Source organism: Halorubrum sp. Ib24 (genome assembly GCF_002252745.1).
Classification (GTDB): Archaea; Halobacteriota; Halobacteria; order Halobacteriales; family Haloferacaceae; genus Halorubrum.
Map to the genome: position 1 here is coordinate 1 of NZ_NHOX01000040.1, position 57,671 is coordinate 57,671.

Consider the following 57,671-nt stretch of genomic DNA (forward strand, 5'->3'; position numbering starts at 1 on the left):
CCGCCGTACGAGAAGCCGTGACCGAACACGCGGTCGGGGTCGACCGCCAGCGTCGCGTCGCCGGTGGTCACGAACGACCAGGACTCGCGGGCGAGCGCCGCGAGGTCGACCTCCTCGCGCCCCCCGATCGCCTGTCCCTCGCGGGTGAGGAAGAGCAGGTCGTCGATCAGCGACTCCATCCGGTCGACCGCGTCGCGGCACCGCTCGAAGTGCTCCGGATCGCCGGTCTCCTCCGCCAGATCGAGGTAGCCGTCGACGATCCCGAGCGGGTTCCGGACGTCGTGCGAGACGACGCGGGAGAACTCCTCCAGCTGGTCGCGCTGCCGCTGCATGCGTTCGGTCGCCTGCTTCCGGAACAGCTCGTAGCCGACCCACTGGGCCAACAGCTCCACGAACGTCTCCTCGTCCTCGGAGAAGAGACGGTCCCGCGCGTCCGTGTCGGCGAAACAGAAGGTCCCGTACACCTCGCGGTTGACAACGACCTTCGCGCCGATGTACGCCTCCAGCCCGAACTCCTCGTAGGCGGCGTCGCTCTCCCACCCCTCCACGCGGGCGTGCTGGACCGTCAGCGCGCCGTCCATGTCCACGGTCCGCCTGCAGTACGCCTTCGACAGCGGGCAGCTCCGCCCGGCCTGAAGCAGCTCGTGATCGCCGCGCGCGTCCACGATGACCTGCGTCTCGCCGTCGATCTCGGTGAGGAAGCCGGTCTCCACGTCGAGGTACGCGCGACCGAGATCCAGCAGGTCCGGGAGCTTCTCCTCGAAGGGACGCTCCTGGTCGGCTGTGATCCGGTACATGCGGCGGAGGGCGTCTCCCTCGGACAGTGCGTCACTCATCGTCGATCACGACCGCGATGTGTTATCCCCGTCTTCTCTCGGCTTAAACCGGACGGTGCCGGCCCGGGCGTTCGAGTTAAACCGGACGGTGCCACCCGGGCGTTCGTCGAATCCGGCCGGACCGACCGAAGCCGTCGGATACATGGGTCTCGCACGGTTGCTATCCCCATGGCTGCCGACGACCGCAACGCCTTCGAAGTGTACCGGGACCGGGTCGACCGTCCGCTCCTCCGGCTGTTCCGGGAGTACGGCGCCGGCGAGGCCCACTGGCTCGTGATCGGGATGGCCGCCAACGTCGTCGCCCGCGTCGCCGGACTGGTCCCGCCGGTCGTGCTCGGCGTCGCCATCGACGCCGTGTTCACGGGCGACGGCCCCTACACCCTCCCGATCGTCCCCGACGCGTGGCTCCCGACCGCGGGGCCGGCGCAGTTCCGCCTCTCGGTCGTCCTCATCGTCGGCTCCTTCCTCGTCACCGGCGTCTTCACGTGGATCTACGGGATCGCCGCGAACAACTTCGCGCACCGCGTGATGCACGCGGTCCGAACCGACTCCTTCGACCGGATGCAGCGGCTCGACATGACCTTCTTCGACGACAAGCAGACGGGCGAGGTGATGAGCGTCCTCAACAACGACGCCTCCAACCTCGAGGTCTTCCTCGACAACGCCCTCCAGAACTCGGCGCGGCTCGGCGTGATGGTCGCCGGCATCGCCGGCGTCCTCTTCTACTACAACTGGGAGCTCGCCTTAATCACCCTCTCGGCGATTCCCCTGATGATCCTCTTCACGCTCTGGTTCATGCGGGCCGTGGAGCCGCGGTACGTCGCCCAGCGCTCCGTGGTCGGCGACCTCAACACCGCTCTGGAGAACGCGCTCTCGGGCGTCGAGCTGGTGAAGACCTCCAACACCGAGCCGTACGAGAGCGAGCGCGTCGAGACGGCCTCCCACCAGTACTTCGAGCGGACGATGTCGATCCTCCGACTCAACTACGTCTACCGCCCCGGGATGGAGCTGTTCGCCGGCCTCGCGTTCGCCGCCACATTCGCGGTCGGCGGCTACTGGCTCTCGGCCGGGCCGCCGGGGCCGTTCACGACGACGCTCACGGTGGGGACGTTCGTCACGTTCGTCCTGCTCACCCAGCAGTTCGTCGCGCCGCTCGCCGAGGTGTCGAACATCATCGACCAGTACGAGAACGCGAAGGCGTCCTGCGAGCGCGTGTTCGGCCTCCGCGACATCCCGATCCGGATCACGGACGACGGCGACGCGGTCGCGCTCGGCGGCGAGAGCGGGAGCGCCCACGGAACCGACGGCGACGGAGGTCCCGGTGACGGCGACGCCCACACCCACGGCGGCGTCGCCGGCGCGGTCGAGTACGACGACGTCTCGTTCGCCTACCCCGAGAACGCGCTTGTCGACCCAGCCGACGCGGAGGAGGAGGTCATCACCGACGTCTCCTTCGCCGCCGATCCGGGCGACACCGTCGCCCTCGTGGGGCCGACCGGCGCCGGGAAGTCGACGCTCCTGAAGCTCCTCTTGCGCCTCTACGACGTCACCGACGGCGCGGTCCGGGTCGACGGGCACGACGTGCGCGACGTCGCCGTCGAGAGCCTGCGCTCCGCGGTCGGCTACGTCGCGCAGGACACCACGCTGTTCGACGGCACCATCGCCGAGAACGTCCGGTACGGGCGGTTCACGGGCGTCGACGACGACGTCGAGAGCGACGCGGTCCGCGAGCGGGTGATCGAGGCCGCCAAGGCCGCCGAGGCCCACGAGTTCATCGACTCGCTCCCGAACGGGTACGACACCCGGATCGGCGAGCAGGGCGTGAAGCTCTCGGGCGGCCAGCGCCAGCGCGTCGCCATCGCCCGCGTCGTCTTACAGGACCCCGCCATCCTCATCCTCGACGAGGCGACCTCCGCGGTCGACACCGAGACGGAGATGCTGATCCAGCGCTCGCTCGACGAGCTCGCGGCCGACCGAACCACGTTCGTCATCGCGCACCGCCTCTCGACGGTGACCGACGCCGACACGACCCTCGTGTTGGAGGACGGGGAGGTCGTCGAGCGCGGGACCCACGACGACCTGCTGGCGGCCGACGGGCTCTACGCGAAGCTCTGGGGGGTGCAGGCCGGCGAGATCGAGGAGCTGCCGGAGGCGTTCGTCGACCGCGCCCGCGAGCGCCACGTCGACCGCGCGGTCGAGCGGGCGATCGGTCAGGAGGCGGTCGAGAGCGAGACGCTCGACGACTGAACGAAAAAAGCACGGTCGACCGAACCGATCGGGTGAGAGCTGCCGACCGCCTCAGTCGTCGCCTGACGCCTGCTCGGTCGGATCGCTGACGGCGCCCGTGACGGCCTCGGCCGGCTCCGGGGGCTCGTCGCGCACGTCGGCGCCCTTGCCCTCGGCGATGACGTCGGCGTACGCGTCGGGGAAGACGCGGACGAAGTCGTTCAGCGTCGCCGCCCAGTCGTCGAGCAGCTCGGCCGCGCGGTCGCTGCCGGTGTACGCGCGGTGGTTCTCCACGAGCCGGCGCAGCATGCGCTCGTCCGAGTCGTCGAGCGTCGCCGAGACGGAGACCATCCCGCGGTTCACGCGCTCGTCGAACCGGTCGTCGGGGTCGTGCACGTAGGCGACGCCGCCGGACATCCCGGCCGCGAAATTCCGGCCCGTGTCGCCGAGCACGGCGACGACGCCGCCGGTCATGTACTCGCAGCCGTGGTCGCCGACGCCCTCGACGACCGCCCGTACGCCGGAGTTGCGGACGCCGAACCGCTCGCCGGCGACGCCGTTGACGTACACCTCGCCGTCCGTGGCGCCGTAGAGGCCGACGTTGCCGGCGACGACGTTCTCGGCCGGGTCGTAGCCGGCCTCCTCGGGGGTGTTGACCACGATCCGACCGCCCGAGAGCCCCTTTCCGAGGTAGTCGTTGGCGGCGCCGGTCAGCTCGAGGGTGACGCCGGACGCGAGGAACGCGCCGAAGCTCTGGCCGGCGTAGCCGTCGAACCGGCAGCTGATGGTGTCGTCCGGGAGCCCGTCGCCGCCGTGTTCGCTGACGACGCGGTTCGAGAGCGTCGCGCCGACCGCGCGGTCGACGTTCTCCACGTCGCGGGTGAGCGCGACGGGCGCGCCGTCCTCGATGGCCGGGGCCGCCTCGTCGATGAGGTCCCAGTCGAGCAGCGCCTCGATGTCGGCGTCGTCCTGCTCGCGCGTCTTGGTCCGGGCGTCGCCCGCGGGCTCGGCGATCACCGACGACAGGTCGAGGTGCTTCGCCTTCTCGTGGTCCGTCTCGCGCTGCGAGAGCAGCTCGGGGCGCCCGATGAACTCCTCGACCTCGGTGTAGCCGAGCTCCGCCATGAGCTCGCGGAGCTCCTGGGCGATGAACGTCATGTAGTTGATGACGTGGTCCGGCTGGCCGGGGAAGCGCTGGCGGAGGTCCTCCCGCTGGGTCGCGACGCCGACCGGACAGGTGTTCTCGTGGCACTGCCGGGCCATCACGCAGCCGGACGTGACGAGCGACGCCGTGCCGAACACGTACTCCTCCGCGCCCAGCGCGGCCGCGACCGCGACGTCGCGGCCGGTCTTGAGCCCGCCGTCCGCGGTGACGCGGATGCGGTCGCGCAGGCCGGTCGCGCGGAGCATCTGGTTCGTCTCGGCGAGCCCGAGCTCCCACGGGAGCCCCGCGTTCTTGATGGAGGTCTTCGGGGACGCGCCCGTCCCGCCGGAGTGCCCGGAGACGTGGACGACGTCCGCGTTCGCCTTCGCGACGCCCGCCGCGATGGTGCCGATGCCGGCCTCAGACACCAGCTTCACGTTGACGTCGGCGTCGGGGCTCGCGGCCTTCAAGTCGAAGATGAGCTGCTTGAGGTCCTCGATCGAGTAGATGTCGTGTTGCGGCGGCGGCGAGATGAGCCCGACGCCCGGCGTCGAACACCGGACGTGCGCGATCATCTCGTTGACCTTCTCGCCGGGGAGGTGGCCGCCCTCGCCGGGCTTGGACCCCTGCGCCATCTTGATCTGCAGCTCGTCCGCGCTCGCGAGGTAGTCGGCGGTGACGCCGAACCGGCCGGAGGCGACCTGCTTGACCGAACACGCCTTCTCGGTGCCGAACCGCTCCGGCGGCTCGCCGCCCTCGCCGGTGTTCGACTTCGCACCGATCCGGTTCATCGCGATCGCGTTGTTCTCGTGGGCCTCCGGCGAGATGCTCCCGAGGCTCATCGCGGCCGTCGAGAAGCGCTCGACGACCGACTCGACCGGCTCGACCTCGTCGACCGGCACCGGGTCGCGGTCCGACTCGAACTCGAGGAGTCCGCGAAGCGTCTGCAGCGCTTCGGACTGGTCGTTCACCAGCTCCGCGAACTCCTGATACTGCTCGTAGTCGCCGCCCCGGACCGCCTGCTGGAGCGTCCCGACCGTCTGCGGGTTCCAGCCGTGTTTGATCCCCGACGAGCGGTGCTCGTACTCGCCGGTGGTCTCCAGTTCGGGGTCGGCGCCGAACGCCATCGCGTGGCGCGTCCGGAGGTCGTCTTCGATCTCCCCGATCCCGATCCCCTCGGTGCGGATCTCGGTCCCCTCGAAGTACTCGCCGACGAACTCGGAGCTGAGTCCGACCGCCTCGAAGATCTGGGCGCCCTGGTACGACTCCATCGTCGAGATGCCCATCTTCGCCATCGTCTTGAGCAGCCCGTCCTCCAGAGCGCCCCGGTACGCCGCGAGCGCCTCCGCCTCGTCGGCCCCGTCGGGCCCCGCGACGACGTCGGAGATGGAGTCGTACGCGAGGTACGGGTCGACCGCGTCGGCGCCGTAGCCGACGAGCGTCGCGACGTGGTGTACCTCGTGCGGCTCGCCCGACTCGACGACGATGCCGGCGCGGTTCCGCAGCCCGTTCCGAACGAGGTGGTGGTGGGCCGCGCCGGTTGCCAGCAGGCTCGGGACGGCGAGCCGGTCGGGGCCGACCGCGCGGTCCGAGAGGACGACCACGTCGGTGCCGTCTCTGATCGCGGCCGCGACCTCGTTGCGGATCTCCGTCACGGCGTCGACGAGCGACGCCTCCCGATCGTACGTGATATCGACCGTCGCCGAGGAGAACGCCGGGCCCTCGCCGTCGACGGGCTCGCCGTCCAACGCCTTCAGCGCGGCCGTGTCGGCGTCGGTGAGTATCGCCGACTCCGAGACGATCTGCTCGGCGTGCTCGGGGGTCTCGTCGAGCAGGTTCCGCTGGTTCCCGATCCGGGTCTCCAGCGAGGTGACGAGCTCCTCGCGGATGTAGTCGATCGGCGGGTTCGACACCTGCGCGAACAGCTGCTTGAAATAGGTGAACAGGGGGCGGTCGACGTCGGCGAGCACCGACAGCGGCGTGTCGTCGCCCATCGACCCGACCGGATCCTTCCCGTCTTTCGCCATCGGCTCGACGAGGTGGTTCAGCGAGTCGGTGGTGTAGCCGAACGCGGCCTGGTGGGACCGGACGGTCATCTCGTCGTCGCTCTCGGCGTCGACTCCGCGGCCCTCGTCGCTCTCGACGTTGTCTCCGCTACCGACCTCGGCCGTGACCTCGTCGAGGCCGATCTGACGCTCGTCGACCCACTCGCCGTACTTCTCGTCGGTGAGCTCGTCGAACACCTCGTCGTCCGGGACGATCCGCCCCTCCTCGGGGTCGGCGACGAAGATTTCGCCGGGCTGGAGCCGCCCGCGGCGCCGGACGTCGGCGGGGTCGGTCGGCAGCGCGCCGACCTCGCTCCCGACGACGAGCCGGTTGTCGTCGGTCACCTCGTACCGGCACGGGCGGAGCCCGTTGCGGTCGAGGACGCCGGCCACGCGGTCGCCGTCGAAGCCGATGACGAGGGCGGGGCCGTCCCACGGCTCGACGAGCGAGGCGTGGTAGTCGTAGAAGTCGGTGCGGGCCGCGTCCATCAGGTCGTCGTCGCGGAACGCCTCCGGGATCAGCATCCGGAGGGTGTGCGGGAGGTCCCGGCCGGCCTGCAGGAGGAGTTCGACCGCGTTGTCGACGCTCGCGGTGTCGGACTGGTTCGGGTCGTCGATCACCGGCTTGATCGTGTCGAGCTCGGCGCCGAACGCCGGGTGGTCGAGGTCGTTCTCGCGGGCGCGCATCCAGTTGACGTTCCCGCGGATCGTGTTGAACTCGCCGTTGTGGACGATGTTACGGTACGGGTGCGCGAGGTGCCACGCCCCGAGCGTGTTCGTCGAGAACCGCGCGTGGACCAAGGCGACGTGGCTGGCGAAGCGCTCGTCGGTCAGGTCCGGGTAGTAGCCGGCGAGCTGCGAGCCCTTCAGCAGGCCCTTGTAGACGACGCGCTGGCGGTCGAGCGAGCAGACGTAGAATCGGCCGGCGCCGTCGACGTCGGCGACCGCGTTCTCGATCTCGCGTCGGGCGGCGTAGAGCGCGCGGTCGAAGCCGAGGAGCTCCGGGTCGACGTCGTCGGGGCGGGTCTCCTCGCTGGTGAACCGCTCGGCGAGGCCGGCCCCCTCGACGGGCGCGGCGAACAGCTGGGCGATCTCCGGCTCGGAGTCGAGCGCGGTCGCGCCGAGGTCCGCGTTGTCCGTCGGCACGGAGCGCCACGCGAGCACTTCCAGCCCGTAGACGGAGAACACCTCGGCGATGACGTCGTGGATCTCGGCCTGGACGCTCCCCTCGGTCGGCATGAAGACGGAGCCGACCGCGTACTCGTCGGGCAGGTCGGCGTCGACGACGTCGCGGAAGAAGCCGTCCGGGCGCGCGACCATGATGCCGGCCCCGTCGCCGGTGTTCTCCTCTGCGCCCGTGGTCCCGCGGTGCTCGAGGTTCTCCAGCAACCGGACCGCGTCGGTCACGGTCTCGTGGTTCGGGTCTCCGTCCAGGTCGACGATCCCGCCGATCCCGCAGTTCGACCGTTCGTCTGATACGTCCGCAAGCCCCCCACCGTGGCCCGAGGGTTCCGACTCCCCCCGGGTGTCACTACGTGGCTCGGTCATGTACACCACTCACAGATTATCACTTAAAGGTATAACCCTGATACGGGTAGGATCCATCGTACACACATTAGGGAATATAAGGTAATTATTCATCAGGGGTGAATAACACTCGATACGATCACGGTTCGATCACTTATATCCGAACTGAGGGGAGAAACTCCGTTCGAGTCGACGCTGACCGCGCCGAGACCGAGTTAGTTTCCGGAGATCGATCCGCTATCGTCAATCGGCGACGGTGCGGCATCGCCGGCCGTGACCGGATCGGTCGTCGACTCAAAACGCGCGGTCACTCGCGAAGCGGTGTGAACGTCCCGTTGATGTCCCACTCGTGGATGCAGTAGACCTCGCCCGGTTCGTCGGCGATCTGCCAGCCGGTGGCCTCATCGTCCCACCGCTCCCGGCGACCGCACAGCTCGCACTCGCGTTCCTGCGGCGGGGTGATGGTCACGCTCATACCCGACGGGAGGAGGCGATCCAGCAAAAGGATACCGCTGCGAGGGCGTCGCGGCGTCGCCTCACGGCTCCCGACCCCGTCGGCGCGCGGCGAGCCGCCCGGCGAGCAGGAACGCGACCACGGTGACGAGCGGACCGAACCCGGGGACGTCGTCGGCGGTCGTCCGGATCGGCGCGTCGTCGTAGGTCGGGGTCTGGGGTTCCGCGTCCGCCGCGTCCGATTTCGCCGTCGAATCTGAGCCCGCGCGCGATCGCGAGTCGCCCGCATTCGTCCCCGCGGCCTCGTCGGTACCGGATACCCCGTCGGTACCGGCGGCCTCGTCGCTCCCCGCGTCCGCGCCGGTCGTGCCGGCGCCACCGCGGTCCGCGCCCGTTTCGGAGCGCGCGATTTCACCTCCCGACGGGGCGGCGCCCGTATCGACGGGCACCGACGTACGCGAGACGGACGCGGGCGATCCGGTATGATTCTCGCGCGCGATCGGCCGGACGTCGGCGAGCGGACGGACGCCGAACTGGCCCCCGCTCACTCGGAGATCGGGCCGCGGCCCGGTACCGGTCGCGTCCCCCGGCGCCTCCGCCTTGCCGCCGCTCGGTTGGGAGCCCGTCTCGGGTGGCGACCCGGTCGGCCCGCCGCCGGTAGTTCCGCCTCCGCCTGTCGATGGGCCCCCGCCGGACGTCCCGCCGCCGGTCGGTTCGCCGACCGGTCCTCCGCCCTCCGGCCCGCCCGCGCTACCACCGCCCGCGCTACCACCGCCTCCGAGCGAGTCGCCACCCTCTGAGTCGCCGTCCGCCTCGTCCGGCGGCGGTACCTCGAACGTCAGCGTCGTCGACGCGCTGTGATCGCTCGCCGAGTCCGACGCGGCTTCGCGCAGTCGTTCGTCGGTCACCCGGAACTCCGCGGTGAAGTCCTCCCCGCCCGCGGGCGTCTCGTCGGTCGCGAGGGCGTCGTCGCCCTCTGCGATGAGGTAGAGTCCCTCGTCGTCGATGTGAACGGAGGAGTTCTTCGGAGCCGCTCCCACCGCGCCGGTTCTGTCGTCACCCGTCGCCGCCGAGAGCGTCGACGCGTTCGACCGCACGCCGAACGCGAGTCCGTCGAGCCGGGCTAGGTCGGCGCCCGACTCCGTGGTCGCGTTCCGCGCGGCCGGCAACCCGGTCAGTCCCGTGGCGTTGACGGCGTACACCACGGTGTCGTCCGCGGTGACGGTCGACGTCGGCGAGAGCGTTCCGTTCTCGATCGCTCGGCGCACCGCGCCGGCCGTCCCGAGAGCGTCCCGATCGAGGGTGGTCGTCGCGTAGGCGTTCAGCCCGCTCGTCGACCGATTCCCGACCGTGACAGTCGCCTCGTCGCTCGTCTCGGCGAGCCCCTGTGCGGAACGGACCTCGATCCGGTACTCTCCCGGCGGGAGCGTCCCGTTCGACACTGATGTGTCGACCGATTCGACGGTCGCCCCCGGTCCCGCGGTGACGAGGCTGTCCGTCAGCGATTCGTTACCGAATGCGTACGTGTTGAGTCCGATCGAAGTGCGTCCGGACGACGGTGTGGAGAGATTAGCAGTTGCGAGTGTGTTGTTCGTATATGCGTCAGAAATTTCTAAACTGACTTTGGGGGTATGATGATACAACATATAATCGGATTGTACTCCGCTTCTTGCTTCTTTCTTGATATCAGAAAATTCTACTTTTTGATCACTACCTCCAATTAACTTGAACTGGTTTTTCTTCTCAAATCCGCTGCCGGCGAGCGAATACTCACCTGTCTGCAAGCCAGTTGTATTAAAAATCACATTCTCTGTGTCATCCAGATAGGTTCCTAATCCAACTATTTTTGAAGTGTTATTTGTTACTCTCTTATGTAACTTAATAGAACTTGTTGAGGATGAGTTATTGTTGAAAAGAATAACTTCTCCAGAATACAACTGCCTGCCAGTGTAATTCGTGTCATTGAACTCACGATCAAGCTTGCTACCATTGTTTACTTGTGAGGGTAAACTGGAAATGCGTATATTCGCACTGTCTGACACATCTCCCTCTACAAATTGACCTTTTATATCGGAATTTGGTAATCGTTTCGTTGAGGTCAAATTAACAGGTTTGTCTAATTCTTGTCCCTTCGCAAGCCGGACAGTTGCTACGTATTGATTACTGTGCCAAATTCTACTTTTATTTCCATCAGCGTCTCTAACGGGGATTTTGACCCCACTGTTCATACCAACAAGAACATCAGAGTACCCAACATATTCGTCATAGATAATTTTATTATTAGCGGTGATCGGATGGATAGAAATAATATATGGAGTGTTCATCCCGATCGTGTCTCGTACTTCAGATGTTGCTACAGAGATGTTGGCTACTCTTCCTTCACTATATTCTTGATTTTTAAACTCAACAGTACCTAAGTACACGTGCGCGCTTTCTTTATCAATTGCAGACTCTTTCGCCTGATCAGATAGCTTTGTATTGATCATGTCCTGATCAATGCTAATTCTCTCACTCGGTATGAGGTACACCTCAATCTCCCCACCAAGATTTGATGTATTGAGTGAAATCTTGTCTTTACTGTTTATCTCTCTCACTGTGAGGGAGTTATAACCAACAATGTCGCTATCTTCTCCGTCAGTAATGACAACAGTTGAATTTATTTCTGAATCAATTTTACTGGTTGTCACTCCAGATTCGGTTCTGCTGTTTCTAACAAAATTCGTAGAAACTGTTGCCTGATCTTGAACGATGATAGAGCCATTAACAGAATCAAAATCTCCTGAATTTGATATATTGAGCGACCGACTCCCATTCGTTTCCGCAGCCGCCAGAGTCACCCCAACTGCGACAGCCGAAAGTCCGATAACGCAGATGACTAGGAGTGCCGTCAATCGGCGTTGGATTGAGTTTCTTGGATCCATCGTAACGACCCACAATCGACGGAGCCGCGGCTAGGAGAGCGCCCGAGTCGTGGGAATCGCCGAGCTCGCAACCCTGCCGTCGGCTGGTCTTCGTGGAACACGCTCACTCGGTTGATTGTTTATTAAAGGATTAACGGACGCAGAAGCTTCTAATCGCGGAAACAACGACGATATAATCGCTTCGGCTCCGGCGATCCGAGCGGCCGCTCTGCGTCGCTAGAGCGCTCGAAAAGACGGGACTGGCGCGCTGGCGGTCGGGCTAGTGTTCGACCTGTTCCATCAGCGAGAGGAGGGTGTCCCGGGCGTCGACCGCGGTCGCGTGGACGCCGACGAGCGCGACCACGTCCCCGTCGTGTTGGACGGTCGCGACGTAGAGGAACGCCGGGACGTCCTCGGTACTCCCGCTCTGGTTGTTCCCGGTCTCGACCGCCGCGTTTATCGTGGTTTCGAGGACCGACACCTCGGTCTCCTGTCCGAGGACGGTCCGCGTCTCGGAGCCGCGGTTCTCGATGTCCTCGGCCTCCACGTCGGTGCCCTCGCCGCCGATTCCGCGCTGGTCGGCCTGTTCTAATAGCCGGCGGATCAGCTCCGCGTCGTCCGCGCTGACGAGAGGGTTGACCGACTGGCCACCGACCGCCGCGTCCGGCGTACTCGCCACGAACAGCGCCGACCCGTTCTCTTGGTTCTCGTACCCGGCGACCCAGGTCGTCGCCGACACCTGGGCGTTCACGCCGGCCACGTCGAACTCCTGCTCGATGGTGAACGACTCCGGCTCCTCGCCTTCGTATCCCGCATCCGAGGCCGCTTCCGACGGGACCCGAGCCGGGTCCGCGTCGTACTCGTAGCTCCCGTCCTCGCCCCCGGCGCAGCCGGCGACGGCGACGGACGTCGATGCGGCAATCGCCGCGAGCAGTCCACGTCTGTGCATGAGCAGTGTTAGGCCCGCTGTAACGCTTAAGCGTATCGGCGTGAGGTTTCCTGTCTGATAATCGACGGCGCAGGTTTGGTGTCAGGCCAACGAACGAAGAACCCGCGTTTGGTGTCAGCCCCGCGAACGAAGGCACAAAGTTCACGGTGTGGCGTGCGCGAGGTGAGCCAAATGGAACGCCGAGGACAGACAGGGCTGGTGGAAGCGCTCCTCCTTGACGTGGTTCGACTCCACGAGACGTGGATGGAGGTCGTCTTCCCGAGACAGCTCGATCCGAGCGCGGTGCTGGGGAAGTGGAAACCGGAGACCGCCGTCCAGACGGTCGGCTATTACGTCTGGGCGATACTCGGCGGACCGCTCGTCGCGGTCGCTTACCCGCTCCTGCTCGTCGGATTCGCCACGCGGTTCTACGCCGCGAAACTCGACTCGGCGGTGGCCCGCTTCGGCGTGCTCGGCGCCGTCCTCGTCGCGACGCTGGTCTGGGGGTCGCTCACACTCCTCGCGCACTTTCAACTACCGACCGAGGTGATGCTCGGGATCGGCGGCGCCAGCGTCGTCGCGGTCGTCTCCCCGGGCGCGGCCGCCGGGTTCTCGAAGGTCGGCGGACGGTTCGTCAGCGTCCTCCTCGCGTACCCGTTCGCGATGACGGCCATCTTCCTCCCGCCGGTGGTCGCCGGGCTCCTCACGCCCTCTATCTCGAACTTGGTGCTCGATCCGAGCTACGACCTCGCGGTCTGGATCCTCGACACGTTCCTCGCCGTCGGCGGGATCAACGAGACGCTCCGCGGCGCCTTCGACTTGGAGACGTTCGGCGACCAGTGGGGCGTCGCCGGCCTGGGCTACGTCCTGATGTGGCTGGGCATCTCCGTCCCGCTCGGGTGGTTCCTCGGCGTGCTCGTCTCGCTCGCGAACCTGATCCGGCCGCAGTCCGACGCCTGAATCCCGCACTGGTCGACACCCGTCGCGGTCGAAGCGCCCACTTGTCCGCTCGAAGGCGCCTCAGGCGTGCTTTTCGTTGCTCCCGCCGCCCGAGATCGGCTCCGGAATCGGACCGGCGTCGACACCGGCGCCGCCGGTCCCCCGCGAGGTGGGCACGCGTGGCGACCGTGCGGTGCCGCTACCGGTCCACGCCAGAGTAAAATGGGTGACCGTTCAATCGCAGGCGTGTCACTCGAACGCTCTCAGGCACCCGATTTCACGCTCGAATCCACGGCCGGCGAGAAAGTAACTCTTTCTGATACTTTGGAGGACGGTCCGAGTGTCGTGCTGATCAACCGCGGGCACTGGTGTAGTTTCTGTGCGGAACAGCTCCAGACCTTCAGCGAGGTCTCCTACGACCTCTGGTTCAACGACGGCGTGGACATCCTCCCTGTCGTGACCGATTCGATCGGGCCGCTCACAGAGATGCGCGACCGGTACGATCTCGACGTTCAGTTGCTTAGCGACCCCGGCGGCGAGGTCGCGTCGCAGTACAGCGGGACCGAAGAGACCGGCAGGGGGACCACGGGAATCGCCGCGACGTACGTGATCGACGGCGACGGTAACGTCCGGTACGAACAGGTCGCCGACCACCCGGGCGATCGGACTTACGGTAACTTCGTGCGCTACTTCATCCGTGGGGACTTCGCCGATCCGTTCGACGGGTAACTGCTACATCGGTCCTTTCGACCGGTGGACGATGCGATCACGCTCTCGCTTCGGAACCGGAAGCGCTTGTTCACGCCGATCAGGTCTCGTCGTCGGCGTCGGGGTCGAACCGTTCGGCGGCGGTCCCGAACGAGAGTTCCTCCTGTTGACGACCGTTGCGGCTCTCTCGCTCCGCGATCGCCTCGGGATCCGGACTCGCGTCGTCGTCGATCCGCGCGAACGACTTGTGGACCTTCGTGTGGCACCAGCGACACAACGCGACCGTTATCTCGTGGGGGCCGGCCTCGCCCTCCTCGTCGCCGTCGGCGTTCCCGTTACCCGCCTCGCCGCCGCCCGCGCTCCCGTACGAGAGGTGGTGTTCCTCAACCAGCGGTCGCTCGTCGTCGTGGGCGATACGCACCTCTTCGAGCCCGCAGCGGTGACACTCGCGACCGTCGGTCGTCGAGCGGTAGTGGGGACATCGGCGCCAGGCGCCGTCGGGACCGACGTGGCAGGCGTAGCCGTCTGCGCGGCGGGCCGCGGCGAACGCCGGGTCGTCGCCGGCGCGCGTCAGCGCGAACCGACAGCGACCGTCGTCGGTCAGGTGGTCGCAGACGCCGGCGACCGCGTACGGGTCGTCGACGCCGACCGGGGTCCCGTCCGGCGTCCGTTCCATCTCAGATCAGGCTCGCGCCGTCGAGGTCGGTCCGTCCGTAGTCGACGTCGAGCAGCCGCAGGAGGGTCGGCGCGACGTCGAGGAGGTCCGCGTCCTCGATGTTCGAGTCCGGGTGGTCGATGAACAGGGCGGCGTCCTCGAACGTGTGCATCCCCGTCCGCGGGCCGTCCGGGTCGAACACCTCGTCGTGGGAGCGGAAGCCGGACTTGAGGTCGAACCCCTCGTTCGGGATGACGACGAGGTCCGGGGCGATCTCGTCGTGGTCGCCGCGGAAGACGGTCTCGCGCTCGACGACGCGCTTCGCGACCGGCTTCCCGTCGGGACCCTCCCACGCCTTGAGAGCATCCTGTAGCTCGGCGCGCACGGACTCGTACTCCGACTCGGGCACGACTCCTTCCGGTTCGCGCCCCTCCAAGTTGAGGTAGAACCGACCGGGAACGAGCGAGTAGGCGCGGGTGTCCTCGTCGATGTCGGTCAACGCGCCGTGGTCGGCGTCGCCGTACGAGAGCCAGCCCTCTCGCTCCAGCCACTCGTTGCAGTAGACGTCGTAGCGGAGCCGCGCGAACCCGTGGGTCGAGCCCACGACGAGGCGGACGTCGTCGGGGATCGCCTTCCGGATCGCGCCGATGTGCTCGTCGAGCGCGGCGTAGAACTCCAGGAGCTCCTCGCGGTACGCCCCGTCCTCCGCGTAATCGCCCCACAGGAAGTGGTTGATCCGGTCCGGCGCCGTGAACACGCCGACGAACAGGTCCCAGTCGTCGCGCTCGACGTACCGGGAGAAGGCGGCCGCGCGGGCGTCGAGCGTCTCCCGCGCGTGCTCGACGAACTCCGATTTGTCCGCCTTGTGCCCCAGCTTCGCGTTCACCGACAGCCGGTAGTCGCTCTCGGTGAGGTACTCCCGGAGCTCGTCGGGGTGGGCGGCCTTGTCCACGTCGGGCGAGAGGTAGCCCGACACCATCCGCTGAACCGTCCGCTGGGGCGGGAACGTGACGGGGACGTTCATCACCGTCGCGTCGAGTCCGGCGTCGGTGGCGCGGTCCCACACGCGGGTCGACTGGACGTCCCGGCCCATCGGCACGTAGGTGTCGTAGGACCCGATCTCTCGGTCCTGAAACCCGAACACGCCGGTTTCGCCGGGGTTCTGGCCGCTGGTCAGGACGGGCCAGCACGCGCTCGACTCCGGCGGCACGGCGCTGTCGATCGCTCCGCCGTCGCCGTCGTCGGCGATCGCCGACAGCGTCGGGAACGTGTCCGGGTTGTCGGCGACGAGACCGTACGGGAGACCGTCGATCCCGATGAACGCCACGCGCGGGGTGTCGTTCCCGCGTAACCGGTCGAAGAGGCCCATAGGGGTACATCCGGCGTGGAGGGCAAAAGGGTTGACATCGCCCCCAGTCGGCTCGGGACCCTTTTGAGGCCGCCCCACGAGGGTGACGCATGGAGACGCGACGCGCGCTGCTCGTCGACGCGTTCACGGACGAACCGCTTGCCGGGAACGTCGCCGGCGTTCTCCCGGACGCCGCGGGACTGAGCGACGATCGGATGGGGCGAGTCGCCGCCGAGCTCGGCGCCTCCGAGACCGCGTTCCGCTTCGAGGCGGGCGACGGCGCCGACGAGCGGCTCCGCTACTTCACCCCCTCCACGGAGGTCGATCTCTGCGGCCACGCCACGATCGCGAGCTACGCCGCGCTGTACGCCGCGGGGGAGATCGACGCCGGCGAGCGAACGCTCCGGACGAACGTCGGCGACCTCTCTATCCGCGTCGACGACGACGGCACCGTCTGGATGCGGCAGAACCCGCCGACTGTCGAGGCGGTGGACGAGACGGAACTCGACGCCGACCGGCTCGGCGACGCGCTCGGGATCGACCCCGCGGCCCTCCGGGACGTGGGGGCCGACCTCCCCGTCGCCGTCGCCTCGACCGGGCTCCCGTGGCTCGTCGTCCCCGTCAACTTCCTCGAACGCCTCGGGGAGGCGGAGCCCGACGCGGCCGCCGTCGAGGACATCTCGAACGCCCACGACGCCGCCGGGATCTACGCGTTCACGTTCGACGCGATCGACGCGGCGTCGACCCTCCACGGCCGGGCGTTCGCGCCCGCCGTCGGCGTCGCCGAGGACCCCGTGACGGGCACGGCCAGCGGCGCGGTCGGGGCGTACCTCCGGTCCGTCGACGCGTTCGACGGCGACTTCCCCGATGAGATCCGGTTCGAGCAGGGGCACTTCGTCGACCGCCCCGGGCACGTCAGGGTGCGAGTCGAGGGCGACGAGGTCCGGGTCGGCGGCCGCGCGGTCGTCTCGACCGAGGGGGAGCTGACGCTGCCGGCGGAACGCGAGGACGATATCATCGAGGCGTGAGCCGCGAGGGGGCGCCGTTCCGGGAAACGGGTCCGGGAATCCGTTTCGGGGGCGTCGGACGGAGCGATCGGCCCGGCGACGCCGGGCCGACCGGGAGCCGAACCCTTAGGTTCGCGCGAACCGTACCGCGGGCATGGAGTTCGACCTGCCCCGCGCGGCCGGTATCGTCGTGTTGATCGTCGCCCTCGGCACCGCCGGCGTCGCCGTCGGGACGCCGATGGGGTTCCAGACGACGCTGATGATGGTTCTCCCGTCGATGCTCGTCTTCGGCGCCATCGCGTTCGTCGTCGGAATGAAACACGGCGAGTTCCGCGCGACGCGGGCCTGAGCCGGCGGACCGATCCGAGTCCGGGCCCGGCCGCCCCGAACCACGGCGCTTTTTAAAACGCGACCGACTACCGAGAGCCGTGTTGCTCGGGTCGCCGCTCACGGAACTGCTGCTCCTCGTCGGGGGCGCCGCCCTCCTGTACGCTGGCGCCGAACTCCTCGTCAAGGGCGCCAGCGACCTGGCGCTCGCCGTCGGCCTGAAGGCGTCGACGGTCGGGGTCACCGTCATCGCGTTCGCGACGACCGCCCCCGAGCTGTTCGTCTCCCTCCTCGGCGCCGTCACCGTGTCGACGGACGTGGGGCTCGGGACGATCCTCGGGTCGAACATCGCGAACATCGGGCTCGTGTTGGGGGTCTCCGCGCTGATCCGGCCCCTCAACGTCTCCGAGACGGTGTTCGAGCGCCACGTTCCCTTCATGCTGCTCGCCGCGCTGCTGCTCGTGGGGCTCGGCTGGAACGGGCGCATCGGCCGACCGGGCGGACTCCTCCTGCTCGGGACGCTCGTGGCGTTCACCGTCGTGGTCATGCGCCGGATCCGGCAGACCCAGTCCGGCATCTCCACCGCGGAGCGCGCGGAGATGCCGGACGCCAGCCTCCGCGACGCCACCGCCGTGGTCGGCGGGATCGCCGCGCTGGTGCTCGGGTCGCGGTGGCTGATCGACGGCGGGGAGTCGCTGCTCTCCGCGGCCGGCTTCTCCGACATCTTCATCGGGCTCACGGTGCTCGCGCTGGGTACCTCGCTCCCCGAGCTGGCGGCGAGCGTCGTCGCCGCCGTACGCGGCGAGGCGGAGTTCAGCGTCGGCAACATCGTCGGATCGAACATCTACAACGTCCTCGCAGTCATCGGGATCATCGCGGTCATTCAGCCGATCGGCGTGAGCCCCGGCGTCCGCGGCTTCGAGTTCCCCGCGCTGCTCGCGTTCACCGTCGGGCTCGTCGGGATCATGTATCGCGGCGATCGGATCACCCGGGTCGACGGCGCGGTCCTCGTCGCCGGCTACGGCGTGTTCGCGTACCTGCTGTTCCCGTGACCGTCCACGGACTCGCCCCGGCGATCGCCCGGAATCGCCTCGACGCCGGTTGAAAATACCCCCGACACTCTCGGAAATCGCCTCATCACCGTCGGGAATCCCCCCGATGACCGTCTGGAACCGACGCCTATTCGGTCGCTCGTCACGGAACCGCGCCCGTGATAGCGATCGTCGTCAGCCGGGTCGACAGCGCGTCCGAACACATCGGCGAGCGCCTGCTCGCGGTCGGCGACTGGGAGGAGCGCGAGGACGAGACTCGCCCCGACGCCGCGGGCGGCGGGACCTACTACCGGACCGACGGGTTCGAGCTCCGGGAGTTCGACGACCTCCACATCGAGCTGGACGACCCGGCCGCCGCGTTCGGGAGCGACGCCGACGACGCCGATGACACAGGCGATGTCGATGATGCCGATGACAAAGGCGAGGCGGGCGACACAGGCGACGCCAATCCCGACTTCCTCGTCTTCGTCTCTAGGCACTCCGGGAAGACGGGGGAGCTGCTGACCGCCCACGTCACCGGCAACTTCGGGCCGGCGCCGTGCGGCGGCGAGCCGGAGACGCTCGCGAACGCCGCCCCCGGTGCGGAGAAGCGCGTCGTCGAGGCGCTGGCGGCGCACGCCCCCGAGGGGTATGACGTCGGCATCGAGTGCACCCACCACGGGCCGACGAGCGCCTCCGTCCCCTCGCTGTTCGTCGAACTCGGCTCCGACGAGCCCCAGTGGGAGGACCGGGAGGCGGCAGAGGCGGTCGCACGGGCGGTGCTCGACCTCCGCGGGACCGGGCCGGACCTCACGGGCGACGATGACGCCCGCGCGAGCGACGGTGCGGCTGACGTGATCGACGGTACGGCTGATGCGACCGACGGTGCGACCGACGCGGCCGACCCGGCCGACGCTCCGCCCCGCCACGTCGTCGGCTTCGGCGGCGGCCACTATGCGCCCCGGTTCACCCGGATCGTCCGCGAGACCGAGTGGGCCGTGGGCCACGTCGGCGCCGACTGGGCGCTCGGCGAGATGGGCGCGCCCGAGGCGAACCGCGAGACGATCGAGCAGGCGTTCGAGCGCAGCCGCGCGGACCGCGCCGTGATCGAGGGCGACAGGCCCGAGGTCGCGGCCGTCGTGGAGGGGCTCGGACACCGCGTCGTGAGCGAGACGTGGGTCCGGGAGGTGGGGGACCGCCCGCTCCCGCTGGTCGAGCGGTTGGAGACCGACCTCGCGACCGTCGACGAGGGACTCCGGTTCGGGGACGTCTCCCCCGCGGCGTCGGACGCCGACGCGGTCTCGGTCCGCGAGCTCCCCGCGGAGCTCCTGTCGCGGGCGCAGGGGATCGACCCGGAGGCGACCCGAGAGGCCGTGGCGGCGAACGCCGTCGCCTTCGACACGGAGCAGGCCGGCACTCGCGCGGCGGGGGCGGCCGCCTTCGCCGACCGCGCGGACACCCCCGCCTACGCCGACCTCGTCGCCGACCTCGCGGCGGTGCTCGGGGAGGGGTACGACGCCGTCGAGGTGGCGGACGACGCGGTCGTCGCCCGCGAGACCGCCTTCGACCCCGAACTGGCGCGGGACCGCGGCGTCCCGGAGGGACCGGCGTTCGGTCGGCTCGCCGACGGCGAGTCGGTCGCGGTCGACGGCGAGACGGTGACCCCGGACGAGGTGTCGCGGTCGCGGACGGAGCGGTTCCCGATCGACGTCGCGGACGTAGCAGAGTTCGCGGACGCAGAGGAGTGAAGCCGACGGCTCCCGCGCGCTCGCGCCGGTCTCTCGCCGTCTGACTCGCGTCAGACGATCGGGCAAAAATAAATACGTCCGGGTCGCAACCACACCACATAATGGATTCTATCGTGGAGGACGCCATCGACGAAGCCGAGGAATCTCCGGCGGACGACGCCGGAGAGACCGGCGCCGGCGCGAACGATGCCACCGCCGGTGCTCCGCCGCAGTCCGGAACGATGACCGACGACGAGCTGCAGGACGTCTTACAGGACCTCCAGACGAACATCACGGTCGTCGGCTGCGGCGGGGCCGGGGGCAACACGGTCAACCGAATGACCGAGGAGGGGATCCACGGGGCGAAGCTGGTCGCGGCCAACACCGACGTCCAACACCTCGTCAACATCGAGGCGGACACGAAGATCCTGATGGGCCAGCAGAAGACCCAGGGGCGCGGCGCCGGCTCCCTTCCGCAGGTCGGCGAGGAGGCCGCTATCGAGTCGCAAGAGGAGATCCAGGACGCGATCGACGGCTCCGACATGGTGTTCGTCACCGCCGGGCTCGGCGGGGGCACCGGCACGGGCTCCGCCCCCGTCGTCGCGAAGGCCGCCCGCGAGTCGGGCGCGCTCACCATCGCCATCGTCACGACCCCGTTCACCGCCGAGGGCGAAGTCCGCCGGACGAACGCCGAGGCGGTCCTCGAACGCCTCCGCGACGTGAGTGACACGGTCATCGTCGTCCCCAACGACCGCCTGCTCGACGCGGTCGGGAAGCTCCCGGTCCGACAGGCGTTCAAGGTGTCCGACGAGGTCCTCATGCGCTCGGTGAAGGGGATCACGGAGCTCATCACGATGCCCGGCCTGGTCAACCTCGACTTCGCCGACGTCCGCACGGTCATGGAGAAGGGCGGCGTCGCGATGATCGGCCTCGGCGAGTCCGACTCCGACTCGAAGGCGCAGGACTCCGTGAAGTCCGCGCTCCGGTCGCCGCTGCTCGACGTCGACATCTCCGGCGCGAACTCCGCGCTGGTCAACGTCACGGGCGGCACCGACATGTCCATCGAGGAGGCCGAGGGCGTCGTCGAGGAGATCTACGACCGGATCGACCCCGACGCGCGGATCATCTGGGGTACCTCCGTCGACGACGAGCTGGAGGGCGAGATGCGCACCATGATCGTCGTGACCGGCGTCGAGTCGCCGCAGATCTACGGTCGGAACGGCGAGCCGCCGGAGGGAGCGGCGGCGGAGATGGAAGACATCGACTACGTGGAGTGACGCGTCGCCGCGTCCAGTCCCGATAGCGTTCCTTCTCGCGGTTTCCCGCGATCCCGGCGGATCGCCCCGCATCAAAAGGTAAAAACCGTCTCGACTCAAACCCCGTCGTAACATGGACGTTCCGTACGACCTCAACAGCTACGTTCGCGTGCTGAAACTCGCGAGCACGCCGAGCACCGACGAGTTCCTCCAGGTGTCGAAGATCGCCGGCGCCGGCATCCTCCTCGTCGGCTTCATCGGCTTCCTGATGTTCGCGATCATGAGCCTTCTGCCGGGGGTCGGCGTCTGATGCCGATCTTCTCGGTCAAGACCACAGCGAGTCAGGAGCGCACCGTCGCGGACATGCTCGCGGAGAAGGAGATGCCGGAGATCCAGGCGGTCATCGCTCCCGACCAGCTCACGAGCTACGTGATGGTCGAGGCGACGGACGGCAGCGTGTTCGCCCGGATCCTCGACGAGATCCCCCACGCCCGCGGCGTCATCCAGGGCGGCGACGGACCGGCAGAGAGCCCCTTCTCCGAGGTGGAGCACTTCCTCTCGCCGACCCCCGACGTCGAGGGGATCGCCGAGGGCGACATCGTCGAGCTGATCGCCGGGCCGTTTAAAGGCGAGAAGGCCCGCGTCCAGCGCATCGACGAGGGGAAAGACCAGGTGACCGTCGAGCTGTACGAGGCGACGGTCCCGATCCCGGTCACCGTCCGCGGCGACCAGATCCGGGTGCTCGACTCCGACGAGCGCTGACCGGCCGGGTCGCGCTCGCTTTACCCAGCTCTCCTCTCACTCTTCGCCGCTCTCCTCCCCCTTTTCGGTCCCCGACTTCCCGACGGTCCGTCGGCAACGACAAGGGCTTTATTCGACGACGACCGACCGTTCGGTCATGTTCGGTCCCGGCGTGCCGGCGATCCTGAGCCTGGTCCCCGACACGTTCGCGTTCGCGTGGCTCGTCGCGATCCTCTTCGCCGCGTCGTGGCTGCTCGACAGCCGCGGGCTGGCCGCCGGTCGGTCGCTCGCGGCGGGCACCTGGGCGCTGTTCGGGCTCTTCTGGCTGACGACGGTGCCGTACTTCGCGTTCGAGCACCAGAGCTACGTCGAGTCGATCCTGGCGCTCGTCGGCGTCCCGGCGTGCATCTACGCCGGCTACCTGCTGTACAACGGCCGCGCCTCGCTGTTCACGCTCACGCGGGCCATCTCGCTCATGCTGTTCATCTACCTCCCGTTCGAGACCATCCCGGCGTTCTCGCTCGCCGGCGTCGCGTTCCCCGAGCCGCGTCGGGTCCTCATCGAGGCCGTCGCCACCCAGACCGGGTTCCTCATCGACCTCCTCGGCTACGCGCCGGAGCGCGTGACGAGCTACGAGGGGTACGACGCGGCGTACGCGTGGACGCTCCCCGACGGTCACACGGTCACTATCCACGTCGTCCTGGCGTGTACGGGGCTCGGCAGCATGGCCATCTTCGGCGGTCTCGTCGCCGCCGTGCGGGCGCCGCTCTCGCGCAAGCTCCGGGCGCTCGCGGTGTCGATCCCGCTCATCTACGTGCTCAACATCTTCCGGACGACGTTCATCTCCGTCGTCGCGGGCAACCAGTACATGCAGTGGCAGACCGACCTCGTGCTCGCGATGTTCGGCGCGACCGACCCGTACCGGGTTTCCTTCCTCATCTCCGACCGGATCATGAGCCAGCTCCTCGCTGTCGTCGCGCTGATCGGGATCACGTTCCTCGCGGTGCGGGAGCTCCCGGAGCTGGCCGTCATCCTCGAGGACGTGCTCTACCTCCTCACGGGGGAGGAACACGACCTGACGGAGTCGCTGGACCTGCCGCGGGAGCCGACGAACCGCTGAGCCGACGACCCGCCGACGCCGACGCTCACCCGCCGTCGACGTCGGGATCGGCACTGCGGCGCCGGCCGGACCGGCGGCGCGTCCCGCCGACATATATACTAATATATAGCAAACTATAGCCGTACTCACGATATATCCCGCCGTATGAAACGACGGGACCGGCGGGTGCGGCGGCGACCTGATCGGCGAGGTGGTCGGTCGTGATCGACCCGGTCGATCCGTCGCCCTACCTCCAGAGCAACGTCGCGAAGCTCGTCTTGGCGACCCTCCTCGGGATGTTCCTCGGGCTGGAGCGCGAGTGGTCGCAGAAGTCGGCGGGCATCCGGACGTTCTCACTGATCAGCCTCGCGGCGGCGGTGTTCTCGGTGCTGGGCGAGCCGGGGCTACTCGTCGTCGGTGGGGCGCTGATCGTCGCCAGCGCGGTTCTCCTGGCGGTTCGGAGCTTCGTCGAGGAGAAGGTCGACAGCCTCTCGCTCACCACGTCAGTGTCGATGCTCGTCACGTACGGGGTGGGCGTCCTCGTCGCTCAAGCGCTCTTCATCGAGGCGGTGACGGTGGCGGTGCTCTCCTCGCTGCTCCTCGTGTTGAAGCGGGAGCTCCACCAGTTCGCGTGGGGGCTCTCCCGCGAGGAGGTCCGCAGCGCGGTGGAGTTCACCATCCTCGCGTTCGTCGTCTTCCCCCTGCTCCCGGCCGAGACGATCGACCCGTGGGGGGCGGTTCAGCCGCGACTCATCTGGTCGCTCGTCGTCGCGGTCAGCGCCATCGGCTTCGTCAACTACGTGCTCGTGAAGCGGTACCAGGGGCGCGGCTACGCGGTGACCGGCTTCTTCGGCGGGCTCGTGAACTCGACGGCGGTGGTCGCGGAGATGGCGAAGCGCGCGAAGGGGCGGGCGGACCTGCTCGACCTCGCGGTCGGGTCGATCCTGCTGGCGAACGCCGCGATGGCGCTCCGGAACGCCGCGGTCGTCGCCGCCTTCGTCCCGGAGGCCGCTTTGGTGGTCGGTGCGCCGCTCGGCGCGGTCACCGTCGCCGGCGTCCTGATCGCCGTGTGGCGCAGCGACTGGCGGACGACGATGGAGGCGGAGCTCACCTCCCCCTTCAGCCTGCGGAACGCCCTGACGTTCGGCGCGCTGTTCCTCGCGGTGCTGCTCGCCTCCGCCGGCGCGGAACGGGCCTTCGGCGCGGCCGGATTCGTCGCCACCTCGTTCCTCGCCGGGCTCGTCTCCTCCGGGACCGCGACGACGACCGCCGTCTCGCTGCTCGGGACCGGACAGATAACGGTCGACACCGCGGTCACGGGGGTCGTCGCCGGCACGGCCGCGAGCATCTTCGTCAAGACCGCGTTCGCGGCGAGCATCGCCCGGGATCTGGTCCGCCCGGTGCTGATCTGGAACCTCGTGCTGATCGCGGTCGGCGTCGCGGTCGGTGTTCCCCTGCTCCTGTTTTAAATCGGCGCGCGGCGGTTTCCGAGCGTCCCTCGACTCACGAGAGCTGCGCCGCCACGTCGGTCGACGAGACCATGCCGACGTAGTCATCGTCGACGACGGGGAGGTGTTTGACCCCGTACATCGTCATCATCGCCGCGACCTCCTCCATCATGAGGTCCGGCGTCACCGTTTCCACGTTCTCGGTCATCACGTCGCGAACGACGGATTCGTCTAGGTCGCGGCCGGCCGCGACGGCGCCGACGATGTCGCTCTGCGTGATGATACAGCCGCCCCCCGTCGTCACGACGAGCGCGCTGATGTCGTCGTCCGCCATCCGGCGCGCGGCCTCACGGAGCGGCTCGGTCCCCCCGATCGTCTCTAGCGGCGTCGACATGACCTCACTGACGCGGGTCCGGTCGTTCAGATCCATACCGTGTCGTGTGCTACCAGATCTGATTACTCTTCCGGTGCGATCTCCGCTCCCCCGTTCGACGGTCTCCGGGACGGGCGTCGGCGCGTCCGGGAAACGCGAGCGCGTTCGAACGAGCATATATACGCGTTCGCGCCCACATTGATCATATGTCGGGTATTCTCAGTTCGTTGAGGGACTTCGGGACGCGGTCGCTGCTTATCCACGCCATCATGTCGGTGACGCTCCCGGTGGGGTTCCTGATCGGTCTCACCGTGGACTCGCAGCTCGGGCTGGTGTCGTTCGTCGCGCTGTTGAACTTCACCGCGGGAATGTGGATCTGCCAGTCGATCCACTCGCTCGGCTCGGAGGCGAACGAGGACGGATACGACGGCGTCATCAACGAGATCAGAGCTTATGTCAAGTGACGACGGGATCGACGCCGCGCGGTTCGGGCGTCTCCTGTTGCTCATCGGGTTCGTCACGGCGGTCTCGCTGCTGACGTCCGCACAGGTCCTCCCGGGCGATCTGGTCTCCGTCGCCGTCGTCGCCATCGGGAGCGTCGCGCTCGTCACCGCGATAATCGGCTTCCTGATCGCGGCGGGGGCGACGTACGACGACCAGGTGAAGGCGTCGGGTCGCTAGCCGGCCGGCCGAGCGGCCGAGCCGCTCACTGACCGAGCCACCGAGTCGCTCACTGACCGAGCGACGCCTCGCCTCGGGGCTCACCGTCGTTCCGAAAGGTACGCCGTGAGGTCGGTCGTCGAGAGCATCCCGACCAACCGGTCGTCCCCGTCGACCACCGGTAAGTGCGTGTACCCCCGGCTCGTCGGGTCGGCGAGCTCCTCGACGGGGTCGTCGGGCGAGACGGTGACGACGTCCGTCGTCATGAACGTCTCAACGGAGGTCTCGTCCTCCGGGTCGTTCCGACGGACGAGCGAGACGAAATCAGTCGCGGTGATCCGCCCCGCGAGGCGCCCGTCGTCGACGACGAGCACGGAGCTCACTCCCGTCTCCAACATGCGCTTCGCCGCGTCCGCGGCGGCCGCTCCTCGGGGGATCGTGACGAGTTCGGTCGACATGAGCCGCTCGGCGGGCACGTCTGTCATGATCTTTGATAACGCGGGACAGGAATATCAAACGACCGGTCGGCGGACGGCGACCCCGCTCACTCCTCGACGAGCTCCGGCGAGGCGCCGGCGAGCCCGGCCAGCGCGTCGGCCTCGACGTGGTGGAGGTCGCCGGGGATCACGAGGAGGTGGAGCGGGTCGCCGAACTCCCGCTCGGAAAGCGCGCTCAGCCGGTCGGCGGCGACCACCCGTTCGGGCGAGCCCGCGCGAGCGACGACGACGGCCAGTTCGTCGCGCCAGCCGTCTGCGAGCAGCCCGGCGGCGACGTCGGCGGTCATGTACTCCTCGTGGTCCGGGTCGGGGCCGGTCGGCCCGGTGCCCACCTTGATGTCGAGGTAGACGACGGTGTGGAGGCCGCTCTCGCGGTTCGCCTCGATCGTCTCGACCACGCTCCCGGGGACGTCGTCGCCGCCGTGAGCGTACGGGAACGGGAGCGTCGTCGCCTTCCCGAACCGGTAGTTCTGGAGCCCGGTGAGACTCGACGCGGCCGACTGAGCGGTCACCCCGTGGATCACGCGCGTCTCGATCCCCCGCTCCTCGGCTCGCAGCCGGAGGTCCGTGTGCGTCGTCGAGATCATCGTGTCGCCGGCGGTACAGAAGGCGACGTCGCCCTCGGCGGCGGCCGAGAGGATCGCCTCCGGGTCGCGCTCGACCCCCTCCCGCGGCCGGACCTCGATCTCGACGTCGTGGTACGCCTCCAACTCACCGACGTCGGCGCCGACCAGCCGGCTGGTGTAGAACTCGGCGAAGACGCGGTCGGCGGCGCGCAGCGCCTCGCGCCCCTCGACGGTGACCGACCGTTCGTCGTAGAGTCCGAGCCCGATGAACGTGAGCATGTCCGCCGTCAGGCGGGCGGCGAGTAAAAGGGCGCGGAACCGAAGTCTCGCGAGTCCGCCTCCCCCCGACCTAAAGGTCTTTCATGATTGTTGCTTGTGATTCCATAGCAAGCCCTAAGAGGTAACCACCACAACCACAGAGCACGAGGCCCTCACGGGCTACCATACCACTATGACTGACGACGAACTCATCTGGCGGATATCGGGGGGATCCGGCGACGGGATCGCTTCGACGAGCCAGAACTTCGCAAAGGCCTTGATGCGATCGGGGCTCAACGTGTTCACGCATCGCCACTATCCGTCCCGTATCCGCGGCGGCCACACGTACACCGAGGTCCGCGCGTCGGCGGACCCGGTGCGGTCCCGCGGCGACGGCTATAACTTCCTGCTGGCGCTCGGCGACTCGTTCGCCCGGAACCCGCAGGAGGAGGCCGTCTACGGGAACGAAGAGATCAAACCGCTCTCGGAGAACCTGGACGAACTCCGCGAGGGCGGCGTCATCGTCTACGACGAGGGGCTGTTAGACGCCTCCGAGATCCCGAACTTCGACGAGCGGGCCGAGGAGAACGACTGGCACGTATACCCCCTCGACCTCCGCGGGCTCGCCCGCGACATGGGTCGCGAGGTCATGCGCAACACCGCCGGCGTCGGCGCCACCTGCGCGCTGACCGGCATGGACCTCGACCACGTCCAGGACCTCATGCGCGACGCGATGCCGGAGAAGATCCTCGACCCGAACCTGGAGATCCTCCAGACCGCCTACGACCAGGTGCGAGAGGAGTACGACGTCGACGCACCCGACGTCAGCGTCCCGACCGGCGAACACGACGAGACGCAGCTGCTCATGTCCGGGTCGGACGCCATCTCCTACGGCGCCATCGACGAGGGCTGTCGGTTCATCGCCGGCTACCCGATGACGCCGTGGACCGAGGTGTTCACCATCATGAGCAACAACCTGCCGAAGCTCGGCGGGATCTCCGAGCAGGTCGAAGACGAGATCGCGGCGGCCGCGCTCGCGGTCGGCGCCTCGCACGCCGGCGTGAAGGCCATGTCCGGCTCCTCCGGCGGCGGGTTCGCGCTGATGTCCGAGCCACTCGGGCTCGCTGAGATGACGGAGACGCCCGTCGTCCTCGTCGAGGCCATGCGCGCCGGGCCCTCGACCGGGATGCCGACGAAGCCCGAGCAGTCCGACCTCGAACACGTCCTGTACACCTCGCAGGGCGACTCCCAGCGCGTCGTCCTCGCGCCGGGGACGGTCGAGGAGGCGTACGAGCAGTCGCGGATCGCCTTCCGGCTGGCCTACGAGTACCAGATCCCGTCGATCCTGCTGTACGACCAGAAGCTCGGCGGCGAGATGACGAACGTCCCCAAGAGCCACTTCGACCGCGAGCCGAACCCGACGCTCGGGAAGACCCTGAGCGAGGACGCGCTGGCGGAGGAGCCGCACTCGGCCGACGGGAAGTTCCACCGGTTCCAGCACGACGTCGAGGACGGCGTCTCCCCGCGGTCGATCCCCGGCCAGAAGGGCGGTCGCTTCCTCGCGACCGGCAACGAACACGACCCGACCGGGCACATCGCCGAGTCGCCGGACAACCGCGTCGCGCAGATCGACCGCCGGACCCAGAAGCTGGAGGCGATCCGCGCCGACCTCGACACGGTCGACACGGGCTCGTACGCCGGCCCCGACGACGCCCAGTACGGCATCCTCACCTTCGGGAGCCAGCAGGGCACCGTCGAGGAGGCCGTCGGTCGCCTCAACGACGCCGGTATATCGGTGAAATCGTACGGCGTCTCCGACATGCTTCCGTTCCCGACCGACCAGGTCGAGGAGTTCGTCCAGAGCGTCGACGAGGTGCTCGTCGTCGAGATGACCGCCTCGGGACAGTTCCGCGGGCTCATCCAGAAGCACCTCGGCCGCTACGGCGAGCGGCTGTCGAGTCTGCTGAAGTACAACGGGAACCCGTTCGAGCCGGCGGAGATCGTCGACGGGTTCGAGGCAGCGATCGTCGAGGGCGACGGCGACGCGTCCAGCCATCAGACCACCTTCGTCCCAGCCGCAGGTGACTAACCAATGAGCACGTTTTCAGCGATCGGAGAGGAGCGAGAGATCGACCGCGACGAGTACACCCCCGGCGTGGAGCCGCAGCCGACCTGGTGTCCGGGCTGCGGTGACTTCAGCGTCCTGAAGGCGCTCAAGCAGGCGCTTCCGGAGGTCGGGCGCACGCCCGAGGAGACCCTGCTGTGCACCGGGATCGGCTGTTCGGGCAAGCTGAACAGCTACCTCGACACGTACGGGTTCCACACGATCCACGGGCGTTCCCTGCCCGTGGCCCGCGCCGCGAAGCTCGCGAACCCCGACCTCGAAGTAATCGCCGCCGGCGGCGACGGCGACGGCTACGGGATCGGCGGGAACCACTTCATCCACACGGCCCGGGAGAACCACGACATGACGTACATCGTTTTCAACAACGAGATCTTCGGGCTCACGAAGGGCCAGACCTCGCCCACCAGCCCGAAGGGTCACAAGTCGAAGACGCAGCCGTCCGGCAGCGCCAAGGAGCCGCTCAAGCCGCTCTCGATGTCGCTGAACGCCGGCGCCTCCTACGTCGCCCGCACGGCCGCGGTCAACCCCAACCAGGCGAAGGAGATCATCATCGAGGCGATCGAGCACGACGGCTTCGCGCACGTCGACTTCCTCACCCAGTGTCCGACCTGGAACAAGGACGCGCGCCAGTACGTCCCGTACATCGACGTCAACGAGTCCGACGACTACGACTTCGACCCGACGGACCGCGTCGAGGCCGCGGAGATGATGCGCGAGACCGAGGAGTCGCTGTACGAGGGGAAGGTCCTCACCGGCCGCTACTACGTCGACGAGGACCGCCCGTCCTACGGCGCGGAGAAGCAGGCGATCGGCGAGATTCCCGAGGAGCCGCTGGCGGAGCGCTACTGGGACGACGAGTACGAGTGGGAGCGCTCGCACGACCAGTTCCTCGACAAGCACGCCTGAATCGGCCGTAGGAACCTGTCTACGGCCGATTTGGCCGTAGTTCGTCGTCCGTTCGTCTCGTTTTTCGGTTCGCAAGGTATTTTTTCCGTGGTGACAAAGAGTCGGGTATGAGTACGGTATCGACCGAAGAACGGATCCTGTCGGTGTTAGAGGAGGACGCACAGGCCTCCTGCGCGGAGATCGCCGACCGAGCCGACGTCTCGAAGCCGACGGTGCGGAAGTACATCGACCGCCTCGAAGAGAAAGGCGTGATCGTCGGCTACTCGGCGGAGATCGACCCGAAGAAGCTCTCGTCGCAGTCGATCGCCATGGTCGGGATGGACGTCGACTCCGGCAAGTACGTCGGCGCGACCCGCGAGCTGAAAGAGCTCGACGAGGTGCAGGCGCTGTACACCTCCTCCGGTGACCACATGCTGATGGCCGAGGTCCGCGCCCGCGACGGCGACGAGCTCGGCGACGTCATCTCCGAGAAGCTGTTGGCGATCGACGGCGTCACCGCCGCGCACCCCTCCTTCCTGCAGGAACGGCTGAAGTAGCTCCGGACCGGGCGGCCGTCGCGGCACCGCGGCCGACGCTACCGATACGCGAGCGCGACGAGGAGGAGCGTTACGACGCTCCCGCCCAGCGCCGCGACGACGATCGACGCCTCGCTGGCTCCGAGGAGTACCCCGACGAGCGGGAGACAGAGCAGGAGGCCGGCCCATATCGCCGCGCCGCCGAGCCGCCGGGCTCGCTCGCGGCTCACGTCCGGCGTCGTCAGGAGGTCGCGCCGGTCGCGGTAGCGGACGAGCCACCCGAGCGCGACCGTTCCGACGGCGGCGACGCCGAGCGCGCCGACCGCGACGGTCCGATCGGGAACGCCCAGCGCGATCGCCGCGGCGAGGGCGACGAGGAACGCCCCGGTGCCCCCGAGCACGGCGGCGTTGGCCCGCGCGCCCGCATTGCCGGCGTCGTCCACCCCGTACAGGCGACGGAACCGGCTCGCGGGCCGGAGGCTGGCGAGGGCGACGAGCGCGAACGCGACACCGAGCGCGGCGAGGGTAATCAGACCGAGGTCGACGGAGGGCATTCAGTGACGACTCGAAACGGGTGCGGAGACCACTTAGTTCCGCGCCGCCGGCGTCACGCCAGCTCGCCCGCGTCGGCGACGACGACCGACTCGTCGCCGGCGGGGCCGCGGCGAGTGCCTCGGGGACTGAACCCGTGGGCGGCGAAGAACTCCTGTGCGCCCGGGCTGTCGGCGGGGACGCTCGCCCGAAGCGTGTCGACGTCGTGGCGACCCAGCGAGGACGCGACCCGCGAAAGGAGCTCGGCGGCGACGCCCTCTCCGGCGTGGCTCGGGTGGACCCACAGCGCGAGCAGCTCGGCTTCGGGCCCCTGCGCGTCGGGGTGCGCGATGGCGACGCCGACGGGGCCGTCGTCGTTCTCCATCAGGAACGACCACTCCGCCTCGGCGGCGGCCTCGCGGACGCCGGCGGCGGACACGTCCAAGAGCGGGGATCCGATGTCGTCGAAGACGGTCGCCTCGCGCGCTCGCGAGACCGCCGTTCGCAGCGCCTCCGCGTCGTCGGGCCGGGCCGCCCGGACATGCATAGATAACCATAAGTAAAGAACTCACCTATAGGTTTCGGGATGTGAATTGATACCACGCCAACGGCGGGACGAACGAAAAGCGCGATCAGTTCCGCGGCCGGTCCGTCTGCCGCGCGACTGACGGGCTCGAAACCGGCAGTTCCCCTACGCGACCGGCTCTATTCCGATCGTCACGACGACGTCCTCGACGTCCCACTCCTCGACGAGCCCGTCGGTCTCGGCGGCGTCGCTCGGCTCGTCGAGCCACTCGTCGGCGCGCACCTCGCCGGCGATCAGGTCGGCGTGCTCGTCGACGAAGCCGGCGATCCGGTCGTCGTCGACGGCGACGCCGACCCGGATCCGGGCCTCGACGTCGAGGTCGAGCTCCTTGCGCATCTCCTGAATCCGACGGATCACGTCGCGGGCGTACCCCTCCGACTCGATCTCGGGGGTGAGCGAGGTGTCGACGTAGACGGTGCCGCCGTCGAAGTCGACGCCGGAGACGTTCTCCGGGGGTTCGGCGACGTACTCGACCATCGCGTCGTCGAGGTCGACGGGCTCGCCGTCGACGGCCACCGCGCCGCCCTCGACCGCCGCGCGCGTCGCGCCCTGCACCGCGTCCATCACCTTCTGGGCGTCGGCGCCGAAGGCGGGACCGATCTCGGCCATCTGCGGCTCGGCGGTCTCGACGAGCTCGTCGAACGCGTCGGTGACGGTCACCTCGCGGGCGTTGACGCGCTCGCCGATCAGGTCGGACAGACGCTCGACGGCGGCGGTCACCTCGTCGTCGCCGCTCTCGACGACGACGCGCGGCACGGGCCAGCGGAGCTTCCGGCCCGCCTGCTGGCGGGCGTTCGCGGCGGCCTCCTCGACGTCGCGGAGGACGGCCACGTCGCGCTCCAGCTCGGGGTCGCGGAGCCCGTCGTCGGGCTCGGGGTAGTCGAGCTGGTGGACCGTGGTCGCCGAGCCGTCGAGCGTCTGGTACATCCGCTCGGTCAGGTACGGCGCGATCGGCGCGAGCAGCCGGATCACCTCGTCGAGGACGGTCGCGAGCGTCGCGTAGGCGCCCCGCTTCGAGGCGGAGTCCGCCTCCTCCCACATCCGGTCGCGGACGGCCTTCACGTAGAAGCGCGAGACGTCTTGGGTGACGAACTCGATCACCGCGTTGACCGCGTCGCTGACGCGGTAGTCGGCCCACGCCTCGGTCACCTCGGTCTCGACCGACTGGAGCCGGGAGAGCACCCACTCGTCGACGAGCTCCAGCTCGCCGTCGGCGAGGTCGGCCTCGGCGGGGTCGTAGCCGTCGAGCTCCATGTACTCCAGCGGGAAGCGGAACACGTTCCAGAGGATGTTGAGCTTCCCCTGCAGCTCGCGAGCCCGTCCCCACTGCGACGCGAGGTCGGCCCCCTGCTTGTCGTGGGAGAGCGTAGGTGCGGAGCGGGCGCGACGCGCGCTCGATCGCCTCTTCCGGGGTGACGATGTGCCGACCGACTTCGACATCTTGCGCCGTCCTCGTCGGTTGGCAAGCCGTGCATCAGCACCCCTCGGTATTGGATCTCGCCGACCGCGGCGGATGCCATGGCCGGAGCTGCGGCAGAACCAGCCGCGGGTCTGGTCGTGCGCCTCGACGATGAGGTCGGGGCACAGTCAGTCGTGGGTCCTCCTCTGACGGGTAGCCGAGCTTGCCAGCTGGCGACCGACGAGTCGAGCCACACGTCTGAACACGGTCCTGACGCTGGCGGGTACGTGGACGCCTCTCGAACGTATGGTCAGGTCGCGGACAGCGGGGCGGTGGGAGTCGATCGCCCCGGTCGACGTCCTCCTCGACGCGCTCGGCGGACTCTTCGCGGGTCCAGACCACGATCATGTCCTCGTCGAGGTTCCCCGCCTCGGCGTCGTCGGCACCCAGATGGGATCGGGACCCCAGTTAGCGCTGGCGGGAGACGTTTCATGTCGGGGCGTCCGTCGATGAAGTCGCGGAACGGTTTCCCGCGGCCCCATGCGGTGCACTCGGACTCCCCATGTGCGAGGAGTCTCTTCACGTCCGTGATCGAGATGAACCACTGTCGGACCAAGCGGATGATCCGGTTCACAGCGCAGCAGTGGCGTAGCTGTGGTCGACGGTGCGTGCGCGAGCATGTGGCCTGCGACGAGGGGGGGGTGGTCCGCGACGATGTCGCTTGGCGTCGCACGAACTGGCCCGCGTACCGCCGGCCGCCTCGGTGAACTCGCTGGGGCCGCCGACAGTAGATATCGAAGTCCCAGCTCCGTGCCGGTGGAATCCTCCTCACCGTGCCCGGCGCGGAGTGGACACCCGGTGCGTCGGCCTCCACGCTAGTCGGCGGCGTACCGCCCGGCGCCCTCGGAGTCGGGGTACTCGGCGACTGGTCGGCGAGCGGGTGATCGTATCGCCCAGCCGACGATTATACTCGCCCGTCAGCTCGCCTCGACCCGTACTCTCGTAGCCAGCCCTCTCCGAGCACTCCTCGACTCGCACTCTCGGCGACGTAGAGCAGCTCCTCCTCGCCGTCACCTGTCTCGCGCGACGGCGTTGTACGCGAGCTCCTCGTCGACGGCGTACGAAGGTGTTCGCGGGGATCGGTCCACGGCGTCGTCGTCCAGATGGACCGAGGCTCCTCGCGGTCGGCGAGCGGGAAACTTTCACGTAGATGGGAGGGGTCCTCGACGTCTCGTACTCGACCTCGTTGTTGCGAGCCCTGGTCTCGCACCGCGGGCATGCGAGATGGAGGTTTCCCTGCTCGAGAGCCCCGTTGTCGGCGACCTCGGAGAAGCCCACCACGCGGCCCTCCATGTACGCCGGCGAGATGTCTCGTACGGGTCCTCCAGTCATCCAGACGCGATGACTTGAAAGTCCCTCGATCCATCGCGCGCGTTCTCTAAGGCGACTCCTTGCACTTTCTCTGGAACGCTCCATCCCGTACTCCTCGATGTCCGCTTTGTTCTCGAAGCCGAGCTCCTCCTCGACTTTCACCTCGATCGGAGGGCCCGTTGCATGTCGTAGCCCGGTCGTCGTGACCGGGGCCGGCATCCGCTTGTGGCGGATGATCCGCGTCCTTCAGCGTCTTTTCCACGCACGTTGCCGAGTGCATCTTGCCGGAGGTTACGGCGCCCGTCCCACGAAGAAGAAGGGCGGGTCGTCGGGCGGCGCCTCCTTGCCGCCCCTTAGTAGGCGTCCACTCGTCCCAGTAGCGTCGACCGCCGACTTCGACGTCCGCGGGCGGCGTACTGGTCGTCGATCTGTCCATATCCGTTGGTCTTCGCGCGCGTATGAATACGCGGAGTCGGGGTCGGGCGTCCGTCCGCGACGCACTCCCGGCTCGACCGGCGCGGATGCACCACCTCGCACGTCGTCAGAACGGGGAGTCCCCTCGAAATTCGGCAACGTCGCGGTCAGAAACCGGTAGCGGCCATACCAATATATGACGCAGATGTTTAGTATTCGTACATGAAACGTCGCCGCCTTGTCCTCGGCGAGCCGCGGTACTGCTCGTCGCGGTCGCGCCAACGGCGCGCGTCGTAGGATCAGGTTGACGCTCCCGTCTCGGTCGCGACCAGGACGGGCGACGCAAGTCGGCGGGCGACCGTCGAGGCCGGAGTGGGAGACCGACTCGGGAGAGCGGGGACGCGACTGGCAGACGGCGATTCCAACGGAACGTGCTCCTCGACGTCCCTCGAGGGATCCGAGCGGTGAGCTGGACGTGGACGACGACACCTACGTCAGAAACAGGCCGCTCGAGGTCGAGAACGCGGGAGCGCTGCGGAGAATCACCTCGGCTGTCACCGAGGGACCGCGACGGTGGACGGTCCTCGACGACCAGAATCGATCAGCAGGCCGGACGCGGAGGGTGACGTCCGCGAGACGGGCGGTCCGTCGCCGCGCTAGCCGGATCGGACGGGACCTAGCGAGACGCTCGCCTCGAGCGGGGCACGTACAACGTCACGTCTGTGAAGCCTGGTACCTACAAGACGGAGCGCGAGCACGGTCGCTGACACGGAGACTAGCGATCGCGAGCGAGCGGGGGACCGTGACGCTCGACGTCGCGCCCTCGCGACCACTTCGACCCGCCAGCCGATCGGAGAGCGGTCGTCCGGGTAGTCCGTCGGTGTTCAAGGGGAGGTGACCGTGACCGAGGAAGGCCTCGCTCAACGTGCCCGTGAACCGCGTACACGTCGAGGTCGTCACGGACGGGTAGACCCTCTCCCGAGCGAGTCCGGGTGCGAGGATCCCCGATGGAGCGGAACCCACGGCCCGGCGGACCCCCGCGCTGTCCGTCACCCGGGCGAACGACCCGTGCCGTCGGCGGACGACGCGCTGTGACCGTGCGAACGCTACGACGACCGGTGGCCGGCCCACGTTCCGGAGTCGACGGCGAGGACTCGGCGAGACCGACGCCGCGGGGAGATCGAGGTGCGATCATCGTCCGCCGGAGCCCGGACGATCGTCGCGAGCGACGGGGCTTCGAGTCCGACCCGGCGACGTCGAGGGCGTCGAACCGCGGACGAGGCCGATCCGAGCGCGAACGGTTCGAACGATACCGGAGACGACGGGCTCCGGCACACCGACGACGCGCTCCGGCTTCGGCGTCGCGCCGCGGTCCTCGCGCTCCCCGCGGCCTCGCCGGGTCGGTCATCGCGTCGCTGGCGGGGGAGAGACACGCCGACCCTCCGTCCGCGGCAGCCGGCCGAAACGGGCCTCGCCCGTCACCACGCCGAGCGCAACACGCCCTCGATCGCCTCCGGCGTCGCGTCGATTCCCGGGGCGCCCCCGGTCTACACCAGTGTCGCGGACGTACTCGGCGATCGCGGGGAGCGCCCTCCGCCGTCGGGCCACGGCAGATCGCGGAGGCCTCGGGCACCGTAGCGCGGCCACGGATCGCGGCGACGGCGTCGACGCGTCCTCCGCGATCGGTCGTCGCCGCGACCTCGACCCTCGACGCCGAGGCCCGGCGGCGAGCGCCCGGCGGCTCGCGTCGACCTCGTCGAGAGGTACGCGAGGACGTTGGGGGGCGACGGCGCAGGTGGACGTCGCCCTGCTGGACGTCGTAGCGGCGCGCGAAGCCCGTGCCAACGCGTATCACCGAGATCCGGCGGTCGACTGGACGAGCAGCGCCGCCGACCACGGCCCGTCCGCCCGGGCCTCGGTCTCCGGCCGATCGCGGCGGACCGCGGAGCGAGTCGGAGAGAGCCGTACCCGTGGACCGCCGGCGCTGTCGCTCACTTGTGCGTCCTTCCCGCCGTACGGCGTCTCGATCCCCTTGTCGAATCCGTTCATGCGCCGACCCCGCGGAGCGCCGACGACGGCGTCGTCTCGAACAGCGCCGGGTCGGCGGTCGCGACCGGCCAAATCGATCCGTCCCGCTGACGGTCAGCGGCTGGCCCGTGGGCGACTCGTCGGCCGGAGCACCTCCAGCGAGCGGCCGTCGAGAGTCCGCGCCGGCGAACGTCTTCGGGATCACCATACCCGGGAGCAAGGGGTCGGACCCGGCGCGAGCGACCCTAGCGCGTCGGGCCTTCCGCCGCGTCGTCGCGGAGCTCTGCGAGTCGCCGGTCGTTCGACGTCGAGTGCGCGCCTTGCCGGGCGATATCGAGGCTGCTGCGCCGCGACCGCGACGAGGGTATCCGCGCCCACTCGGCCGCTTGTCGAGGAGTCGTACGCCGTCCGACGCGCTTGTCGGGGTCCCGTCGAAGACGCCGCGAGCTCGGTCGTCGAGCCCCCCGCGGATTCCGGTCCATCAGGTCGTCGTTGCGCCGCGTTGCGCCGCAGACGAACGAGCGCGTTCCCCAGCCCCCCGGTCGGCGAGACCGCGCTCAGTCCTCGCGGGACCCAGCGTCCGTACAGGATCTCACAGCCGCGGTAGTCGTGCTCGAAGGAGTCCGCGATTCGGTAGGCATCGCGGTCGGTACGCCAGGCGGCCGACTTGTAGCTGTGGCCCGGCTACGCGCCGGCGGGGTCGGCGACGGACCCGAACGACGCCCCTCGCGGTTCCCAAAGAAGCCAACCCGCTGCGGTCGAGTCTCAGGCCGGTCGCCCGCCCGACACACATGCGCCGGTTCCCCACCGCTCCCTGGACCTCGGCGACGCTGATCCCGCCCGACGGCCCCTCGAGGGCCACCTCTGGTCTCGAAACTGATCGACGGAACGGGGCTCCGTTCCGCATGGACGATCCGGACTCCTCGGTCCGGCGGTCCGGAGGCGGTGTACGACGGACCTCGACGCGGTCCGCCCGGGTCCGACCGCGGTCCGGCACGCCCGCGATCGGTTCGACCGCGAGGACGCTCCGGCGGCCCGTGCCGACCCCCCGGCGTGACGTTGCTTCGGGGTCGCCACCCAACCGCGCGGGACGATATCGACTGGGACCGGATCCCGCCGTTTCCTCGGCACCGACGTGTGGACGGGCGCGGGACGGAGAGCGCGAGGGAACGGAGAGAGTGGGGGTGACAGAGAGCGCGGGGGGAACGGAGAGAGTTGTGGGTGCAGAGAGCGGGGGGAACGGAGAGAGTGGGGGTGACAGAGTGCGCGAGGGGAACGGAGAGAGTCAGGAGGACGGGGCGTTCCGGCCGCCGGACGCCGCCGCGGCGATCTTCGAGGGGGTCGGGCTCGCCCCGGTAAACGCGGTGGCGCGCGAGGTGAACGCGCGCGACTTCGACCCCGAGGGATACGCGGTCCCGGCGTCGGCGTGGCGCGACGGCCCGGCGGCCGGCGTCGTCGTCCGGAACAAGCGCGGCGGACGCGTGAAGATCTCGAGGGGGCCGAGCGACGACGGCGACGGCGCGGGAGACGGCCGCGCGAGAGACGACCGGGCCACGGACCCTCCCGACCCCGACGAACTCGCCGCGGTCCACGCCGGACGGGAGCGGTTCGACCGGGTCGTCGCGGCCCTCGAACGGCGCGGAGAGCCGGTGACGGTCGACCGGCTCGCGGACCTGACCGTTGAGGCGGTCGCCCGGGAGACGCCCCTCCGGTTCGGGGACGGCGAGAGCGGTCCGGCCGGAGTCGACGTCGCCCGGTTCCGCGCGTCCGTCGTCGAGCGCGCGAGCGCGTTCCTCGACGAGCGCTGACGGATAGCAAGCGGAAGCCTCGCCCTTCAGGGCGGGGTCCAAGCGACAGCACAATGCCACAACCGACGTGCTACGATTCGTCTGGATGTTCCACCGCTTCCAATCCTGCTTCGATAATTTCTCGGTAGGCTTCTTCAAGACTCACGTCTTGATCTTCAGCGTAGTCTTTCACGCGGCCGTTCAGGGTGTGTGAAATGTTGATATTCGGTCGCATTGTTTGTGTCCAAAAGACATATAGACGTAGGACTACAAATGTCTGTTGTCGTGAGGCGAACCAACACGTTCGCGGTACGCCCGCTCTCCGACGACGACGAGCGGCTACTGTTGGATCTGTTGGACGCCTCTGCGAGCCTGTGGAACGAGCTCAATTACGAGCGTCGCCAGCAATTCTTCGACGGCGAATCAGTGTGGGACACTGCTGACTACCGCAAGCAGTATGTCGATGTGACCGGCTCTGGAACCGCACAGCAAGTGATCCGGAAAAACAAGTCTGCGTGGAACTCGTTTTTTGCCGCCCTAGACGACTGGCACAACGGCGACCGTGATGAACGTCCCTCGCCCCCCGGATACTGGGGCAACGAAGATGATGGACGAGAACTACGCACGTTCATCCGGAACGACTTGTATACACTGGAAACCGGCGATCGGTCACGAATCGAGATCCCAGTCGGGTCCGCTCTGAAGGACGAATACGACCACACTGGTCGCCTCCGTCTTGAAGTCGCTGGCGACCCGAAGTGGGACGGCGAACAAGGTCGTTTGGAGATACAGTACGACGAGATAGACGACACGTTCAGGGCTTTTCAGCCTGTTACCGTACCTGATTCACAACAGGATTCACCACTGGCTTCGGAAGAAGCCGCACTGGACGTGGGCGCAAACAATCTCATCGCCTGTACAACGACGACCGGCCAGCAGTACCTCTACGAGGGCCGCGACCTGTTTGATCGCTTCCGCGAGACGACCGACGAAATTGCCCGATTACAGTCGAAGCTCCGTGAGGGGCGATACAGTAGCAACCGAATTCGGCAGCTGTATCAGAAACGGACACGGCGGCGCGACCACGCACAGGAGGCACTAGCCCGGGACCTGATGGAACAGCTCTACGCCGACGGTGTCAAGACAGTGTACGTCGGCGACCTCACGGATGTTCTCTCGGCGCACTGGTGTGCTGAAGTGAACGCAAAGACTCACCAGTTCTGGGCCTTTCGGGCGTTCATCGATCGCTTATCGTACACAGCCGAGGAATACGGCATCAGTATTGAGGTGCAGTCAGAAGCCAATACAACCCGAACGTGCCCGGTGTGTGGCGAACAAGAGGGTACCGATCGCGACGGCGACGTGTTTCGATGTCCGTGCGGCCACGAAGCACACGCCGATCTGTGTGCGTCCCGGACATTCCTCGAACAGCAGGCTTGCGAACTCGAAGTTGGGTCGATGGCTCGGCCCGTGCGCCTCAAGTGGGACGACCACAACTGGTCAGAGACACCACACTCTCCCGAGAGGGAAAGTCCCAACGAGGAGCGCACAAACCAGAGTACCGGCAACGGGAAAGTTGCCTCCGTGGGTACGGCATAGCCAACATCCCACCGGAGGAATCCTCGCCCTTCAGGGCGGGGAGGAAGTCAAACGCGTCCCGGCGGGGCTGGCGGGGCGGAGTGACCCGTGCGCACGCACCGGACCGCCTTGACTCTCGTCCGCGCCCGTCGCCTCCTGCACGCCCGCGTGCGCGTGCGCCGGGTTTATAAGCCGGCACTGACTAAATCAGGCAAGTTCTATGTCAGAGCAGAGTGAATACGGAGCCGGCCAGATACAGGTCCTCGAAGGCCTCCAGGCCGTCCGTAAACGTCCGGCGATGTATATCGGATCCACGGACGGTCGAGGATTGCACCATCTCGTCTACGAGGTCGTCGACAACTCTATCGACGAGGCCCTCGCGGGCTACTGCGACGAGATCACCGTCACGATCCACGGGGACGGCTCCGTCAGCGTCAGCGACGACGGGCGGGGCATCCCCGTCGACACCCACGAGAAGTACGACCGGCCGGCGCTCGAAGTGATCATGACCGTCCTCCACGCCGGCGGGAAGTTCGACTCCAAGTCCTACCAGGTCTCCGGCGGCCTCCACGGGGTCGGCGTCAGCGTCGTCAACGCCCTCTCGGAGCGGCTGGAAGTCGAGGTAAAACGCGACGGCGGCGTCTACCGCCACGAGTTCGCCCGCGGCGAGCCCGTCGAGGGCGCGTTCGAGCGCGTCCGCGACATGGACGAGGGCGAGGACACGGGGACGTACATCCGCTTCTGGCCCGACGGCGACATCTTCGAGACGGGCGACTTCGAGTTCTCGACGCTCGCCAGCCGCCTGCGCGAGCTGGCGTTCCTCAACTCCGGCGTCGCCATCACGCTCGCGGACGAGCGCGACGCGGACGGCGACGCCGCCGACGCGGGCGACGAGCAGACGTTCCTCTACGACGGCGGCATCCGCGAGTTCGTCGGCTACCTCAACGAGGCGCGGACGCCGATCCACGACGAGGTTATCTACTTCGCGGACGAGGACCAGGACATCCACGTCGAGGTCGCGATGCAGGCGACCGAGGAGCTGCAGGGTTCCGTCCACGCGTTCGCGAACAACATCAACACCCGCGAGGGGGGCACCCACCTCACCGGGTTCAAGACGGCCCTCACCCGGACCGTCAACGACTACGCCAACGAGCACGGGCTCGTCAACGACCTCGACGCGAACCTCAAGGGCGAGGACGTCCGCGAGGGGCTCACCGCGGTCATCTCCGTGAAACACCCCGACCCGCAGTTCGAGGGGCAGACGAAGACGAAGCTCGGCAACAGCGAGGTCCGCGGCATCGTCGAGTCCGCGACCCACGAGAAGCTCGGCACGTTCTTCGAGGAGAACCCCGACACCGCCCGGAAGGTCGTCCACAAGGCCGCGGAGGCCGCGCGGGCGCGCAAGGCGGCGAAGAAGGCCGAGGAGCTCACCCGCCACAAGTCGGCGCTGGAGTCGACCGCGCTGCCCGGGAAGCTCGCCGACTGCCAGACCCGCGACCCCACCGAGGCCGAGCTGTTCGTGGTCGAGGGCGACTCCGCGGGCGGGTCGGCCAAGCAGGGCCGGAACCGCGAGAACCAGGCGATCCTCCCGCTCAAGGGGAAGATCCTCAACGTCGAGAAACACCGGCTCGACCGCATCCTTGAGAACGACGAGATCCGCGCGCTGATCACCGCGATCGGCGCGGGGATCGGCGAGGAGTTCGACATCGAGGACGCGCGGTACAACAAGATCATCCTGATGACTGACGCTGACGTCGACGGCGCACACATCCGGACCCTGCTCCTTACGCTCCTCTACCGCCACATGAAGCCCCTGCTGGAGGCGGGCTACGTGTACGCCGCCCAGCCGCCCCTCTACCGCGTCCGCTACCGCGGCGAGACGTACGACGCGATGACGGAGGCGGAGCGCGACCGGATCGTCGAGGAGAAGTGCGACGGCGACCCGGATCAGGTCCAGCGGTTCAAGGGCCTCGGCGAGATGAACCCCGACCAGCTGTGGGACACGACGATGGACCCGGAAAATCGCATCCTCAAACAGATCAACATCGACGACGCGGCCGCGGCGGACCGCATGTTCAACGTGCTGATGGGCGACGCGGTCGAGCCGCGGAAGCAGTTCATCAAGGAACACGCGACAGAGGCCGAGTGGGTGGACATATGAGCTCCGACGTACCCGACGCGAACCCCGACGACGTCCGCGCCGCACAGGTGACGAACGCCCGCATCGAGGACGAGATGGAGCAGTCGTACATCGACTACGCGATGTCGGTCATCGCCGGCCGCGCGCTCCCCGACGTCCGCGACGGGCTCAAACCCGTCCACCGGCGCATCCTCTTCGCGATGCACGAGGCGGGCGTCACGAGCAACTCCTCGCACCGGAAGTCCTCCTCCATCGTCGGCGAGACGATGGGTGACTACCACCCGCACGGCGACAGCGCCATCTACGACACGCTCGCGCGGATGGCCCAGGACTTCTCGATGCGGTACCCCCTCGTCGACGGGCAGGGGAACTTCGGCTCCGTCGACGGCGACCCGCCGGCGGCGATGCGGTACACGGAGGCCCGGATGGCCCCCATCGCCGAGGAGCTGCTGGCCGACATCGAGCGCGACACGGTCGACTTCACCGCCAACTACGACGACCGGCTCGAAGAGCCGGAGGTGCTGCCGTCGGCGGTGCCGCACCTCCTCGTCAACGGCTCCTCGGGGATCGCGGTGGGGATGTCGACGAACATCCCGCCGCACAACCTCGGCGAGGTCGTCGACGCGACGGTCGAACTGATCGAGAACCCGGAGTCGGCCGTCGAAGACCTGATGGAACACGTCAAGGGACCGGACTTCCCGACCGGCGCGAACATCGTCGGGCGGAACGCGGTTCATAAGGCGTACAAGACGGGTCGCGGTCGCGTTCGCGTCCGCGCCGAGTTCGAGGTCATGGAGGAGGAGGGCCGGATCGTCATCTCGGAGCTCCCATTCCAGCAGAACAAGTCCCGGCTCGTCGAGCGCATCGCCGAGGACGTCAACGAGGGCGCGATCGAGGGGATCCGCGACCTCCGCGACGAGTCCGACCGCGACGGGATGCGCATCGTCGTCGAGCTCAAGCGCGACGCGATGGCGGAGGTCGTCAAGAACCAGCTGTTAGAGAGCCACCTCGAACGCACCTTCGGCGTCATCAACCTCGCGCTGGTCGACGGCTCGCCGCAGGTGCTGGACCTGAAGGAGACGCTCGAACACTACGTCGAGCACCGCCGCGAGGTGGTGCGCCGCCGCTCAGAGCACGAGCTCGCGGAGCGAGAGGACCGCGCGCACATCCTCGAAGGCCGACTGAAGGCGCTCGAACAGGTCGACGACGTGGTCGAGACGATCCAGAACTCCGACGACCGCGACGCCGCGAAGGCCGCGCTGGAGGCGGAGTACGAGTTCAGCGAAGCCCAGGCGGCGCACATCGTCCGCATGCAGCTCGGCTCGCTCACCTCGATGGAGACGCAGGAGATCGAGTCGGAGTACGAGGATGTCACCGCCCGCATCGAGCGGCTGGAGACGATCCTCGCCGACCCCGACGAGCTCGACGCCGTGATCGTCGACGAGCTGAACGACATGAAGGCGGAGTACGGCGACGAGCGCCGCACGAGCTTCATCGAGGACGTCGGCGACGTCACCCACGAGGACCTCATTCCGGAGGAGGAGTGCGTCGTCGTGATGAGCGAGGACGACTACATCAAGCGCATGTCGCTCGACACCTTCCGGGCGCAGAACCGCGGGGGTAAGGGGATCATCGGCACCGGCCTGAAGGAGGGCGACAGGGTCTCCTCCGTGTTCGCCGCGAACTCCCACGACTACCTGCTCGTCTTCACCAACCGCGGACAGATCTACGAGCTGAAGACGTACGAAATCCCGGAGATGTCCCGGACCGCCCGGGGGAAGTCCGCGGTCAACCTCCTCGACCTCGACGGCGGCGAGGAGATCGAGGCGGTGGTGAACACCGACGACCTCGACGACGACGAGTTCCTCACGATGGTCACCCGCGACGGGTACATCGAGCGGACCGCCGTCGACGAGTTCGGGAACATCAGGTCGACGGGGATCCGCGCGATCCGGCTGGAGGACGGCGACGAGCTCGTCGACGTCGAGGTGACCGACGGCGACACGGACATCGTCATCGGGAGCCGGAACGGGATGGCGATCCGCTTCGACGAGTCGGAGGCCCGGGCGATGGGCCGGACCGCCCGCGGCGTGATCGGGATCGACCTCCGCGAGGGCGACGCGGTCGCCGGCGTGGCCGCCATCGACGACGCGTACCACAACTGGGTGCTCACCGTCACGGAGAACGGCTACGGGAAGCGCTCCGACCTCGACGAGTACCGCCTCCAGTCCCGCAACGGGAAGGGGCTGATCGACATCAAGACCGGCGACCGCAACGGCGAGGTCGTCGCCATCGAGGCGGTCACCTACGGCGACCACCTGGTCGCGATGAGCGGCGACGGCCAGATCATGCGGACCCGCGTCGAGGAGATATCCACCGTGAGCCGAAACACGAAGGGCGTTATCGTGATGAACCTGGACCCGGACGACGAGGTCGCCTCCGTGGACATCGTTCCCAAGTCGGTGTACGCCGACGCGGAGGCCGCCGCGGACGAGGCCGATCCCGTCGCCGACGTCCCGGTCGAGACCGAGTAGGTCCCCGATCTTCCCGGCCGCGTCGACCGGGGTCGACCGCTTCTCCCTCTGTCAGAGCCCGCAGGGCCTCCCGACGCTCGCGTGTCCGGGGTTCAACTCTCGCGGCGCCGATCGCGTTCTCATGCGCCGACGCGAACTCCTCGCGGCGACGACCGCGACAGCGACCACGGCGGCGGTCGCGGGCGAGTGCGTGGAACCGCGGTGGCGCGAATTTCAGGAAAATTACTTACCGTTACCGCGAAAACGGCCGGACGAGATGGACGAGTACGAGGGGATAGACGAGGTCGTGCACGAGCCGAGCGAGGCGTTCGCGGAGTCGACGAACGTCGCCGCGTTCATGCGCGAGTACGACATCGACGACTACGAGGCGCTCATCGAACGCACCACCTCGGAGCTCCCGGGCGAACCGGCGTCCGGCGTCGACTGGTTCTGGGACGAGGTCGTCGACTACCTCGACATCGACTTCTACACGGAGTACGACGCGGTTCGTGGCAGCGCGGAGCGGAGCTCCGCGGGCAACCGGACGCAGTCCGGTGACGACAGCGACGGCCCCCAGTTCACCGACTGGTACCCCGGCGGCGAGATCAACGTCGCGCACAACGTCGTCGACAGACACGCCGCGGTCGACTCGCCGAACCGGAACCGGGTCGCGCTGATCTGGGAGGGCGAGCCCGGCGACGTCCGGGAGGTCACCTTCCACGAGCTGGCCCGCCAGACCGACCGCGTCGCCAACTACTTGGAGTCGGTCGGCGTCGAGACCGGGGACACCGTGGCCCTGTACATGCCGATGGTGCCCGAGGTCGTCTCGATCCTCTACGGCTGCCTGAAAGTCGGCGCGATCGCGGTGCCGATCTTCTCCGGGTTCGGGACCGAGGCGACGGCGACCCGGATCGCCGACGCGGAGCCGTCGGTCCTGTTCACCGGCGACGGCTTCTACCGCCGCGGGAGCGAGGTCCGGCTGAAGGGGACCGCCGACGAGGCGATCGCGGACGCGGGCCACGTCGAACACACCGTGGTGTACGACCGATTGGGCGCGACGCCGGCGGCCGAGTCGGCGGGGGGCGCCGGCGGTGGCGTCGAGCCGGTCCCGTGGGACGCCGACCGCGACGTCACCTGGGGGGAGGCGGTCGCGTCGCGATCGACCGACTACGAGACGAAGCGGCTCCCGAGCGACCAGGAGTCCATGCTGCTGTACTCCTCGGGGACGACGGGCGAGCCGAAGGGGATCGTTCACACCCACGCGGGCGTCCTCACCCAGTGCGCCAAGGAGATCCACTTCGGCTTCGACCAGAAGCCGGCGGACCGGTTCTTCTGGGTCTCCGACATCGGCTGGATGATGGGGCCGTGGACGCTGATCGGGAACCACGCGTTCGGCGGGACCGTGGTGATGTACGAGGGCGCGCCCGACCATCCCGAGCCGGACCGCTTCTGGGAGCTGATCGACCGGCACTCGATCACGCAGTTCGGCATCTCGCCGACCGCGATCCGCGCGCTCCGCAAGCACGGGGACGAGTGGGTCGAGGGCCACGACCTCTCATCGCTCCGAATCTTAGGCTCCACCGGCGAGCCGTGGGACCCGGAGTCGTGGCGCTGGTTCTACGACGCGGTCGGCGGCGGCGACTGCCCGATAATCAACATCTCCGGCGGCACCGAGATCTGCGGCTGCTTCCTGATGCCGATGCCGAACCAGCCGCTGAAGCCCTGCACGCTCGGGGGACCGGGGCTCGGGATGGACATCGACATCGTCGACGAGACCGGCGAGTCGGTCCGGGACGAGGGGGAGCGCGGCTACCTCGTCGCCCGCGACTCCTGCCCGTCGATGACGAAGTCGCTGTGGTCCGGCGACGAGCGCTACCTGAACGAGTACTGGTCGACGTGGGACGACCTCTGGGACCACGGCGACTTCGCGCAGAAGGACGACGACGGGTTCTGGTTCCTCCACGGCCGCGCCGACGACGCCCTGAACGTCGCCGGGCGGAAGGTCGGCCCGGCCGAGATCGAGGGCGTGCTCATCGACCACGACGCCGTCAATCAAGCGGCCGCGGTGGGCGTCCCGGACGATACGACCGGCACCGCGGTGGTCGCCTACGTCGTCCTCGAACCCGACGTCGAACCGGGCGACGGGCTCCGCGAGGAGCTTCGCGAGTTGGTCGGCGAGGAACACGGGAAACCGTTCCGGCCGCGCGAACTGCTCTTCGTCGACGCCTTCCCGAAGACGCAGTCCGGGAAGATCATCCGGCGCGCGATCGAGTCGGTTTATAACGACGAGGACCCCGGCGACCTCTCCTCGATGGAGAACCCGGAGGCGCTGGCGGACCTCCGCGACGCGGTCTGAGGTAACCTACGCCGCCTCGGCGACCGCCTCGTCGAGCGCGTCGTAGTCCGGCTCCTGTCCCGCGTGCTCCGCGAGCCAGCGGTAGGTCACGACGCCGTCGCCGTCGATCACGAAGACGGCCCGCTGCGCGACCGCGTCGACGCCGTAGCGGTCGAACGACTCGACCACGTCGTACGCCTCGATCGCGCGGTGGTCGGGGTCGCCCACGAGCGCGAACGGGAGGTCGTACTGCGTCCGATAGGCCGCGAGCGCGTGCGGGAGGTCGGTGCTCACGCCGAGCAGGGTGCAGTCGTCGCGGTCGAAGCCGTCCCGGAGCGCTTCCATCTCGTCGGTGCAGGTGTTCGAGAAGGCGGCCGGGAAGAAGGCGAGCACCACGGGCTCGTCGCCGAGGCGGTCGCCAAGCCGGAACGATTCGATGTCGCCGTCAACGAGCGGGGCGGTGAAGTCGGGGGCGTCGTCGCCGACTGTCGTCATACCTCCCGGTTGCGCCGCGCGGGTATCACGGTTTCGGCGTTCGTCGACCGACTTCCCGCGAAGGCGGGATTATGGGCGCGTTGCCCGGCCAGCGACGACTCGGCGTCGGCTCACCGAGGCAAAAAGACTATAGTCGCAAGAGGGTTACTCCGGGACAGAGATGGCAATTCCGACTCCACTGATCGGCGGCATCCCGGCGGGCCCGGAGCTCCTCATCATCCTGCTCGTGCTGGTCCTTCTGTTCGGGGCGAACAAGATTCCGAAGCTCGCTCGGTCGACCGGCCAAGCGATGGGCGAGTTCAAGAAGGGACGCGAGGAGGTCGAGGACGAACTGAAACAGATGCAGGGAGACGACGAGGAGTCGACCGTTAGCGCGGACTCGACGGTCGACGAGGACGAGGACCTCGAGGACCTCGAAACCGAGAAAGAGACGAGCGCGTAGACCTGCTCGGCGACGCCGACCGATCCCCGCTGCGACGTTTTCTCCGCCGCGTTGGGCGCGTGGCCTAGCGGACAGGGCGAGAGGTTCCTAACCTCTCGATCGCGGGTTCGAATCCCGCCGTGCCCGTATCTCACTGCGTCCGATACGGGCACGGCTGACCCTCGCTCGCTCACTTCGTTTCGCTCGCGAGGATCCCGTCGCGCCCGTTCCTTCGCTTCGCTTGACCGTGTCTGAGTACACATGATCCCGTCCGCCAACGTGGCGGCGAAGCACGCCGGAAAGACGGAACTCGATCTCCACGAGAAACGCACCACATTCTACTCGATAGCACTCTATACCGCTCCACCTACACCGGCGCAATGTGGCGATTATCGGGCCGTTTTGCCGATCAAAACGCATCGTCCGCATTTGTTAACCCCCTGATTTCGGGTGCGGAGGCGGATTCTATCGAACGATTCGTCTCCGCGCGTCGTATCTCGCGGTCCCTGTTCTGACCGATTCGGAACCGATCAAAATCGACTGCCGAACGCGAAGGACGTAATCAGACCGGCGTCGCGGCGGTGCCGGACTCGGCCATCCGCCAGACGGTGAGCGCTCCCGTCACGCCGAGGCCGACCGCGAGCGCGAACAGGACGGCGTCGGTGCCCGCGGTGGCGATCAGTTTGCCGGCCACGACGGGCGCGACGAACGACGCCGCCCACCCGGCCACGCTCGCGATCGAAACGGCCGTTCCGGCGGCGCTCGGGGCAACGAACTCCTGAATTGACTGGTACATGAGCCCGATCTGCAGTTGGAGGAACACCCCTGCGAGGACGAGCGTCGCGACGAGTACCGCGATAGTCGTGCTGTAGTACATGAGGACCGAGAGCACGGTGGCGCCGACGAACGAGGCGGCGAAGACGGGCCGCCGTCGCCGGGCGAACACCGTGTCCGACAGCCATCCGCCCGTCGGCCGAGCGAGGATCCCGACCGCGGGAAACAGCGCGACGAACGCGCCGCTCTCCGCCAGCGACACACCGAACTGACGGGTGATGTACGTCGGCATCCACGAGTTAAACACCATATACAGCGAGTAGCCGAGGCCCGTGACGGCGACGATCATCCACACGTTCCGGTTTCTCAGCACCCGCTTGAAGCCGACCAGTGTTATCGGGTCCGGGGCCGTGGCCGCCCGGAACCCGCCGACCCGCCCGACCGCGACGGAGAGCGCGAGCGACATCGCGAAGACCGCGCCGCCGAAGACGGGGAACACCCCCGGCCAAGCGACGACCTCGGCGAGGCGCGGCGCACCGAGTTGTCCGAGCGCGTACCCGGCGGGATATCCCGAGATGATCACCGACGTCGCCGTCGCCCGCCTGTCGGGTGGGAACGTCCTCGACCCGACGTTGATACTGACGACCCAGAGAACGAACATTCCGACGCCTGCGAACAGTCGCGACGCGATCAGCAGCGAGACGGTCCCCTCGCTCGCGGCGAACCAGTCGCCGACGCTGCCGACGAGGAGGACGGCCGCCGCCGCGGGGATAACCGCACGGGTCTCGACGCGATCGAGATAGATCCCAACGGGAATACCGATCACCGTCGCGGCCACCTGTGGCATCGAGACGAGTGCGGCGGCCGTGGTCTCGGTGATATCGAGATCGGTCATCATCAGCGTGAGGATACTGGCCGGGGTGATCAGGTACGCACCGACGAACAGGAGCAGCAACCACGCGGCCGCGATAGTTACGACCCGCCACGCCGAGTCTCCGACGAGGTCACCGCCTCCGGTCAGCTTGGTATGCAAGACGGTCTCGATTGACAGTGTTTGGAAATAATCCTATTGGTGGTGATACAACGCGTCGAGCGGTGGTGTCGCTGAGCCGCCGGTGTCCGTTTGCGGCGCAGACCGTTCGCGTCGTATCCCGCAGACGCCGGATCGGCCGGGGAGACCGACCGCTTCGACACTACCGGTTATCGACGGACCCCCCGCGAATTCGCGAAAGCCGACGACGAGGGACACTTACCCAGTCTCGTCCAGCCGCGGGAACGACCGCCACGCGAGCCACACAGAGAAGACGGCGATCGCGAGCGTCGCGCCCGCCAGCAGCGGCCCGGGCTCGTACAGGAGGGGCGGGTGGTAGCCGACCCCGTAGTCGAGCGCGACGTTCCCGACGGCCAGCGCGAGCGCGAGTCCGAGCGCCCCGCGGCTCGTCCGCCCGAACGCCGGGAAGAGAAGCGCGAGCCCGACGAAACAGAGGTGCGTGCCGAGCACGCCCCAGTAGTAGATCCACGCGTCGGGGGCCGCGACGTACTGCGAGAAGGCGAGGTTCAGCGAGACCAGCGGCCAGAGGCCGAACGTGACCAGCCAGACGAACGCGAGCGTGTGGAGGTACGCCAGCGGCCGCGACGCGGGAGCGTCGGCGGCCACGCTCCCGCCGGAAAGCACCGTCGGCACGAGCGTCAGCAGGACCGCCCCGCCGAGCGCGACCGCGACCGCCGAGTCCGCGTACAGCGGCCACAGCGGAACCGGTACGTCGCCGGCCGTCGGGGCGTAGTAGCCGGCGCCGACCGCGAGCATGAACGCGACGAACGCGAGCACGACGCCGAGGCTCCGGGGGGTGCCGAGCAGCTCCTCGGCGACCGCCTCGCGGACGCGCCGCCGGACGGGCGCCCGTCGGAGCCGCCCGAGGGACCGCAGCCCGTCGGGGGCGTCGGAGCGTGTCACACCGTCCGCTTCGACCCCGACGAACTAAAGGCCCGCTCTCCGTTCGGCCGCGGCCGGGTCCGGGCCGAGCGCGGCGGCCGACGAACCGCCCCGGGTTGAATAGTAAACAACAGGGATTTTGCTCGTCCGACGAGTAGCCCGCGGTATCGACGCGCCGCGTCGCGTTCCGGTACGCGGCCGGTGCCGTCGCGTTTCACATGAGTTCCACATCCCGCGGCGTTCTCGACGCCGCCGATATCGTCGTGGTCGGCGAGACGGCGTGGTCGAACGCCTACGTCGACGCCCTCCGAGATCGGTCCGACGCGAGCGTCCGGGTCGTCCCGACGGCGGCGGCGGCGCTGGACGCCCTCGGAGCGTCGGCGGTCGACTGCGTGGTGACCGACTACGAGCTCCCGGGGACCACGGGCGTCGAACTCGCTCGCCGGATACGCGACCGGACGGCCTCGCTGCCGGTCGTCCTGGGAACGACCGCGGGGAGCGAGGCGATCGCCAGCGAGGCGATCGGCGCCGGCGTGACCGACTACCTCGCGATCGACGACCCGCTGCCGGACGCGGTCGACGACGCGATTCGGCGGACGGAGCGGGCCGTCCGGGAGGCCCGCCGGTCGGTGACGCGACGCGAGCGCGCGCGGCAGTTCGACGCCTCCTTCCGAGACGCCAGGTCGGCGACGTGGGTGCTCGACCCGGACGGGCGGCTCACGCGCGTCAACCAGGCCGCCCTGGATATGATCGACGCCGACGCCGACGCCGTCGTCGGCGACCCGTTCTGGACCCTCCCGTGGTGGTCCGAGGGCGACCGTCCGCGCGAGGACATCCGCCGGCTCGTCGACGCCGCGCGGGGCGGGGAGTTCGCCCACGCCGTCGTCGTCCGGGACGCGACCGACGACCGGGTGCTGGAGCTCTCCGTCCGGCCGGTCACCGACGAGCGCGGGGACCTCTCTTCGATCGTCGTGGACAGCGCGGACATCACCGACCGGGTCGCCCTCGAGCGGGAGCTCCGGCGGTCGGAGAAGCTCCACCGCGTCACGCTCAACAACATGACCGACACCGTCCTGATAACCGACGAGGACGGGGAGTACACCTACGTCTGCCCGAACGTTCACTTCATCTTCGGGTACACCGCCGAGGAGATCCGCGAGCTGGGAACCATCGAGGACCTGCTCGGGGAGGACCTCTTCGACCGAGAGGCGCTCGCCGAGGAGGGCGTCCTGAAGAACATCGAGACCACGGCCACGGACAAGGCCGGCCACGAGCACACGCTGTTGGTGAACGTCCGCGAGGCGTCCATCGAGGACGGCACGCTGCTGTACAGCTGCCGGGACGTCACGAAGCGCAAGCAGCGCGAGCGGGCGCTCGCCACCCTCCAAGAGACCGCTCGGGACTTCCTCTACGCCGAGACCCACCGCGAGATCGCCCGTCACGTCGTCGACGACACCCCGGACGTGCTCGGTCTCGACGCCGGCGCCGTCTACCTCTTCGACGCCGACGACACCCGACTCCGGCCAGCCGCCCGCTCGCAGGCGATGCGGAACGTCCACGGCCCGCTGCCGGCCGTGCACGCGGACGGTCGCGACCTCACGAGTCACAGCTTCGTCGAGAACGAGGCGCTGTTCTTCGACGACGTGCACGACTCGGACCGCCTCACGGACCGCGCCACGGGCCTCCGGAGCGCGGCGTACATCCCCCTCGGGAACCACGGCGTGTTCGTCGCCGGCTCGACCGACGTCGGCGTCTTCGACGACGTCAGGCGGGAGCTGGCCGACCTCCTCGCGGCGACCGCCGAGGCGGCGCTCGACCGGGTCGACCGGGAGTCCCAGCTCCGCGAGCAGGACCGCGAGCTCCAGCGCCGAAACGACCGGCTCTCGGCGCTCGACCGGATCAACGAGACGATCCGCGAGATCGACCACGGGATCGTGCAGGCCGAGACCCGCGAGGAGATCGACCACACCGTCTGCGAACGGCTCACCGCGGACGGGCGCTTCCGGCTCGCGTGGATCGGCGCCCGCGACGACGCCGGCGACGCGGTGACGCCGCGGGCGTGGGCGGGGACCGATCGGGGCTACCTCGACGCGCGGACGTTCCCCGTCGCTCCCGAGAGCGTCGAACCGGCGGGCCGGACGGCGGCGACCGGGGAGGTGACCCACGTCTCGAACGTCGCGGCCGACATCCGCGCGGCGCCGTGGCGTTCGGACGCGATCTCCCGCGATCTGCTCTCGGTGTTGAGCGTCCCGCTGGTGTACAACGACCTCTCGTACGGCGTGTTGACCGTGTACGCGGAGGCGCCGGACGCGTTCGACGAGACCGTACAGGCCGTGCTCGCGGAGCTCGGAGAGACGATCGCCGCCGCGATCAGCGCCGGCGAGCGCAAGCGCGCGCTGCTCACGACCTCGATGACCCGCGTCGAGTACGCGGTCCGCGACCCGTCGTTCGTGCTCTCGCAACTGGCCGAGACCGCCGGCTGCACGGTCTCTTACGAGGGCGGCGTTCGACAGACCGTGAGCGGCAACGACGTGTTCCTCACCGTCGAGGACGCGCCGCTCGACGCGGTCGTCGACGCGACCGAGGAGCTCGTGGCCGTCGAGGCCGTTCGGCGGATCCGGGGCGGCGACGCCGGAGGGGTGGTGCGACTCCGACTGGCCGAGCCCTTCCTCGCCGCGGATCTGGCGGAACACGGCGCCGTCCTCCGGAGCGCGACGGCGACGGCCGAAGGGGCGGAGTTGGTCATCGACGTTCCCGGCGGGGGCGAACACAGACACGTCACGCGGCTCGTCCGCGACCGGTTCGCCGACGTCGACCTCTCGTCGAAGCAGTCGCGCGAACAGGCGTCCGAACACGGGTTCTACGCGTCGGTGCTCGACAGGCTGACCGACAGACAGCTCGAGGTCTTAGAGACCGCGTACTACAGCGGGTTCTTCGAGTCGCCGCGGAAGGCGACCGGCGAGGTCGTCGCGGACTCGCTCGACATCTCTCCGCAGGCGTTCTACCAGCACATCCGAACGGCCCAGCGGAAGCTGTTCGCGGCGCTGATCGACGACCACGCGCCGGTGGCCGCCGGCCACGTCGACCGCTGATCCCGGCCCCCTGCTCTGCCACGATAAGGTTTAATTATAAACTACTCCGTTCGAGGCGTGGTTGGATGAGCAACTACTGAATATATCCTTATATCCCCAATATGCCCTTGTAGAGTCCCGCGCAGACGCGCCGGAACTCACGACCACCAATGAGGGACGTCGACCAGAAATCGGCCGAGGAATCGCCCTACGAGTGTTTCGACTGCGGACACGTCGTGCTCGCCGAGAACAATCCCGGTCAGTGTCCCGACTGCGGGGGCGAGATACGGAACCGACACACCCCGCTCGAGTGACGATGGGTCCGACATCGACGACGGCCGGCGACGGGCCGCGAGCGGAGACCCGATCGGAACCGAACGACCCTGAACCGAACGACCCTGAACCGAACGAGCCGGAATCGGCGCTGGAGACGGCGCGCCGACAGCTTCAGCACGCCGCCGATCACCTGGATATCGATCCGAACGTGGTCGAACGGCTCAAACACCCTAAGCGGGTCCACGAGGTCACCGTCCCGATCGAACGCGAGGACGGGGACGTGGCGGTGTACACCGGGTATCGCGCGCAACACGACAGCGTCCGCGGCCCGTATAAGGGCGGGCTCCGGTATCACCCCGACGTGACGCGCGAGGAGTGCGTCGGCCTCGGGATGTGGATGACGTGGAAGTGCGCCGTGATGGACATCCCGTTCGGCGGTGCGAAAGGCGGTATCGCGGTGAACCCGAAGGACCTGACCGACGAGGAGACGGAACGGCTGACGCGCCGGTTCACGGACGAGATCCGGGCCGTCATCGGTCCCACGACGGACATCCCCGCGCCCGACATGGGGACGGACCCGCAGACGATGGCGTGGATGATGGACGCCTACTCCATGCAGGAGGGCGAAACGATCCCCGGCGTGGTGACGGGGAAGCCGCCCGTCGTCGGCGGGAGCGAGGGCCGCGACGAAGCGCCGGGCCGGAGCGTCGCTATCGTCGCCCGCGAGGCCGTCGATTACTACGGGAAGGCGATCGGTGAGACGTCGGTCGCGGTGCAGGGGTTCGGGAGCGTCGGGGCGAACGCCGCCACGCTGCTCGACGACTGGGGGGCGAACGTCGTCGCCGTGAGCGACGTCACCGGCGGCGTCTACGATCCGGACGGCCTCGACACGCGCGCGATCCCCTCCCACCGCGAGGAGCCGGAAGCGGTGATGACCCACGAGGCGCCGGGGACGGTGACGAACGACGCCCTGCTGGAGCTCGACGTCGACGTGGTGATCCCGGCGGCGATCGGGAACGTGCTGACGGCCGACAACGCCGACGACGTCGCCGCGGACATCGTTATCGAGGGGGCCAACGGTCCGACGACGAGCGCGGCGAGCGAGGTCTTCGCCGAGCGCGACGTGCCGGTGATCCCGGACATTCTGGCCAACGCCGGCGGGGTGACGGTGAGCTACTTCGAGTGGCTTCAGGACATCAACCGCCGCGCGTGGTCGCTCGACCGCGTCAACGACGAGCTGGAGACCGAGATGCTCGACGCCTGGGGAGACGTCCGGGACGAGTTCGAAGCGCGGGACGTGACGTGGCGCGACGCCGCCTACATCGTCGCCCTGTCGCGGATCGCCGAGGCGCACGAGGCGCGCGGGCTCTGGCCCTGAGGGGTCGCTCCCGCCGCGGGTCGAGCCCGCGCCGTCGGAAGTGACCGGCGGCGCCGTCGGAGGGAGGGTCGGCCGCGCGCCAGCGCCGTCCGTCGATCGGCTCGTCCGCCGCTCCGGTCACCCCCTCCGGGGATTATCAGTCGCGGGTTTTTGCGAGACACCTTTTTCAACGGTTGCGGCGTTCCCGTACGCATGGCAACCGAGGACGCCGAGCGTTCGCCCCTCTCGCCCGACGAGACGGCGGACTCCGCGGCGTCCGATCCCCCGGTCGCGGTGGGACGGTACTCGTGGCGCTCGTTTCTCCGCGACCGCGGCCGTGACGACGCCGCGGACGAGCTGTACGCCGACATCGGCGAGGGGCCGGTCGTCCCGTCGACCGCCGTCGACGCCCACTTCGAGGACGGCGTCGACCGAGTCATCCGCGCCGCCGGCGTCGACGGGCCGTACACGACCGACGGCGACACCGCCGTCCCGGGACACGGAACCCCCGAGTCGGGCGCCCTCGTGATCGGCCCCGACCGAGTCGTCCTCAGCGGCGCGGCCGTCGTCCCCGCCGGGACCTCGACCGCGGCGAACCCTCCCGACCCGAGAGCGGAGTCGGTCGGAACGACGGAGGGGGGCGACGGAGACGGCGAGGCGGGCGATGGCGAGGAAGACGACGACGAGGCGGGCGACGGAGACGGCGAGGCGGGCGACGGCGATGGCGATGCCGACAGCGAAGGTGATGCAGACAGCGAGGGCGACGACGAGGAGGCCGACGCCGACGCAGGGGAGGCCGACGTTCCGACCGAAAGCGGCCCCGTCGGGGCGGACGGACCGGAAGGACCGGACGAGCGAGAGGGACCGACCGAACCGGACGAACGCCCCGGAATCGCGGTCGACGGCGCGGGCGTCCCCGGGGTCGTGGTCGCCGCTGGCGACGACGTGGAATCGGTCCCGCGGCGCGCCCCGACTCCCGAGGAGTGGGCTCGCGTCGACGTCGACCCCGACGAGTTCCTCGGCTTCGATCCGTCCGAGACCGGGTACCGGGCGGGGGCGGCCGCCGCCGTCGGCGACGCCCTCTGGGACCTGTGTTCGGCCCGGTACGACCTCTACTCGGTGCCGGTCCTGAAGGGGTACTACACGTGGGACGACTACCGCGACGAGTTCTTCCTCGACGAGGACGGGAACCCGCCGACCGAGGTGAACGAAGAGGGGGAGGAGGTGCCGCTGGCGTTCACCCACGAGGACAAGACCGAAGCGCTCGGGTTCGACCCCGACCGGACGGCGGAGCTCCTCGGCGCCGGCGGGAGCGCCGCCGCCGAGCTCGCGGACCTGGTCGACGAGCGCACGGTGAACGTGAACCCCGACGTCGACGAGGACGAGTTCTTCTCGACGGCGGACGGCGACACCACCCTCGCGAACCGGTACGACCTCGAGAAGGCGGTCCCGATGCCGAAGAAGGTCCACTTCCGAGAGATCGAGCGGTACTGGGTGAACAAGCCGTACGCGTTCGTCATCGTGTTCCGCTCGACGAAGGAGAACGAGGTGAAGTACTACGCGGTCCAGCCGTACCGGACCGACATCGAGGCCGACCTCGTCGAGTTCCTGACGGGGAAGCTCCGCACCTCGATCAAGTACGCCGACGAGGCGATCGCGGGCGGGGACGAGGCGTTCCGAAAGGACGTTATCGTCGACGAGACGCTCACCCTGCTCGACCGGTACGACCTCTACGAGCGCGAGGACGACGACCGCGGGGTGATCGACGACCTCGTCGACGACGTGGTCGACCGGTTCGGCTTCGACGTCACCGAAGGGATCGCCGCTCGGATCACGGAGTCGCTCGGCTACGTGCCCCCGACGAAATCGGAATCGGAGGCGGAGTCGGCGCCGGCGACGATCCTCGCCCGGCCCGAGCCCGCGGTGTTGGCCGAGGACCCGGAGACGCTGTCGGAGCACCAGGTCGAGAAGCTGCTGTACTACCTCAAGCGGGACTTCATCGGCTACGAGCGGATCGACCCGATCAAGTACGACATCAACGTGGAGGACATCTCCTGTGACGGGTACAACTCCCCGGTCTTCGTCTACCACTCCGACTACGAGCAGATCATCACCAACGTCTACCACGAGACCGACGAGCTCGACGACTTCGTCGTGAAGCTCGCGCAGCGCTCCGGGAAGGGGATCTCGAAGCGGCGCCCGCAGGTGGACGCCACCCTCCCCGACGGCTCCCGCGCCCAGCTCACGCTCGGCCGGGAGGTGTCGGACCACGGGACCAACTACACCATCCGACAGTTCAACGAGGTCCCCTTCACCCCGATCGACCTGATCAACTGGAAGACGTTCTCGCTCGACGAGATGGCGTTCCTCTGGCTCTCGATCGAGAACCACAAGAGCCTGATCTTCGCGGGCGGCAC

Annotated in this window: 44 protein-coding genes and 1 tRNA gene (1 of these 45 running past the window's edge); 28 read left to right on the forward strand and 17 right to left on the reverse strand. The window is 68.3% G+C overall.

The genetic code is table 11. From position 1 onward, the window contains the following. On the reverse strand, positions 1-836 hold an 836-nt coding region (locus tag DJ82_RS10130; RefSeq protein WP_143420536.1), incomplete at its 3' end, for a histidine kinase dimerization/phospho-acceptor domain-containing protein. A 168-nt stretch (positions 837-1,004) separates the two neighbouring features. Here DJ82_RS10130 and DJ82_RS10135 point away from each other — a divergent pair. Further along, positions 1,005-3,083 carry an ABC transporter ATP-binding protein gene (locus DJ82_RS10135; RefSeq protein WP_094581728.1) on the forward strand — a complete coding sequence of 693 codons (2,079 nt, stop codon included), beginning with the start codon at positions 1,005-1,007 and terminating at the stop codon, positions 3,081-3,083. A gap of 51 nt (positions 3,084-3,134) precedes the next feature. Here the strand turns inward: DJ82_RS10135 and gltB are convergent, their stop codons facing one another. From gltB to DJ82_RS10150, 4 genes are all read right to left on the reverse strand, one after another. Next, positions 3,135-7,799: a glutamate synthase large subunit gene (gene gltB, locus DJ82_RS10140; RefSeq protein WP_094581729.1), complete on the reverse strand. Its 4,665-nt coding sequence runs from the start codon at positions 7,797-7,799 to the stop codon at positions 3,135-3,137. Between the two features lie 286 nt (positions 7,800-8,085). Further along, positions 8,086-8,253: an HEWD family protein gene (locus DJ82_RS14990; protein WP_170938259.1), complete on the reverse strand. Its 168-nt coding sequence runs from the start codon at positions 8,251-8,253 to the stop codon at positions 8,086-8,088. 61 nt (positions 8,254-8,314) lie between these two features. Continuing rightward, positions 8,315-10,918, reverse strand: coding sequence for a PGF-CTERM sorting domain-containing protein (locus tag DJ82_RS15345; protein ID WP_241881493.1), 2,604 nt, complete (start codon positions 10,916-10,918; stop codon positions 8,315-8,317). A gap of 493 nt (positions 10,919-11,411) precedes the next feature. Continuing rightward, a complete protein-coding gene (locus tag DJ82_RS10150; RefSeq protein ID WP_094581730.1) occupies positions 11,412-12,080 on the reverse strand; it encodes a DUF6517 family protein in 669 nt (222 codons plus the stop codon). A gap of 198 nt (positions 12,081-12,278) precedes the next feature. On the opposite strand from DJ82_RS10150, the gene DJ82_RS10155 reads away from it, so the two are divergent. Both DJ82_RS10155 and DJ82_RS10160 read left to right on the forward strand, forming a co-directional pair. Beyond that, a complete protein-coding gene (locus DJ82_RS10155) occupies positions 12,279-13,019 on the forward strand; it encodes a hypothetical protein (protein WP_094581871.1) in 741 nt (246 codons plus the stop codon). A gap of 201 nt (positions 13,020-13,220) precedes the next feature. Continuing rightward, a complete protein-coding gene (locus DJ82_RS10160; protein ID WP_094524561.1) occupies positions 13,221-13,727 on the forward strand; it encodes a peroxiredoxin in 507 nt (168 codons plus the stop codon). Positions 13,728-13,806: 79 nt separating this feature from the next. On the opposite strand, the gene DJ82_RS10165 is transcribed toward DJ82_RS10160, so the two are convergent. Both DJ82_RS10165 and DJ82_RS10170 read right to left on the reverse strand, forming a co-directional pair. Beyond that, on the reverse strand, positions 13,807-14,382 hold the full coding sequence (locus tag DJ82_RS10165; RefSeq protein ID WP_094526609.1) for a hypothetical protein: 576 nt from the start codon (positions 14,380-14,382) through the stop codon (positions 13,807-13,809). A 1-nt stretch (position 14,383) separates the two neighbouring features. Further along, positions 14,384-15,730, reverse strand: coding sequence for an alkaline phosphatase family protein (locus tag DJ82_RS10170; RefSeq protein WP_094581731.1), 1,347 nt, complete (start codon positions 15,728-15,730; stop codon positions 14,384-14,386). An 89-nt stretch (positions 15,731-15,819) separates the two neighbouring features. On the opposite strand from DJ82_RS10170, the gene DJ82_RS10175 reads away from it, so the two are divergent. The 9 genes from DJ82_RS10175 to DJ82_RS10215 all read left to right on the forward strand — a co-directional run bounded on the left by DJ82_RS10175 (position 15,820) and on the right by DJ82_RS10215 (position 24,366). Continuing rightward, positions 15,820-16,737, forward strand: coding sequence for a PhzF family phenazine biosynthesis protein (locus DJ82_RS10175; RefSeq protein ID WP_094524558.1), 918 nt, complete (start codon positions 15,820-15,822; stop codon positions 16,735-16,737). 133 nt (positions 16,738-16,870) lie between these two features. Further along, positions 16,871-17,065: a hypothetical protein gene (locus DJ82_RS10180; protein WP_094524557.1), complete on the forward strand. Its 195-nt coding sequence runs from the start codon at positions 16,871-16,873 to the stop codon at positions 17,063-17,065. A 79-nt stretch (positions 17,066-17,144) separates the two neighbouring features. Continuing rightward, positions 17,145-18,095, forward strand: a complete 951-nt coding sequence (locus DJ82_RS10185; RefSeq protein ID WP_094581732.1) for a calcium/sodium antiporter — start codon at positions 17,145-17,147, stop codon at positions 18,093-18,095. Between the two features lie 158 nt (positions 18,096-18,253). Continuing rightward, positions 18,254-19,822 (forward strand): D-aminoacyl-tRNA deacylase, encoded by a 1,569-nt coding sequence (locus tag DJ82_RS10190; RefSeq protein ID WP_094581733.1) that lies wholly within the window; start codon positions 18,254-18,256, stop codon positions 19,820-19,822. 101 nt (positions 19,823-19,923) lie between these two features. Further along, a complete protein-coding gene (gene ftsZ / locus DJ82_RS10195) occupies positions 19,924-21,078 on the forward strand; it encodes a cell division protein FtsZ (RefSeq protein WP_094581734.1) in 1,155 nt (384 codons plus the stop codon). Positions 21,079-21,190: 112 nt separating this feature from the next. Further along, positions 21,191-21,367, forward strand: a complete 177-nt coding sequence (locus DJ82_RS10200) for a protein translocase SEC61 complex subunit gamma (RefSeq protein ID WP_092566712.1) — start codon at positions 21,191-21,193, stop codon at positions 21,365-21,367. Further along, positions 21,367-21,819: a transcription elongation factor Spt5 gene (locus tag DJ82_RS10205; protein ID WP_094524553.1), complete on the forward strand. Its 453-nt coding sequence runs from the start codon at positions 21,367-21,369 to the stop codon at positions 21,817-21,819. Before DJ82_RS10200 ends, DJ82_RS10205 begins: the two co-directional genes overlap by 1 nt. Positions 21,820-21,955: 136 nt before the next feature. Beyond that, positions 21,956-22,918, forward strand: a complete 963-nt coding sequence (gene artA / locus DJ82_RS10210; protein WP_094558477.1) for an archaeosortase A — start codon at positions 21,956-21,958, stop codon at positions 22,916-22,918. A gap of 200 nt (positions 22,919-23,118) precedes the next feature. Next, positions 23,119-24,366: an MgtC/SapB family protein gene (locus DJ82_RS10215; RefSeq protein WP_094524551.1), complete on the forward strand. Its 1,248-nt coding sequence runs from the start codon at positions 23,119-23,121 to the stop codon at positions 24,364-24,366. Between the two features lie 34 nt (positions 24,367-24,400). On the opposite strand, the gene DJ82_RS10220 is transcribed toward DJ82_RS10215, so the two are convergent. After that, the gene (locus DJ82_RS10220) at positions 24,401-24,775 is read right to left on the reverse strand and encodes a CBS domain-containing protein (protein WP_094524550.1); all 375 of its coding nucleotides are present in this window, start codon (positions 24,773-24,775) and stop codon (positions 24,401-24,403) included. Positions 24,776-24,924: 149 nt separating this feature from the next. Between DJ82_RS10220 and DJ82_RS10225 the strand changes: the two genes are divergently transcribed. Both DJ82_RS10225 and DJ82_RS10230 read left to right on the forward strand, forming a co-directional pair. Next, positions 24,925-25,182 (forward strand): hypothetical protein, encoded by a 258-nt coding sequence (locus DJ82_RS10225; RefSeq protein WP_094524549.1) that lies wholly within the window; start codon positions 24,925-24,927, stop codon positions 25,180-25,182. Next, a complete protein-coding gene (locus tag DJ82_RS10230) occupies positions 25,172-25,399 on the forward strand; it encodes a hypothetical protein (protein WP_094581735.1) in 228 nt (75 codons plus the stop codon). Before DJ82_RS10225 ends, DJ82_RS10230 begins: the two co-directional genes overlap by 11 nt. An 80-nt stretch (positions 25,400-25,479) precedes the next feature. Here the strand turns inward: DJ82_RS10230 and DJ82_RS10235 are convergent, their stop codons facing one another. Beyond that, entirely contained in the window at positions 25,480-25,863 is a 384-nt protein-coding gene (locus DJ82_RS10235) for a CBS domain-containing protein (RefSeq protein WP_094581736.1), read from the reverse strand. A 59-nt stretch (positions 25,864-25,922) separates the two neighbouring features. Then, entirely contained in the window at positions 25,923-26,720 is a 798-nt protein-coding gene (gene dph5 / locus DJ82_RS10240) for a diphthine synthase (protein ID WP_094581737.1), read from the reverse strand. A gap of 172 nt (positions 26,721-26,892) precedes the next feature. Here dph5 and DJ82_RS10245 point away from each other — a divergent pair, with 172 nt between their 5' ends. The 3 genes from DJ82_RS10245 (at position 26,893) to lrpA1 (ending at position 30,266) form a co-directional block, all read left to right on the forward strand. Then, on the forward strand, positions 26,893-28,788 hold the full coding sequence (locus DJ82_RS10245; protein ID WP_094526602.1) for a 2-oxoacid:acceptor oxidoreductase subunit alpha: 1,896 nt from the start codon (positions 26,893-26,895) through the stop codon (positions 28,786-28,788). A 3-nt stretch (positions 28,789-28,791) separates the two neighbouring features. Beyond that, complete coding sequence (locus tag DJ82_RS10250) at positions 28,792-29,730, forward strand: thiamine pyrophosphate-dependent enzyme (RefSeq protein WP_094524544.1); 939 nt, start codon at positions 28,792-28,794, stop codon at positions 29,728-29,730. A gap of 107 nt (positions 29,731-29,837) precedes the next feature. Beyond that, positions 29,838-30,266, forward strand: coding sequence for an HTH-type transcriptional regulator LrpA1 (gene lrpA1, locus DJ82_RS10255; protein WP_094524543.1), 429 nt, complete (start codon positions 29,838-29,840; stop codon positions 30,264-30,266). Between the two features lie 38 nt (positions 30,267-30,304). Here lrpA1 and DJ82_RS10260 read toward each other — a convergent pair whose 3' ends face one another. From DJ82_RS10260 to DJ82_RS15355, 4 genes are all read right to left on the reverse strand, one after another. Further along, positions 30,305-30,799 (reverse strand): hypothetical protein, encoded by a 495-nt coding sequence (locus DJ82_RS10260; protein WP_094524542.1) that lies wholly within the window; start codon positions 30,797-30,799, stop codon positions 30,305-30,307. A gap of 53 nt (positions 30,800-30,852) precedes the next feature. Further along, on the reverse strand, positions 30,853-31,323 hold the full coding sequence (locus DJ82_RS10265; protein ID WP_094524541.1) for a GNAT family N-acetyltransferase: 471 nt from the start codon (positions 31,321-31,323) through the stop codon (positions 30,853-30,855). A 144-nt stretch (positions 31,324-31,467) separates the two neighbouring features. Continuing rightward, positions 31,468-32,802, reverse strand: a complete 1,335-nt coding sequence (locus tag DJ82_RS15350) for a class I tRNA ligase family protein (protein WP_241881494.1) — start codon at positions 32,800-32,802, stop codon at positions 31,468-31,470. A gap of 3,595 nt (positions 32,803-36,397) precedes the next feature. Then, a complete protein-coding gene (locus DJ82_RS15355; RefSeq protein WP_241881495.1) occupies positions 36,398-36,595 on the reverse strand; it encodes a hypothetical protein in 198 nt (65 codons plus the stop codon). A 1,241-nt stretch (positions 36,596-37,836) separates the two neighbouring features. Between DJ82_RS15355 and DJ82_RS10280 the strand changes: the two genes are divergently transcribed. From DJ82_RS10280 to DJ82_RS10300, 5 genes are all read left to right on the forward strand, one after another. Then, complete coding sequence (locus DJ82_RS10280) at positions 37,837-38,382, forward strand: hypothetical protein (RefSeq protein ID WP_094581738.1); 546 nt, start codon at positions 37,837-37,839, stop codon at positions 38,380-38,382. A 252-nt stretch (positions 38,383-38,634) separates the two neighbouring features. Continuing rightward, a complete protein-coding gene (locus DJ82_RS10285) occupies positions 38,635-39,960 on the forward strand; it encodes an RNA-guided endonuclease TnpB family protein (RefSeq protein WP_094524536.1) in 1,326 nt (441 codons plus the stop codon). Positions 39,961-40,159: 199 nt separating this feature from the next. Further along, positions 40,160-42,100, forward strand: coding sequence for a DNA topoisomerase (ATP-hydrolyzing) subunit B (gene gyrB, locus DJ82_RS10290; RefSeq protein WP_094581739.1), 1,941 nt, complete (start codon positions 40,160-40,162; stop codon positions 42,098-42,100). After that, the gene (gene gyrA / locus DJ82_RS10295) at positions 42,097-44,613 is read left to right on the forward strand and encodes a DNA gyrase subunit A (RefSeq protein WP_094581740.1); all 2,517 of its coding nucleotides are present in this window, start codon (positions 42,097-42,099) and stop codon (positions 44,611-44,613) included. Before gyrB ends, gyrA begins: the two co-directional genes overlap by 4 nt. A gap of 256 nt (positions 44,614-44,869) precedes the next feature. Continuing rightward, entirely contained in the window at positions 44,870-46,948 is a 2,079-nt protein-coding gene (locus tag DJ82_RS10300) for an AMP-binding protein (protein ID WP_094581872.1), read from the forward strand. A gap of 6 nt (positions 46,949-46,954) precedes the next feature. Here DJ82_RS10300 and DJ82_RS10305 read toward each other — a convergent pair whose 3' ends face one another. Then, complete coding sequence (locus DJ82_RS10305) at positions 46,955-47,422, reverse strand: redoxin domain-containing protein (RefSeq protein WP_094526593.1); 468 nt, start codon at positions 47,420-47,422, stop codon at positions 46,955-46,957. 160 nt (positions 47,423-47,582) lie between these two features. Here DJ82_RS10305 and DJ82_RS10310 point away from each other — a divergent pair, with 160 nt between their 5' ends. Further along, positions 47,583-47,864 carry a twin-arginine translocase TatA/TatE family subunit gene (locus tag DJ82_RS10310; protein ID WP_094526592.1) on the forward strand — a complete coding sequence of 94 codons (282 nt, stop codon included), beginning with the start codon at positions 47,583-47,585 and terminating at the stop codon, positions 47,862-47,864. 53 nt (positions 47,865-47,917) lie between these two features. Beyond that, a tRNA-Arg gene (locus tag DJ82_RS10315) sits at positions 47,918-47,990 on the forward strand. Between the two features lie 415 nt (positions 47,991-48,405). Here DJ82_RS10315 and DJ82_RS10320 read toward each other — a convergent pair. Further along, complete coding sequence (locus DJ82_RS10320) at positions 48,406-49,650, reverse strand: nitrate/nitrite transporter (RefSeq protein WP_241881496.1); 1,245 nt, start codon at positions 49,648-49,650, stop codon at positions 48,406-48,408. Positions 49,651-49,866: 216 nt separating this feature from the next. Continuing rightward, complete coding sequence (locus DJ82_RS10325) at positions 49,867-50,571, reverse strand: DUF1405 domain-containing protein (protein ID WP_094558485.1); 705 nt, start codon at positions 50,569-50,571, stop codon at positions 49,867-49,869. 197 nt (positions 50,572-50,768) lie between these two features. On the opposite strand from DJ82_RS10325, the gene DJ82_RS10330 reads away from it, so the two are divergent. The 4 genes from DJ82_RS10330 to DJ82_RS10340 form a co-directional block, all read left to right on the forward strand. Next, complete coding sequence (locus DJ82_RS10330; RefSeq protein WP_094581741.1) at positions 50,769-53,642, forward strand: bacterio-opsin activator domain-containing protein; 2,874 nt, start codon at positions 50,769-50,771, stop codon at positions 53,640-53,642. Between the two features lie 149 nt (positions 53,643-53,791). Further along, positions 53,792-53,935 carry a rubrerythrin-like domain-containing protein gene (locus tag DJ82_RS14575; protein WP_141212022.1) on the forward strand — a complete coding sequence of 48 codons (144 nt, stop codon included), beginning with the start codon at positions 53,792-53,794 and terminating at the stop codon, positions 53,933-53,935. Continuing rightward, positions 53,932-55,275 (forward strand): glutamate dehydrogenase GdhB, encoded by a 1,344-nt coding sequence (gene gdhB, locus DJ82_RS10335; protein WP_394338197.1) that lies wholly within the window; start codon positions 53,932-53,934, stop codon positions 55,273-55,275. The genes DJ82_RS14575 and gdhB overlap by 4 nt, the downstream gene beginning before the upstream one ends. Positions 55,276-55,467: 192 nt before the next feature. Beyond that, positions 55,468-57,671, forward strand: the 5' portion of a protein-coding gene (locus tag DJ82_RS10340) for an ATPase, T2SS/T4P/T4SS family (protein WP_094581742.1). The gene runs 1,447 nt beyond the window's last position; the window shows 2,204 of its 3,651 coding nt (coding positions 1-2,204); it begins with the start codon at positions 55,468-55,470; its stop codon lies off the right edge, out of view.

Coding starts and splice junctions, on each gene's coding strand:
- DJ82_RS10150 (WP_094581730.1), bottom strand. CDS start 12,080: ATGCACAGACGTGGACTGCTCGCGGCGATTGCCGCATCGACGTCCGTC.
- DJ82_RS10205 (WP_094524553.1), top strand. CDS start 21,367: ATGCCGATCTTCTCGGTCAAGACCACAGCGAGTCAGGAGCGCACCGTC.
- DJ82_RS10285 (WP_094524536.1), top strand. CDS start 38,635: ATGTCTGTTGTCGTGAGGCGAACCAACACGTTCGCGGTACGCCCGCTC.
- DJ82_RS14575 (WP_141212022.1), top strand. CDS start 53,792: ATGAGGGACGTCGACCAGAAATCGGCCGAGGAATCGCCCTACGAGTGT.
- DJ82_RS10230 (WP_094581735.1), top strand. CDS start 25,172: ATGTCAAGTGACGACGGGATCGACGCCGCGCGGTTCGGGCGTCTCCTG.
- DJ82_RS10305 (WP_094526593.1), bottom strand. CDS start 47,422: ATGACGACAGTCGGCGACGACGCCCCCGACTTCACCGCCCCGCTCGTT.
- lrpA1 (WP_094524543.1), top strand. CDS start 29,838: ATGAGTACGGTATCGACCGAAGAACGGATCCTGTCGGTGTTAGAGGAG.
- DJ82_RS10300 (WP_094581872.1), top strand. CDS start 44,870: ATGGACGAGTACGAGGGGATAGACGAGGTCGTGCACGAGCCGAGCGAG.
- ftsZ (WP_094581734.1), top strand. CDS start 19,924: ATGGATTCTATCGTGGAGGACGCCATCGACGAAGCCGAGGAATCTCCG.
- DJ82_RS10175 (WP_094524558.1), top strand. CDS start 15,820: ATGGAGACGCGACGCGCGCTGCTCGTCGACGCGTTCACGGACGAACCG.
- DJ82_RS10180 (WP_094524557.1), top strand. CDS start 16,871: ATGGAGTTCGACCTGCCCCGCGCGGCCGGTATCGTCGTGTTGATCGTC.
- DJ82_RS10245 (WP_094526602.1), top strand. CDS start 26,893: ATGACTGACGACGAACTCATCTGGCGGATATCGGGGGGATCCGGCGAC.
- DJ82_RS10200 (WP_092566712.1), top strand. CDS start 21,191: ATGGACGTTCCGTACGACCTCAACAGCTACGTTCGCGTGCTGAAACTC.
- DJ82_RS10310 (WP_094526592.1), top strand. CDS start 47,583: ATGGCAATTCCGACTCCACTGATCGGCGGCATCCCGGCGGGCCCGGAG.
- DJ82_RS15350 (WP_241881494.1), bottom strand. CDS start 32,802: ATGTCGAAGTCGGTCGGCACATCGTCACCCCGGAAGAGGCGATCGAGC.
- artA (WP_094558477.1), top strand. CDS start 21,956: ATGTTCGGTCCCGGCGTGCCGGCGATCCTGAGCCTGGTCCCCGACACG.
- DJ82_RS10135 (WP_094581728.1), top strand. CDS start 1,005: ATGGCTGCCGACGACCGCAACGCCTTCGAAGTGTACCGGGACCGGGTC.
- dph5 (WP_094581737.1), bottom strand. CDS start 26,720: ATGCTCACGTTCATCGGGCTCGGACTCTACGACGAACGGTCGGTCACC.
- DJ82_RS10250 (WP_094524544.1), top strand. CDS start 28,792: ATGAGCACGTTTTCAGCGATCGGAGAGGAGCGAGAGATCGACCGCGAC.
- DJ82_RS10160 (WP_094524561.1), top strand. CDS start 13,221: ATGGGTGACCGTTCAATCGCAGGCGTGTCACTCGAACGCTCTCAGGCA.
- gyrB (WP_094581739.1), top strand. CDS start 40,160: ATGTCAGAGCAGAGTGAATACGGAGCCGGCCAGATACAGGTCCTCGAA.
- DJ82_RS10260 (WP_094524542.1), bottom strand. CDS start 30,799: ATGCCCTCCGTCGACCTCGGTCTGATTACCCTCGCCGCGCTCGGTGTC.
- DJ82_RS10220 (WP_094524550.1), bottom strand. CDS start 24,775: ATGGATCTGAACGACCGGACCCGCGTCAGTGAGGTCATGTCGACGCCG.
- DJ82_RS10225 (WP_094524549.1), top strand. CDS start 24,925: ATGTCGGGTATTCTCAGTTCGTTGAGGGACTTCGGGACGCGGTCGCTG.
- DJ82_RS14990 (WP_170938259.1), bottom strand. CDS start 8,253: ATGAGCGTGACCATCACCCCGCCGCAGGAACGCGAGTGCGAGCTGTGC.
- DJ82_RS10235 (WP_094581736.1), bottom strand. CDS start 25,863: ATGACAGACGTGCCCGCCGAGCGGCTCATGTCGACCGAACTCGTCACG.
- gyrA (WP_094581740.1), top strand. CDS start 42,097: ATGAGCTCCGACGTACCCGACGCGAACCCCGACGACGTCCGCGCCGCA.
- gltB (WP_094581729.1), bottom strand. CDS start 7,799: ATGACCGAGCCACGTAGTGACACCCGGGGGGAGTCGGAACCCTCGGGC.
- DJ82_RS10165 (WP_094526609.1), bottom strand. CDS start 14,382: ATGGAACGGACGCCGGACGGGACCCCGGTCGGCGTCGACGACCCGTAC.
- DJ82_RS10170 (WP_094581731.1), bottom strand. CDS start 15,730: ATGGGCCTCTTCGACCGGTTACGCGGGAACGACACCCCGCGCGTGGCG.
- DJ82_RS15355 (WP_241881495.1), bottom strand. CDS start 36,595: ATGAACGGATTCGACAAGGGGATCGAGACGCCGTACGGCGGGAAGGAC.
- DJ82_RS10330 (WP_094581741.1), top strand. CDS start 50,769: ATGAGTTCCACATCCCGCGGCGTTCTCGACGCCGCCGATATCGTCGTG.
- DJ82_RS10265 (WP_094524541.1), bottom strand. CDS start 31,323: ATGCATGTCCGGGCGGCCCGGCCCGACGACGCGGAGGCGCTGCGAACG.